Raw genomic sequence first — 57,671 nt, forward strand, 5'->3', positions numbered from 1 at the left:
GTTCTCGAAGATTTCAAGTTTTCGTGCAGCTTCAGGAAAAGGATCGTCATCGAATTGAACAGATTCAAAATCTGTCCGTTCGCAACAACAGAGGTGAGATTATTCCTTTGTTACAGGTCGTAGATCTAAAATCCTCGACATCTCCACAGTTTGTTTATCACGAAAATCGAGTACGCGGAGTTCGGGTCGACTCGTCCCTAGCTAAAGGCATAAAAGACGGATCAGCTATTACCCAAATCAAAGAAGTCGCAAAAAGAATTCTTCCCGATGGATATTCCTTGAGATTTTCTGAAACACCCCAGAAAAAACTCATGGATACCATTTTTATCATGGCCTTGGGTTTGGTCGTTGCTTATATGGTTCTTGCCAGTCAATTTAATTCATTTACTGATCCATTGATCGTTTTTTTGGCTATTCCGTTTGGTCTCATTGGTTCTTTGGCTGCATTGGCCTTGGGTGGCCAAACCTTAAATGTCTACAGCCTTATTGGCATCTTGCTGACAATGGGTATTGTTAAGAAAAATTCAATTCTGCTCGTCGAATTTACCAATCATCAGAGAGATCAGGGGCTCGATTTGAGGAAGGCTTTGATTGAGGCCTGCCCAGTCCGATTGCGGCCCATTCTGATGACGTCTCTGGCTACCGTTGTGGCGGCCATTCCTGCAGCTCTGGCTCTTGGACCTGGAGCCGAGACGAGAATTCCCATGGCGCTGACAGTTATTGGAGGAGTTCTATTTTCAACCTTGTGCACTCTCCTCGTTGTTCCTTGCGTTTATCTTCTCTTAGCCCCAAAACGGCGAACTGTGCTACTTGAGACTTAGTCCTATCCAGATATCGTTTCGATAAGAACCATTTCAGAATCGCTCAGCTCGAATTCGCAGCACTTCAGATCCTGCCGCATGTGCTGTTCATTTGAAGTCCCAGTCAGAGGTATCATTCCCATTTGCTGAGAAGCACGAAAAATAATTTGCTCAGGGCTCGCTTCATGTCGATCTGCGAGCATCTGTATTCGTGCATCTTCAAGTACTTGAAGATTTGCTGTGAGAAGAGAAAATCCCTGATACAAAATATCGTTTTCCCTGCAGATAGACCTCACTTCGTGATCCCAGCCTTGGACTGCAAAACAACGATTTTGCACATAACTTGGCTTCACTTTTCCCAAATCGATCACCTGCCGAAGATGTGTTCCACTGACATTACTAAGCCCAATTGCCAGTGTCATTTCGTCATCGTAAAGAGCCTCCATCGCTTGCCACACCTCCCAATCGCCATCCGTCATGCCACTTCTTGAAAGAGGCCCATGGAGCAAAAAGGAATCCAGGTAGTCCGTGTGCAAGTTTGACAAAGTACTTTCAAAGGAAGCCCTGACTTGCTCCGCATATGAGGCATCAGGATCATAAGGAATTCGATGATCCTGGCCCTGCACAAAAGTAAATTTGCTTTGTAAAAATAGACTGGAACGCTCCAGACCATTTTCAAATAATTCCTTGAGTGCCATCCCAACGTAATCTTCGCGGTAGTGCTTTTTCTGATTAGCGGTGTCGATAGCCGAGAATCCAGCAGAAATTGCTAATTTAACGAGGCCCGCAGTGGCCTCAGCCTTCCAGGCAGTGCCATAAATAAAGCTGGGTGGTGATGATTGGACGTAATTCAATGGAATACCCTCCTTTTTAAAATTATGATCTAGCGCATCCTTTTGTCGCATGTGCCTTGATCCCGCGCAAATTGCTAATTGGGGCAAGTTGCATCATTAGGCCGCATTCATCGATTCATCGCTGGTCACTGCCTGCCCGCCTGTCGCTGTCACATGTCGCTTGTCGCCTGTGCCGCCGCCTGCCACTTGTCGCCTGTCGCCTGTCGCTTGTCACGGTCACTTCATTGGTCACTAACCATTCCTACAATTAGAAAAATAGGCTTGTCGACAATTAACGGGATGTATGGTAAATTTCACGATCTCTCTTGGGAACACTCTCTAAGAAAGTTGACGCTAGACTCCGATTTTGGGGGCGACATGGCTTCGACGTGGGTAGTGAAGCTTAAGGAGCATGCCGGGGCGCTCGTGGACCTCGTAAAAACGAGCACTTTTTAGTTGCTAACAACAACTATGCACTTGCAGCCTAATTAAGCTGCAACGTCGACCAGTTAGTTGGTAACACTAGCTGCGAGATGTCACTGTAGTTACCTCGGTTAAGGGCTGTTTTCTCCAGGGCCTTTAATCTAAATTTTCTGGGGGAGGGGCCGAAGTAATTTTGTCGGTAGAAGTGCTTTGGTTCCACTAAAAATATCGACTAAGCATGTAGCGCCTTACAGTGGAGCACTTACGGACGGGGGTTCAATTCCCCCCGCCTCCACCATTTGTCGGTTAACTTTAAATCGAACTGAGTGAGTTTTAACAAAGACTCACTTGGTTTACTCACATCTACTTTTCAGAGGGAAAAACAAGAAGTTAGTGACGACAGCATTTACTTTTTGCTAACCCCATATCACTTCCCAGGATGCGAACTTCTGGACACAACTCTGGAATTCAGTCTGGACTGACTACATAAAAACTAAGCATGTAGTAAATTTTGTGGAGAACTGCGTATGGGTCGAACAGATAAAGTCATATTAAGCGTTGAGGCGCGTGTTTTAAAACGATTGCGCGAGAAGAATGGCCTGTCAATGAGACGAGCAGGTCAGCTTCTAGGATGGTCTGACAGTTACATATCGCAAATAGAGAATGGTCGTGAGCGCATCCCTAAAGGTGAGCGCCTATTGCGATTCTTGAGCGTATACGGTGGAATTACAGAAAAGTATTTTAAGCAACTCTGCAAAGACTATGAAGAAGATCAAACCGATGAAATGGTCATACAGGATCTGCTACCAAAGTTAAAACCCGAACAGATTAAAGTTATTAGAACTCTATGTGCCAGCTTTGCAGGAAAAGAACTTTAGTTTTTAACTTGAAGCTGAAGACTTAACCCTCGTCTCTTAATTTCAGCGAGAAGTTGATCAAGGGTATATTCAGCCAACGGCGATACATCATCCCAATCGCCGACATTTACCTCAAAATCAATATCCAGCTTATATTTTCGTTTAGACGGCGGCCAAAAGTAGTCTTTTTCTTTCTCTTTAATTCGCTTTTGAAAATGTCCAAATGCATTCTTATTGCTTTGTAATAGGTGCATTGAGAGGGTATCTATACCGACGAGATGTTCATTAATGTAAATCGGAAATATCCAAACATTCCAATGGATCTTCTCTCTGCCGTCGTCTCCCTTTAAGCTACAAAAATTCAATTTTTCCATTGTACTTAGTACCAGCTTGAGCCTTGTTGTATCGACCCCCTTTGGATTCATTTTTCTCAAATACACTAATGTCTGGGGCAAATCAGTAATAGGAGTTGATCGTTTTCGAGTATGCAAAAGCCGAAAAAGCATTGAGGCCTCTTCATTTTCTTTGAGAAGAATGCTCAATTCTCTTTTAGCGTGGTCAAAGTCTATCCTATCCATACAACGTTTATATTAATACAAATCCACTTAAAAATCAAATTGCTATTAACAAATCTCAAATTGAGACATATTAACATCCTGTAATTACGCGATTATCTCATTATACCAATTCATATTAATAGCGTTCCTTGACTTCTATTACGCAGCGTGTTATTCTGGCTTTATAGAAAGGAGGGGTTTTATGGAAAACCTGAAAGGAAAAAAGATTTTTACTGCGGCAGAAGCTGCCCAATATCTGAGCATTACCATCCAGACTCTCTACAACATGAAACACAAGGGCGAAATCAAGGGCTTCAACATGGGAGGGAAAAAGAAGGGGAAACTTTTCTTTTTTGAAGAGCATTTACTCGAAGCCGCAATGGGGAGGGTCGGATGAGCAACGTCAAAACAGACAAATACATTACTGAGAAAAACGGAGCCTTTGAAGTGCGAGTCACTTCAGAAATCAAGGGAATCCATTTTGAAAGACGTAAACGCGGCATAAAGGACAAACCATCAGCCAGGTATATTGCAAATCAGTTTCTTGCAGAGCGAGATCAGTTTCGACGGGACGTCAACTCTGGCCAAGTCAGTTGGAAGACAGCCATTGTAGAATGGGCAGCTTACGCAAAATCAAAACAATTGTCAGAGTCCACCATAGATTCTGCAAGGTTAACACTTGAGAAACAGACCGCGAGTTGGATGAATCGGCCAGTAAAGTCGATTACCAATGAAGAGGTCGAAGCTCTCATTCACAAGGCCTATCAGGATGACAAAGTCGAAACCAAAAAAGGTTTACTTAAGCACATTCGAAATGTGTTTAGGCGGCAGATCCAATTAGGAAAAGTAAAATTTAATCCGTGCAGTGGAATCAATTTAGGCCCTGCACCACAAAAGGAGATGAAAGCAATGACAAGAAATGAAATAGAAACACTATTGGAAAAAGCTAAAGATACAAATCACGAATGGTATCCCGTTTGGAGAGTGACCTACGAACTGGGACTACGCGCTGGAGAGGCCTACGGCTTAAAATGGACTGATATTAATTTTGACTCTGGCTTTGTCACTGTACAGAGGTCCTTCAGTACGAGGACGAAAAAATTCAAAGCTCCGAAAAACAATAAATTTAGAACGGTCCCACTGAATCAATCACTTAAAGAATATTTGCTAGCACTAAAGCAGACCTCTCTCGAAAAAGAATTTGTTTTTGAACGCAACACAACTTGGGATCATGGCGAACAAGCAAAGGTTTTATCTGAATTTCAGAAATCTATTGGCATTCAGCAAACAAATTTCCACAGCTTGAGAGCTTCATTCATAACCCACCTATTACTTGCAGGAGTACCCTTGCTAAAAGTGAAGGAGATGGTTGGTCATCGAAGAACTGAAACTACCGAAAGATATATGCGAATGGTCGCTGCAGATACAATCGGCGCTACAGATGCCCTTTCAATTAAAAATGACGATGAGGATGATGACGAAGATCAAGAGGAGGAATCATGAGCCGCGAGATGTATATTGATTTCCATCTTGTCGCGGACAACCTTCCGCTCTCTATATTGTACGGTGAAGCCGCTAGTAAGCTTTACGACAAAAAAAGGCGGCACAAAAAAAGCAGAAAGTACGCTGCAGATGTGTTGTTTGCAAATTTGATGTTGGCCCATCAAAATCGACGTGGACTGAAAATCCCAATGAGGGACGAATATTATAAATCCCTCCCCGCTAAGAAATCTCTCTTTACAGATTTACTAAAATTTATGGTCGTAGAGAATCTTTTAGATTGCTATAGGGGCGACATACGAGAGGACGGGACTAGAGAGTTTAATATCTATTGGACCACGCCTAGGTTCCACAAGACCATCGATATACCTTACAGGTTCCCCAATGCAGCCAGGCGTGCTGGGCTGGTCGGAAGACGTAATATTCATTTTAAGCAACTGAAGTCTAACCATTGCTACATTGTACAAAAAAATAAGAAAAATTCAGAAATGTATCCAACAAAACAGCATGACTACAAAGTTCTTAGGACTGCTACTCGAAGCCTATCTAAACACAGGTTCTCTCTATTCCATTACCATCATCCTTCACCAAAATTTCAGCGTATATTTGGCGAGGATACTGAAACACATGGTCGTATCTATCCCAAGGGGTTTAATTACCAATCTGTAAGAAGGGATCATCGCCCATTTATCCGAATTGATAGCGAACCCGTAACCGAGCTTGATTTTGGAGCCACAATCCCAAGCATTGCCTATCTTTCTGCAGGGGTGATACCCCCAGAAGATGCATACTCAATCTCCCCTTTCTCTGGCTTTGATTCCCACAAATCATACCGTTACATTTTTAAGAAATTTATAAACATAATGCTAAATACCAGATCTATACCAGGTGCCATCGAGGCGTGTTTAAACGCTCTTCCTGACATTTTTGCCGACCTAGTCGATGAAGGACTACCCCTAATTGACACAATCAACAGCGCGGCGACTGTAGCCCCGCTGATCGAAGCATTTGTCGATCATCATGCTTCAATACGTCATTTATTATTCAAAAAGCAGGGAGTAAAACTGTTCGTTACCGAAGGCGACATCTGTATCGAGATAATTAGGAGATGCACCTTTGAGGGCATTCCAGTACTACCAATTCACGACAGCTTTATTGTACCAGCGAAACATCAATCGGACCTCTGGGGAATCATGGAAGAATCATGGGGAAAAGTTACTAAAGAACGGTTTAGTACCCCATTCACACATGTACCTAAAATCTCTATTAAATACTAACTGCATTCCTCTTAATTCCTACAGAGGGAGATTAGTTTAATAGATGAGCTAGTTCGATACTAACATAGTACTAATTTAGGTTAACATTAGCCTAGTTCGTTACGTGTTAGTTCGAATTCTAGTTTAGTAATTAGAACGTGCTACAGGCGTGTCAAAACACACGCCGCAGTGGCAGTCATTAACACTATGATATTTACGCTATATTTATAGGGTTAAATTCTAATTACCTTAATTTACTAGCGTTGATATATTTTTAGTGTTTTGAGTAGGTCAAAAAAAGGTACTTAGGAACACGCTGATTTCATCATTCGCACAGATAGTGTCAGTTGCCCCTCAGGCAACTTCTCCTTTAGTTCCCAATCGCTCACAATTCCAATCAGCTTTAATAGCTAAATCAGAGTACTTTGCCCTTAAGGCTTCAATGATTCTTGTAGGAACCTGATGCCATGCTATAAAGCAATAGCGAAGCTCTGTTGGCTTTTCTTTGAGTTGTACACCCATAGCGGCACCTGGCACACCAAAGCGCTTAATTTGGGCTTTAGCGAGTGTTTCCCAGCCGACAGTTACTAGATCCCCTTCTTGAAAAGGTATTATTGAGGCATAGCAGAACTCAGAGGGTTCTTTCTCGATAGATCGGCCATCTTTACCAAGTATTGCGTCATAGCCTTTTACAAATCGGCGGAAATCCTCTAATCGCTCTCTTGGTCCTGAAATCGTCAGAACAACGAAATACCGATGGGGATCCAAGTTGCCATATTGATCATCCGCATAGGCTTTAAAAGTCTTCTCAACCTCTTCACTGTATTGAGTCTTTGCTGGAATAACTTTGTTACCAAAGGTCAGGTTAAATAATCCCATAAATCCTCCTATGCGCTCCTGCGCCAGCCATGCGTGTACACGACGGCCATAAAATCTTCGAAACTTAGACTTCGCCAAAGGCACTGCTTGAGATAGCCCTCCATATCTTGATTCGAACACTGTTTGCATATTTCCAAAAGTTCTACCGCTATAACAGCTAACTGAAGCTCGAATACTTCTGATCGGCTAATAACACGCCCCTCACTCATCGCTCTCAATCTATCGGCATAATTTCTAAGCTGTTGATACTCAGATTTGGCGATTTTTACTTTGTCACTTTTAAATGCTTGACCATATTTCATACTCTCACCGTCATTTCGTTCCATGGGGGGGGGGTGTTTTTACTGGAGTGAAAAATAGGAGTCCCAGAGTAGCTAAGAGCAGAGTCGTCCGCGCAATATTTTATTTTTTGTAGAAGGCCTTTATTTGACATTGAATTCCACCTCATAAATCAATTTTTCGCCGTAGTAGATTTGGAATTTATACTTACCTTTGGGATCATTTTTAGAAAATCCCCAAGAGTTGTATACGATTCCATCATTGATCGGATAAAATCTTTTCGTTACAGCAATTCTGCCGTTTTCTAGCAATTTTGTTTCATCAGAGATATTCCAATCAGGACTTGGCTCTGGAAGCGTGAGTACCTCTTTAAGCTCAACTCCGACCTTATTACTATGAATCAATATTCCCCAGCCATAGCTAGTTTCATCTGAGAACAAAACATCTCTTGAACAGTTAATCGAACTTTTGCCATCTGCCGATTCTTCCTCTGAGAGAAAGCCGCCCTTTTTAAAGCTATAACCATCTAATTCAATATTGATCTCATCGAAAGATAAGACGTTTTTAGAATAAATCGTATCGTCATTTTTGAATGCTACATTTTTGTAAGCAACTTCATATCGTCCGACTGGATCACTAATCAAAGTTGCTTGTACAAAGTAGGGATATAGAGCCAGAAGGACTATTAGTAAGTGCTTCATAACACCTCCAAAGCCTTCGTAACTAGTATACAAGCTTAGTTCACTTTAGTGAACTAGATCTCACTAAAGTGAACCACATTGAGAACCGATATAAGCGGTATGAAAGAGAAAAAGCTGTCAGAGATTGGCATTGGTGAGCGAATTGCGTACTTGAGAAATCTTAGAGGTATTCAAGGTCCTGAGTTAGCAGAACTGAGTAAAGTAAGCCGATCCACTGTGTATCAAATTGAGAAAGGCGTAAAGAGTCCCACAGTTGCAACGCTTGAAAAATTGGCTAAAGCGCTTGATGTAGATGTAGCTGTATTATTCGCTACAGAGGACGTTCACGTTTTCGATATGAAACGAATCCCCAAATACAAATTAAAAACTGACCTACCTCCTACGCTTTTTAAGGGGTTTCACGAGGTCATAGAGGCTGCTAAGAAGCTGGGAATAAAGTAATCGCATTTAGGTAAATCCCTACATCTAAGTCTCGTATTTCCGATAAGGCATTAGATGAAAAATTATAGGTTATCAAAGTCTCAATATACAAAGGCGCGAAGATGCTTGAAGGCGCTCTACCTATATCATCATGAAGAAAAGTCCGCCGACCCAAGATCAGATTTTACTCAGAACATACTTGACCAAGGACTGAGCGTCGGTGAGCTTGCTACATCGTTATTCCCAGGCGGAACACTGATTGATGCCAAATTTAATCAACTTGAGTTAGCCCTTGCGCAGACTAAGAAAGCTCTCGAAACTCAACCAGCAGCAATTTTCGAAGCTACATTTCAGCACAATGATGTTCTTGTTCGCGTAGACATTTTAAAAAACAATTCTGATGGAACTTGGGATCTAATCGAGGTCAAATCTTCTACCAGTATCAACCCGAAATCACACTATGACGACATTGCTATTCAAAAGTGGGTTTTGGAGAACTCTGGTATAAAATTAAATACTGTTAACGTAATGCTGTTGAACAGCGAATATGTTCGCCACGGTGAGCTTGAACTCGACAAGTTGTTCAAAATAATCCCACTAAACGATGAGATACATTCTAGCAGTGAACGTATTGAATCATTTATTCCTACCATTCAAACGGCACTGAACAAGGACTCGGCACCCGTAACAAAAATAGGATCGAAATGTAAATCGCCATACCCTTGTGAGTTCAAATCAAATTGTTGGAAGGATGTTTCATCGGACAGCATTCATTTCCTAGGGAAGATGACAGATGCAGAAAAGCTGAAACTTGCCAACTTAGGTGTCGAAAGAATTACAGAAATACCAGACGATTATAAAATGAAGACCAATCACCACGTAGAAGTCTTAGCATTTAAAACGATGAAGCCACAAATTTCCGAAAGTGCAATTAAAGAATATTTGGGCGAACTGAAATACCCATTATACTTTCTTGACTATGAATCTGTAGCTTACGCTGTACCGAAGTACGATGGTAGTTGGCCATATAGGCAACTCACAACACAATACTCCTTACATATTCTAGATAGGCCTGGAGGAGAATTAAGACATAAAGAATTTATCCATGATGAACCGTCTGATCCTTCACGCGCAGTCGCGGAGCAACTGTTGAAGGATATCGGAGATGATGGCGGATCTATAATTGTTTATCATTTGGGATTTGAGAGGGCGCGTACTGAAGAGTTAGCAAAAGCACTTCCAGACTTGGCCGACAGACTGAGGTCCCTCAACACAAGAATGTGGGATTTGGAATCTCCGTTTGCAAAGCGCTGGTATTGGGATCACAGGTTTAGTGGTTCAAGTTCAATCAAAAGTGTGCTGCCAATATTGAAGCCTGAGTTTTCGTATAAGGACCTCGCCATTCAAAAGGGCGACCAGGCCCAAACAATGTATTCTAAAATGGTGAGTATGATCGAATACAACACGGAGCGCCTAAAAATCAAAAGCGCTCTTCTATCCTACTGTGAGCGCGATTCCTTGGCCATGTACCTTATTTTAAAAGAGCTTTTCGAACTATTCTCAGACAATGCCCAAAAGGCCGCCGTATAATTTTGTAAAACAATATAAAACATATTGTCGATCTGTGAATTCTTGTTATACCCCATGCCCATCATGGCAAAAACAAGAGCAATCCGATTTTCGGACCAAGAAGAAAAACAAATTCAAGAGTTCCTTAAACAGAACCCCTTCTTTGACTTTAGCAGCTTAGCTAGGACCTCAATTCTTAAATTTATTCAAGAGCCAACGCTTAACTTGAAGCCCATTAAGGCAACAAAGAGACCGTTGAGCGAGAGGGGCCTGTAATGAGCAATCCTGAAGGCATGTTATTAAAAGAAAATGTCATTAGCTTTCCACACAGATATGTCGAGCCACCTAAGGTGCGCGAGGAAAAGAAAGAAATCATTCCGACCCCAATGGTAGACGATATGGTAGCTGAAGCTGAAAAACTCAATTCGTTGTCATCCTATAAGTCTACCTTTGATTGGGAACCGATTCGAAGCCTTGAAAGACGATCTGCCAAAAATCCTGTTAGAGGCGGATTCGTATTTAACTCACCATTCAAACTGGTGAATTCACATTCGACTTGTCAACAGTGTCTCTATGCCTTTGAGGTCGATACCTACGGCAGAGGCTGTGTTCATAATTGTGTCTATTGCTACGCTAAAGCACAGCTTACTGTCCATGGCTATTGGAATAAGCCATACCCAGTACCAGTAGATATCAATGCGATTCGCAAAACCTTTTATACAGTTTTCGAAACAGATAAGAAAAATAAATGGCGCGAAATAATGGAGAAACGGATACCAATTCGTATTGGTTCCATGAGCGATTCATTCATGTGGATGGATGACAAAATTAAAGTCACAAAGGAATTCATTAACATCTTGAATCATTACCAATACCCGTATTTGATTTTTACCCGATCAGACCTAATTGCTCGTGACGACTACATGAATCTGATAAATCCAAAACTTGGTGCTATCCAGTTCAGTATGTCGTCCACAAATGACAAAATGAATAAGTTGATTGAGCCTGGCGCACCGTCTGCTGCTAGACGATTGAAGGCGCTTAGCAAACTATCACAAAATGGCTATTGGACTACCGTTCGAATTAACCCACTGTTTCCAATATATCCAGATGGTTACTTCACTGATCCAAACTTTTCATGGGATGGGCCAGTGCCAAAATTCGAATACTCATCTTTCGATATGGTTGACGAGATTGCTAATGCGGGTGTCCCAGCAATTTTAACGGGTATGGGAAGATTCAGTGCATACTCTCTAAATCAAATTGAAAAAGTAACTGGCTTCGACTTGCGACAGATGTATAAATCAGAAGTTGAAAAATCCAAGCGGGATTATCACTTTTCAGACCGAGAAATACGGTACTACTACGAACAAATTAAATTTAGGTGCAACCAGCGCGGCGTTCAATTCACCACCTGCTATATTGGCAATGGGGAATCACACTTTTGGAAGGATCAAGACATTTGGTCTAATAAAAGTGACTGCTGCAATGTCAAAAACAGGTTAGATACTTTTAAAAAGGACTGTCGGGAAGTGACCTTTGATATTCGCTTGAAGCATACAAATCATAAATGTTCTAAGCCTGTTAATCCCGATGGTTTGCACATAAAGTTAGGCGGAATAGTCTCGGACCGAGCGGTCAACAGGACGAATACAGCTTCAGAAAGATCAGATGCCCAAGGTCAGCTATGAAAAAAGCAAAAAAATATACTGGAATAAATATACAATGGCCCATTTCAGAACTAATACTATCTGGTAAAAAATCTATAGAAACCAGAACCTACCCTATACCACCCGACTATATTGGCAAAGAACTAGCTTTGATTGAGACACCAGGAAAAAGCGGGAAGTTTAAGGCCAGAATTGTCGGGATAATCACATTCAGTGATTGTTTCAAGTACTCGAATAAGGCTGAATTCTATAACGATTCGCCAAAGCATTTTGTAACTCCAAACTCTAAATGGGCATGGTTAGACAAGGCAAAGTGGGGTTGGCGAATTGATCGAGTAGTGCCGCTTCAGGCGCCTAAGCCTTACCTTGGAAGAAAGGGCATTGTGTTTACCAAAAACATTAAGGTCTAGCCTATGCAACATCTTTCTTTTTATTGAGTTTGCCTAAATACCTTTCAAACACTTCTTCAACCTCTTTAAAAGAGGCTGGAATGTTTTCAAGTTTGCCAGAAGCAAATTTATCATAAACACCACTGAGCATTTTCATTTCCGATTCTGCTAATTGGGGCAAAGGCAAATTTTCAATATGGACAGTTTTCACTTCAGCGAAAACCTTCCCCTCTTCTCCCACCATTAGGCGATATATTTTTGAATAAAGAGGTGAGTTAAGTAAAACACAAAGTGCCTTAAGTCGAACTTTATCATTATTTTTATCCAGAATTAAGTGTGTCGAATGTCTGCTGTAGAATTGTTTTTCATCGAAGGCGACAATAGGTTTGTCCGCAGTTTGTCGTATAATTAACTTCGGTCGGTCAAAAATATCCTCTGACCTCAGTGCATAGTCGTGACGTTTTTGCCGTCCTTTTATCTTGTTAATTGGCACTTTAGATTTTAAATCTCTATCATAATTTATATAAAGTTCTCTCCAGTTAATCTTAAAGGGATGTATATCTTTCCCTTCTAGAAAGGGTTTACACATGTTAGTTTTCTTTGAATCAAAAATTAAGAACTCCGCCATATTTCCAGTATTAATGCCATTTTTGACATCAAATTGATCGCCCACCCTCGCCAAGCTATCCAACTTGTTCAATAATAAATAGTCTTTCCTATCAATTACATACCATTTCGAATCTTCCCCGCGCACCACTAGGTCAATAGGGATAGCAAACCTAGAATCTGTTAAGTCCAATTCATTAGGCGACTGGACAGCACTCACAATCACTTCCTTGCTCTTTTTTGTTTTGCTGAGTACAAATACCATTGTATCACCCGTGCTGGCTTCAAACACTGGGTAGTTAAACTTAACCAGACTCTCTAGATTAGAGTTATGGCAAAAATAATTACGTGTTTTTCCAAAGTATTTATTGAGCAGTAGGGTGCCTGGAACAATATACGACATTCGGCCGCCAGGTCGGAGCAATTCAAACCCACGATACATAAATATATTATATAGATTGCCCTTGTACTCATATATCTCAGAATAATTATCTTTTAACTGATCCAAATACTGATCTTGCCTCTGGGAATTATCTTTACCCTTCAAAGTTAGGTACGGAGGGTTGCCGAGAACGGAATGAAAGCCTCCGTCGTCAATGACCTGTTTAAATTCCGTTTGCCAATTAAATCCCAGTATTGAGTCACCAGTTTTTATTTGATCATCAAGCCGTTCCAATTTTTTCCCTATCGTTGCACTCTCAAGCCAAAGACTCATTTTTGATAGTTTTACAGCTCTTGGGTTTACATCAACTCCAAATATACACGAGTCCAGAACAGTTCTTTTAGCTGAAGACCTCTCTGGCACCAGGTCCGATGTTTGTTCATTCTCGACTGCTTTGAGATATTCATTAGTTAGGTAGTTTAATGCTCCAATTAAAAAGTGTCCGCTTCCTATGGCTGGATCACAAATCTTAATTTTAAGTAGCTCGCCACTACTCTTGTTATTACAAAGCGGCCCGATAGTTTCACGAATTATATATTGAACGACATAGTCGGGTGTATAAAAGCTGCCAGTTGCCTTTTTATCCACGTTGTCAGGGGTGAAGTAAAGATGCCCTCGATCTGCGATCGGTTCAAACCCTTCTAACTCCCTTTGGATTGTAGAAGTCAATTTGATCCATTGCTTATATTTTCCTTTTTGAAGGTAAACCATCTGATCTTTGGCAATATCCAATTTGTACTCAAGAAAACTTTCGTATATGGAACCCAGCTGCCTTGGCGTAAAGTAACTGTACGGAATTTGTTGATAGTTTCTTTGTAGTGATGAGCTTGCCTTTGAGTACCCTAACTCGAAAAGGATACGAACCATTTCTTGATCGGAAAGTTGGTGCGCTTTAGCAAATGTCCACTCTTTCTTTGAAAAGATACTTTCCTTAAATCCCTTGATTTCAAAACCATAGCTTTCTTTATTTGCGCCATCGTGGATTACTTCCGTTAATCTTATCAAGTTCTTATAAAGTGAAGTTCCATTTGGAGCGTACTTATGCAAGCTTAATGATGTCGCCAATTTTTTGTCTAAATAGTCGCGCTCCGTTTTCGTGGAATACTTCTCAGGTTCAAATACTGAAATTCTGTCAATAATTCCAGTTAAACTAATGTTATAATAATTTGGTGACTTTATTGGCAAAATTCCTCGTGCTTCACATGACTTGATAAACAAAATATTAAATAAATGACTCTCGCCCACAGTTCTAATCAAATCGAGATCTTGGTCAGTTGGCTTTGTGATCGTGCCTAGATTTTGAGCAACTCTTAACAGTCCGTCGCACATGATGTTCATTGCAGAAATAAATCTGTCTTTTAGATCCTCTTCAATAGAGTCAATATATTTTCGGCTCTCTTTTAGAACCTCATCTACGAAAACCTTTCCTAACTCATCTTTGATAAAGGATGCTTTGCCGAAAAATAAATAGAAATATTTGGCAGCCTCCATGAACTCAGCTTCATCCGATCCACCAGCTTCGATTTTGGATTCTTGATCTAGCAAGCTTTCAATACGGAATTCAAAACAACGCTCTGGCGCTTCACTTGAAATTTCACTATTCAGCAATCTCCAAATATTGCCATCCGTAACAAAACCCCACTGTTTGTGGAGGATATTCATATAGTTTAGAACTTGTTCATTAAACGAAGCCCCAGCACTAGTGTCGTCGCTGTCTTTGTTGGCTCTCTTTTTGTCTTCTTTGAGGTTGCTCTTTTCGCGTTCAACTATGCGGTTCCAGTATTTGGCTTCGAGGGGGACAATGCAGTACCTTCTTGCCTCTTTTTTTCGTTTTTCGTTGTCTTCTGGATCGCTTACAAAACCCGCCTCTTGCGGATGATCCACCAAGATCATGTCCGTACGGTATGTTTTATTCTTTGGCTTGGCTGGAATTGTGAAGGAAGTTTCTGCTGCATAAGGTGCTTCAACATTATTAGTACAATTGTCATACCATCCAAGAGCATCGAGTAGCGGTACAATAATCTTCGTAATTGTATCAGTCTCACTTAGGTTCTTGCGTGAGAACCCTCTAAGTGAATCGGCAATATTTCTAAACTCATTGTAGAAGTGGTAGAAGCCGCGCTTAACGTGATTGCCCTCTCCATCGAACACCTGATCATCGAAGTCACGCTCCCACCTTTCAGCAAAATCTCTTTTGAGATCATTTCGCAGATAGACACTAGAGAACAGGCGGCTCTCCCAATAGGCTACATCTTTGAGTGAGCTATTTGGATTCAAGGAATCGTCGCTAGAATTAGGACGAACTTCGGCATTGTTGGTGGATAGGTTGCGTGCTGTAGCCATGTTTTAAAGCTCCACTTCAAGCTTCGTCACATGACGAGCAAATTCGTCGTCAAGTACTTGTACTTTTACTTTTTGACTTGGTTTTAGTGTTTTTCTTTTATCATCAGACTGAATTGCGGAGTAATGAACGTAGTAGTTCTTACCGTTTTCACCACGAACAACGCCTTCACCAGAGCCGTCGTTAAACCAAGATACTTCACCCATTTGCCATTTCACTTTTGCCATAAGATTCCTCGTACAATGTTGATATGTATCTATTTTTTCAGCTTTGCTCTTGTGGGTGCAGGTCAACAATATGACGGTTATCTGGCGAATCTTGATGTTTGAAAAAATGTAGTAAAACCAACAATTTAGATCTTCTTCTAAAGCGGCAAAAACTTCCTACGACCATTTTTATACAAAGGTTTAGCAATTTGAAATTTGCTAATGGATTTCAGTCGATAACTTCGATTTTGATATAAACAAAACCACTCTAAATCCGATACAGAAGTATGAATCCACGCCTTGAATTTATCATCACTTCGATCAAAGAAAAGTTAGCGCTAGGCCAAACTCTAGATGATGCCGAAGTTGCACTTAGAAACGTGTTTGGCAAAGAAGAGGTCGAAGCTGCTATCGCTCAACTAAAGTCTAACGACCCAAAACTTGCTGGTGAAGCTCAACCAGTTTCACTTTCAGATAACCAGGATTTCTTAGGATGGTATCGTGGACCAAAGTCCAATGATGACAGTCACTGGAACCTTTTAAAGAACTATTTGTTAAACAAAGAGAATCCATGGACTGAAGAGATGGTTAAAAGCCTAGACCTTGCCTCGTCATCTGTTGTTGATCATCTTGTGCCACCAAAGTCTCAGCGACCACTTGTTAGCAAAGGATTGGTACTTGGTTACATTCAAAGCGGGAAAACAGCCAACTTTTCAGCCGTGATCGCCAAGGCAGTTGATGAGGGTTACAAGCTCGTTGTTGTCCTAAGTGGTATGCATAACAACTTGAGATTGCAAACACAGGCGCGGCTAGTTGAGGAGCTGGAAAAACCAAAGCCAGAAGCTTGCATGACATTAACTCGTGTTGATGAAAAGGGTGACTTTGACAAAAAGCAAACCGTGACTGCGAACAGAGCCTTGGGGTCAAAAGACGGCTTTGCCTTGGTTGTACTCAAAAAGAATACACATGTGCTTCGAGCCTTCAATGATTGGATATCTAAGGCAACTGCCGAGAATATTAAAAATTGTCCGACGTTGATCATCGATGACGAATCTGATCAAGCGAGTATTAACACGAATAAGCCTGAGCAAAACCCTACGGCTATAAACGCGAAGATCCGTGATCTCATCGGCTACTTCGATAAAGTTAGCTATATTGGTTATACGGCAACTCCCTTTGGAAATCTACTTGTTGACGGCAGAGTTGAGGATGACATTTATCCTCGTGATTTCTTGATATGCCTTGAAAAGCCGCCAACTTATTTCGGACCAGAAGAGCTATTTGGTCGCATGGGTGTCAATGGTGACGAAGAAAAGAAACCAATTCCAGTCATCCGATTGCTGCCTGAGATTGAAGACAACGTCGTGGATGGCAAAGAGGTCATACCTGAATCACTAAAGCAGGCCATTAGATCCTATATTATTTCATGCACACTGAGACTACTTCGAGGTCAGAGGCAATTCCACATTATGATGCTTGTCCACGTCTCACACCTGATTAGTGATCATACAAAGTATTTTCAATGGGTCGAAGAATACATCAAAGAGTTACGTCTTGAGTTCGATAAAATCGAAGTATTACCAGATGACTTTACGAAGCTCATGAATGACGACCATAAGTTGACCTCGCGCTATCTAGGTCAAGAGGTCCCAGATATTGATGCCAAGAAACTCTTCAAAGAATTCAAAGATTTTTTAAATAGAATTGAACTCATTTTAGAAAACTCGCAATCAGAAGATAGATTGTCATTTGAGCGAGACGAGCCACTATGGGGAATTGTCGTAGGAGGCAATACGCTTTCTCGTGGCTTAACCATTGAAGGGCTAACTACTAGCTACTTTGATCGCACAACAAAGCAATACGACACCCTTCTGCAAATGGGCCGATGGTTCGGCTACCGTAAAGGATATGTGGATCTGACAAGGATCTATGTCTCAGAAGACATGAAGAAGCATTTCTACCACTTGGCTACTGCCGAACAAGATCTGCGAGATACCATCGAATCAATGGCAGCTAATGGTGAAAGACCAATTGATGTGGCTGTAGGCATAAGGTCCTTCCCTAATCTACAAGTCACGGCAAGCAACAAGATGAGAACGGCTGTGAAATCGAGTCTTACTTATTCTGGGTCGAAGATTCAATTTCGAAGCATAAACGTATCTGAGTCATCTTCAGCGAAGAATCGGGATGCTATAGATAGCCTATATGCGGCTCTCACTTCAGGTGCTGGCAAGCGAACCACCCCTGCCTTTGAAGAATGGCATAACTGTTTACTTTACAGAGGGGTTCCTTCTGAAAACGTACTTCAGTTCGTTGAAAGCTTTGATTTAAATACTAGTAATCTTCGATTTGAGAAGGCTTTGGGGGTTAGATACATAACCGACTTGAACAAGTATCAGGAATTAACTGATTGGTCTGTGTGCTTTATGTCGACTAGGATCGGACCACAAGTAACTTTGACGGATGGCAATCCTTTGTTCCTTTTAAAGCGTTCATGTCTTGATTCAACATTAGATGGTCGGGATTACATTACATTAAAATCACTCGTAGCACCTGCAGACGAGCTAATCGACCTAGCCGACGTTACCAACTTGCGAAGCAAAACGTTAACTGAACTTAGAAAAGAAGTCTTAGAACATGACACTACTGACACGAAGATACGCCGTAATTTGCGACCCAAAGAGCGCGGACTCCTTTTAATTTATCCAATCGAGTCGTCTTTTGAACTTGATGATGGGTCTAAGAAAACAGTTGGCAAAGACGGGGTTATATTTGGTGTAAGTCTTGTATTTCCTGGATCAAGCAATGACACAGGATTTAGAGCCTATGTCGAGAATGTGACAATATGAGGGGTGGAGAGAATGAAACTAGGTAAGTTGCAGAATGTTGAGTTACGGGATGTTTGGCCAAAAGAAGAGAGAGATTTCACCACGTGGATGGCTGAAAACCTGGATAGTCTTTCGGAGGCATTAGATATCGGAATTGACCTAATTCAGGTCGAGCAGAAAGTTGATGAATCCAACTTCACCATAGATATTTTGGCTGAAGACGAAGACGGCGAACGTATAATTATTGAGAATCAACTGGAAAAAACTGACCACTCCCATCTCGGGCAGATAATTACCTATGCCACAAACATGGACGCAAAAACGGTTGTCTGGATTACAAAGCATCCTAGACAAGAGCATATTAACGCTATCAACTGGCTGAATGAACTGACTGATAAAAGCTTTTACCTAGTGCAAGTTGAGGCTCTAAAGATTGATAACTCTAATCCCGCGCCTTACTTCAGCGTAATTTGTAGGCCATCGGTAGAAACTAAAACCTTAGGAACAAATAAAAAGGTAATTTCTGAAGTTATTGAGGCTAGAAGGAAGCGCAGATCAATATCTGACACCATTATTGTTCCTGCCAGAAAAGAGGGATTCGACCGCGTCTTCCTGGGCGAAAACAGTTGGTACGCAATTCGTCTACGTGAAGAAAGAATACCACAACTGAAGTACATCGCTGGATATCAGGTTGCGCCAATAAGTGCCATTACCCATATTGCTGAAGTGAAAGAAATCAAACTCTATAAAGACACTGGAAAGTATATGGTTGTATTTAAAGGTCCAGCAAAAGAAATCAAACCAATTAAAATTGGATCGAAATCAAAAGTACAAGGACCTGCATATTGCGAATACGAGAAAATCGCTACCTCCAAAACTGTGGATGATTTACTCGGTGCAGACGACTATTCAGGCGAAAGCGCGGCATAGGGGTTATTAAATGGGAGCAAAGAAGATTATAGATTTCGAAGACGCAACCAAAGTGGTTCTTTCCAAACTCTCGAATGAGGAGAAGGATAAGGTTCATAAATGGGCGACTACATCCCTTCATATCGTGAAAGATGATAGTCTATCCAAGAGGGATAAAATTAAAAAGCTTACCAAGCTAAATCCACCAAAACAGATAGCGCCCCTTATCAAGAGCTTACTACTTGTAATGAAGGACAAAGTTTGGACGGATCAATCATGGGCGCGTCGAGGCATGGCAGTTGGCCTTGGTTTGGGAGCAGCAGTGTTTGGATCTCAAGCCGCTGGTTTGGCATCTGCAGGTTTTGGCGTTGGGGTTCCACTTGCACTGTTGACGACAGTTGGTGCTACATTCTTAGGCGTTCTTGTTGATGAAATTGAAAAAGAGCGAAAGAAGTAACGTCTGATGGAATATGCAGTAGTTGCTAGCATAGTGATCGTAGTTCTAATTGGTGGATACTTCTTTTTTCGTAAAAGACCCAAAGACCCATTTACTAAAGCCGACAAAGAGGCCCAAAAGCAGCTTGATGAATATCACAACAGCAATTTGCCTCCCGAAGAGGTTGGCAGACTGTACGAGCGATACATTGGTTATTTGTACGAAGCCGAAGGTTACGATGTTAAATATAACGGCGCGAACAATGGTTTTCAGGATATGGGGCGAGATTTAATCGTTACCAGTGTTGATGAGGCTATCATTATTCAAACTAAGTGTTGGGCCAAGTTTAAGCTAATTCCCGAAAGTCATATTTTTCAACTTTATGGATCAATGACACACTTCAAGTTAACCTCGAAGTTTAAAGATCGAGACACTAAGGCTGTGTTCTATACGACTGCACGATTCAGCGACGTTGCAAAGGATGTTGCTAATGTATTGGGCGTAGAATTGAAGGTCGAATTCCTAAATCGCACCTATCCAATGATAAAGTGTTGTGTAGCTGAGAATGGGGATATGAACTATTACTTACCATTCGATCCATATTACGATCAGGTTAAAATCGAACCACAAAAGGGCGACTTTTTTGCGCATACGGTGCGTGAAGCTGTAGAAAAGGGGTTCCATCGGGCTGGTAAGTATAGTGGTGCAGCTTAGTTATTTGAATTAGAAGGGTTAAATGGCAGATTTACTTCACAAGATCGAAATTGAAAACTTTAAAGGTTACGGCGCTAAACAAACAGTGAATATTGCTATTCCCAATGGAGCAGATGGCAGCGGCCTTACGGTTGTCGTCGGGGAAAATAACACAGGCAAATCTACAATTGTAGACGCAATCAAAAAGCTTCATCGCGGGGCAAAGTTTTTGCCTAAAGAAAGGCACGGGGGAAAAACGCCTCTAATTGTCTTAACTGATAAGAACGGCAATACAAAATCTATTACTAAAGGAAAAAAGGCTACTGTAGCCGTAACTGGAAGTGGTCTGCTTCGCGAAAACTCATTTGAAATCGTCCCATCGCGACGACATTGGCGACATAATTTCCAGGCTGGAAATTTGAGCGACTATAATACATATCTGACTAACACGTTTGGCACAGACTCGCGAGAGAGTACAGACGCGCATTTGGGTGGATTATTGGAGAAGATTTCCGATGATGCCCACCTAAAATCAGAGTTCGATGTGATGATGGCCGCACTTATTCCAGGTTTTGCCAATTGGGAAATAGACACTGATGACCGAAGCCAGGACTATGTAAAATATAGCTGCGGTTCAAACTTGGAGCATGATACAAGCCTCGTTGGGGATGGCTTGATAAGCTTGTTTAGAATTTGCGCCCACCTAGTTTCGACAAACAACGATCTTCTCTTAATAATTGACGAACCTGAGCTTTCCCTAAGCCCGATCACTCAAAGACGACTTGGAAGGCTAATTGCTGAAAAGGCTCGTGAAAAGCAAATCATCGTTAACACTCACAGTCCTCATTTAATAAATTGGCAAGATTTAGCTAATGGAGCTTATATCTATCGGACGGTAAAGAGAGACAACGGTCAGTGCGAGATTAGAAGATTTGATACGACGAAGCCGTCTTTTGTTAAGCTGCTATCAAGCGTGGATGATTGGCAAAAGCCACACGTATTAGATGCCGTTGCAAAAGAGATATTCTTCACAGAAAAGGTACTTTTTTTAGAGGGGCAGGAGGATGTTGGCTTAGTTAGGAAATTCATATCAGACCAAAATATCGTTACGAACTTCGAAATCTTTGGATATGGTACTGGCGGTTCAGCGAATATCCCCTTTTACTTTGAGATGTGCCGTGATCTGGGTATAAAGGCTGCCGCACTATTTGATAGTGGCGCCCCAGGTATTACAGGTGCAATGGCATATACTGAGTTCAAAGTTATAGAACATCCATTTGCCGATATTCGCTACAAACCTGCTAAGGACGGCAAGCCTGAAAAACAAGGGCTGTTCAATGAGGATGGTACGATCACATCTGCCAATTCTGATATTTTAAAAGCTAAAGTTAGTGAGTTGATTGATTACTTTAGATAGTTTCATATTAAGACGTCTCAAAATGATCTACCATTACCTACTGCGACATAATCACATCTAACGGCTTATAGAAGCGAATTTCTGGACACTTCTCTGGACGGACGATAAAAAGATCCGTGTTTATTAGGAGATGTCGGGATCACCGTATTCTCCACCAAATTCAGAGTTTGAGAACCCGGGCCGTCCCCCGGAGTTCTCGCAACTCGATTTTGGGAATTTGATACGGATTTTGATAAGTTAATCTTCGCTGCGGTTTTGAAGCGGCAAATCCAAGATTGCAAAATGGGGACGAAAACGTTGAACCCGAAGGGCTGAGACAACGCAGACTTTGGGTTTTTTTATGGGGTGGGGACGATGGCGAAAAGACAGATCATTGCACTGGGTGGCGGCGGTTTTTCAATGGAACCTTGGAACCCACTTCTCGATCTCTTCGTCTTACAACAGTCAGATAAAGAAAATCCCAAAGTCTGTTTTATTGGTACGGCCAGCGGCGATGCTCAAAGCTACATAGATCGTTTTTATACCAGCTTCAAAAAACTAAATTGTACACCGTCGCATCTTAGTCTCTTTCGCGGCCACACTGCAGAGATCGAAAAATTCATTCTCGATCAGGATGTCTTGTATGTTGGTGGTGGCAATACACGGAATCTTTTGACGCTATGGAAGGATTGGGGTCTTGATACTGCAATTCGTAAAGCCTACGAAAGCGGAACTGTCTTGGCTGGAATCAGTGCGGGATCAATCTGTTGGTTTGAACAAGGTGTTACTGACTCAGTTCCTGGTCGGCTTTCAAGTTTGAAATGTTTAGGTTGGCTCAAAGGTAGTAACTGTCCTCACTATGATGGCGAAGCAGAACGTCGTCCGTCGTATCACCAACTCCTCAAGAATGGCGAAATTCTCCCTGGATTGGCGACAGAAGATGGAGTTGCGGCACATTTCATAAATGAAGAGCTTAAAGGTTTCGTATCATCGCATCCAGAAAAGAAGGCGTATTCTCTCAATCTGAAAAATGGTGAGTCCGTAGAGGAGATTCATTCGGCAAAATACTTGGGCGGCGACTCCCTACTTGTTCGACGAGCTGCTGTTCATGATGCCGAAGCTATTCATCGAGCCCACATGAAGTCGATTCAAGAGATTTGCTCAAAAGATCATTCTACTCAAGAGATCCAGGCTTGGGGACATCGCCCCTATCGTGAAGATCAGCGTGTTGGTTCGATTAAAAATGATTTGGTATGGGTCGTAGAGGACAAAGGCTCCATTGAGGGCTACGGTCATCTCAAGATTTTTGAAAAGGATGGGTTGAAGCGCGGTCACATTTTCGGTCTTTATTTAACTCCAAAAGTAGCCGGCAAATCCCTTGGCAAAGCGATTGTTGATTTGATGATGGAAGAAATTAAATCTGCAAAAGTAAAGCAAGTTTCACTAGAGGCGACGATCACTGCGCAGAACTTTTACCGTAAGGTAGGTTTTGTTGATGCTGGTCCCGAAACAACGGTTGAGATTGGCGGAACGCCCATAAGATGTTACCCGATGAAGATGGAGCTATGAGCAGTGGCTGAGCATAAACTTCAAAAATTAAAATCAAAATCTGGTGCAGAAATCATAGTTCGTTCAGCAACGAAACAAGATGCTCCGGCAATTCTGGATCTATCAAAAGGTGTCATCGGGGAAGAAGTTTACCAGCTCACGTCAGGGGCAGAGTTTAAGATGACGATTGATGCTGAAGAAAAATGGATCGAGTCCCACCTCTCAAATCCAAATCACATCATTCTAGTGGCCGAAATGAACTCAAAGATTGTTGGCCTATTGGATTTCTCCAATGGTCATCGTCACCGAATTGCTCACACTGGTGAATTTGGAATGTCAGTCGAAAAATCCGTTCGAGATCAAGGCATCGGATCGCTGTTGCTACAGGTGTTGATCGAGTGGGCCACTCAAAATAAAACAATCGAGAAAATTGGCCTTAACGTCCACAGCAACAATGAACGAGCAATTGCTTTGTACAAAAAAATGGGCTTCGAGATCGAAGGCGTTAGAAAACGCGATCTTAAATACGGTGACGGTCAGTACATTGACACGACAGTTATGGGGCGGTTTGTTTGATGTTTCGTCCTCCTGCTGAATCTATCATTTTTGATCTTGATGGAACTTTGTGGGATGCGTCTCCGACGAGCGCAATTGCATGGTCAAAAGTGGCAGCCAACCTCGGAATCGATGTGCTTATTGATGAATCATCGATTAAGAAGGTTTCAGGATTGCCTTTTGATAAATGCGTAGATGTTTTATTTGGATCTCATGCTCAAAAGATTCCTGACCTAAAATCACAATTGGATAAATCTGAGCGCGACGAAGTTCTTCATCGTGGCGGCCGATTTTATGATGGAATGTTGGACGGCCTTCGAGAGCTCAGTAAGGAATACAAGCTCTTTCTCGTGAGCAACTGTCAAGATTGGTATCTCAATGCTTTTTTTGAACATTCCGGTCTTCGAGATGTTTTTCAAGATTCGCTTTGTTTTGGTCAGACAAATCGCCCGAAGTGTGAAAACATTAAGGAGATCGTAAAGCGCAACAGCCTCAAAAAAGTAATCTATGTCGGTGATACACATTGGGATCAAGAGGCTGCTTTCTACGCGAGAGTAAAATTCATTTTTGCACGATTCGGATTTGGATCTGTACAAGTTTCTTGTCCATCAGTCGGCTCGATAGAGGAACTTGTGACCTTAATGGCCGCGCCCAAGGTGGTGCCGGATGTCGAAGTTAAGAAGCTCTCAGAAGATCAGTTTGAGATCGCTAGATCATTTTATAAATCTGTTGGTTATATCCAGCCCATTCAAAATCACGATAAGTTTTTTGGGGCTTTTCATGCTGGGGAGATGATCGGTCTTGTTCGTTTGGCTTTTGAAAACGGAGTGTGGGTACTGAGGGGTATGCAGGTTCGACCGAGCTATCAGTTTTTTGGAATTGGCACAAAGTTGATTCAATTACTTGATTCAGATTTGGGCAATGAACAATGCTTCTGTTTGCCGCATGGTTGGCTTGATGGTTTTTACGGACAAATCGGATTCAAAACGGTCGAGTCCTTAGAAAATTGTCCGGTCTTTTTAGCGCAGAGACTTACTGAAAATAAAAAGAAGTACCCGCAACTGATCCTCATGAAGCGAGGATAGGGTTTGGGAATTTATCTAAGAATCCTTAGCGTTCTGTATTTTATTGGATTTGCTCTTCACTTTGCTGACCTGTTCGATTGGCGACTCAAGTTTTCAGAAATGGACCAAGTGTGGAAGTCATGGATCGTCTATCTCACCGTAGCAGATTTTGCTGCGGCTTTTTTTCTTTGGCGGCTGACACCGACTGGAGTTTGGCTCCTTCTATTGGTAGCTGGATCCCAACTCGTAGCCTACACCGTCTTTCAAGATGTATTTGGCCCACAGTGGTTTCTTATCGCATTTCATGTGGTAACGGTATTTGTCCTCTTTTTAATTCCCTCACTACGAACCCAAGTTGATCTCGCCAAAGCTGAAAAGCAGACTGGTCAACATCGAGCAGTCGGAACCTTCTTCAAAATGATGTCCGCCCATCTCTTTCGAGGCATCTCTTTTTCAGAGGCCGCGTGGACTATGTGGTCAACAGTCGCCTATGTAAATGAAGACACCAGAAAGGACTACGGTGAACGACGATTTAATCTGGTAGGCTTGAGCAAAAAGGGCCGCGCCCTTCATATCACTTTCTCAAAGCGAGTGAATGGGGAGATCATAAGAATCATTTCAGTTCGTCGTGCGAACAAAAGAGAACGAACGAAACTTCAGGAGAAATTCCCAGAAGCGATCATTCAATAGATTAAATTTGGTTCGCTACAGTCAATATCGGACCGACTGAAGAAAATCGAGGCACAAAAATAGCTTTTAGCTGGACGAAAAGGGACAGACAGGAACCAATCGGACATTGTCTAAAAGTCCTCAAAATTAGCCGAGTTTTGGATCTCACAGAATTTGCTAAGTAACTGAAAATACAACATTTATAGTGTTATAGGAATTTTTCAGCTAGTCGAGTGTAAACACCTAAAATTGCCCCGAAACTCGGCCCTACCCGTGTCCGATTCATGCACCGGACATCCAACAGGACATCAGCTTAAACAAGCATAAACGCCCTCTCCTGCGGACAATAACCCGTGCCCGAAGCTCTCATCAGCCCTCGCCCCAACGGTACATTTTGGACCGTCGAACCATCCTCTAAACGTTCGTTTTGTGAAAACACGGTGCTGCCCATTCACAAAACGGTGAAGATAGTAAACATGGGACAATACGTTTATGCGAGGGTCAGTACCTCGAACCAGGAGACCGACAACCAAGTTATAAATCTTCGGAGGCTCTATCCAGAGGCCACTTTTATTGAAGAGGTCGCCAGTGGTGCAAAAGCCCGGCCAGAACTTGAGAAGTTGGTTCAGCAGCTTCAGCGCGGTGATGAGCTAATCGTATCAAGCCTTGATCGATTAGGTCGAAAGACGAGCGAGATCCTAACTCTCATCGAGAGCCTAGAAAAACGTGGAATCATACTGAAGAGTCTCCGCGAAGGGCTCGACTATTCGACGATCAGTGGTCGCCTAGTCACTCAAATCCTAGTTTCAGTTAGTGAACTCGAACGCTCTTTAATCAGCCAGCGAACCAAAGCGGCTCTTGAGGCAAAAAGAGAAAAGGGAATTGTCGGTGGCCGTCCACGGATTCATAGCGATAAGAAAATTCAACAAGCAAGAGAGCTTCGTGCTGATGGCAGTTCATTGGCCGCGATTTCAAGAGAAGTAGGTATTTCGGTAAGTCGCCTTCATCAAATTCTGAAGTAGCCCCTCCCCCGGGTGTCTTTTTTTGGGATAGTTCACCGCTGCTCGGGCTCACTCTAGGGTGTCAAAAAAATCGTGTATTTGTAGGCCAAGGACACTGCGGAACTGACGATTGATCAACACAGCTTATTTACGATATAAGGCCGTGTGCCTAGAGCGACGGCTTGAAGAGTCGGTATCCTAACCGGCCTGGCACGGTTTTATTTTTAGGAGTGCTGTAGGAGGCACTATGAGTTTCATCGATTCCGACCTTGTCGGGACCATACGTTCGTATTACGAACGCGCGTCAAAGTATCTTCAAAAAAACAATCGCTATCTCAAGAAAAGCGATAAAATTGTTCTTGGTGAAATTTCTAGAGTGATAAAAGCACTCGATCATTTCATCGCATCGCTTGGAATCGCCAGTACCGACGACCAACACAGAATCGTAGAACTTATTTTTGATTTACACTCTTGCCGCGATGAGGAGATCGACAAAGAGTCGGGTGCACATCAGGCTTACGTTGAAGCGGTCAGAGAGTTTGAAATTGCTGCAAGAGTGGTCAGGCTTGCGATGGATTCCGAGCCAGACCTTAACGACTCAAAGGATGTGAAGACCCTATTTGACTGGATCAGTAGCTGTACGCCAGACCCCAGAGTTTTGAGTTTACTGAAAAACTATCAAGCCATGTCAAGGTACCCTGACCTGATTTATCAAATTGTTTCAGCTGTCCGATCAATCAAGAAAAAAAATCGAGTGAAGGGAATTTACAGTGAGTTGGACACGCTTCTTCACGAGATGTATCCGGCCGGACTGAGAAAATCACGAACTTCCGTCGCGCTTGAAGAGGCATACAAGGAAGGACGAAGAAGGGCGCGGCGGTTAGTGCAGTAAGCGGGGTGCCCTTGGCAAAAGGGTCCTCTGGTTTATGAAATAAAGAATAAAGCAAAGTTCTGCTAAACGCTCTTTCTGAAAATCGGATAGGCACAAGGCGCAGATAGTATTCGCATCTGACCTCACCTGTCCCACAACAGAAGGAGGTAATAGATGAACACCGATCACCAAACAACCAGGGAAGATTTACCCGCAAGTAGTATCCCCGACCTTGCTGAGTATGAGTCCATATTGAATTCATACCAGGACTACATGGCTCGCAAGGGATTTGAGCCAAGAAAAGTCCGGCATCTCAAATCCAAGTCAGCACATTTTATCAGAGCGATACCAGTCATGCGAAAACTCGGCATCACACCTGATAAGTTTATTGAATGTCTTGAGATTAAGTTCAGTGAGATCAGCAAGGAGAGCATTACTGTTACTCCGGGACATCTAAGTTCAGAACATGCCGAAGACTATGTAACTGAAGTGATGAAGCGTTCCAGTGGCAGCTCACTTGTCGCAGTTGAGCAAGCTGCAAAACTTCGAGCAGCTCAAAATAAATTTATAAAACCTGAAGATGACCCACTAATCCAGGGACTCATGTCCAAGATAAAGGCGGGCAAGGCGACTCCTTGGCAAATCTTTTATTACAAGGAACGATTTCTACAGGTTCGTGGTGAACTATCACAATGGATTGTCGATGCAGAAACTAAAATGAGAGAGGTCCACAATGGCAAAAAAAACTAGATCGAAAAAGTATATTTATCCGGATGCAAAGGCTTGGGCACCTGTGCCTGAGTCACTTCTTGCAGCGATGGCTTACAGCAAATCTCCAGTCTCGGAAGTGACTTGTGTAGTGTATGCGGTAATTGCCAGACACTTTGATGCCCGTATGTCGCTGCCCCTAGCATTCCCGGGTCTAGACCGACTTTCAGAAAGAACTGGGCTCAGTCGAGGGACCATCAGTCGCCACCTCAAAATTCTTGATCGCGGGAAGTGGCTTAAAAAAATGTATGTCTGTCGGATCAAAAATAAATCCGTTCTCGACTCAATGACCATTCTTCCTCCTTTGCGAAGTCACTCAGATGCCCAAGACAAAGCAAAGAAATACAAGAAGAAGACCGACAAAAGTTGCACTGTAGTTCTTCTTTTTTATGGCACGAAAGAGGGTGTGCCTGACATTGAATCACTTCAAAAAATGGGGTGGTTGCCCCCATCTCTGGAGGAGGTGGACAGTGCTTCTAACATCGGGCTATTCGCGCACTGTGCTGTTGGCACCCCCCATACTGATATGAGTGGAGATAGCCTTTCGCAGGAGCAAGAGAATAGTAATCTCGGAACGTTCATCAATCTGAAGTCAGAATCAGTGGATAACATTGATAGCAACAACATGGGTGAATCTGATTTGGGGGAATCACCGTTGAGTAAGTTTATTAGAACTTCAGATCGAAAAATGTTTTTTGAACACGGTGTTGAGGAAGACCCGTCTGCATTGGACACACTGATGCACTTGAAGGTTCTCGGTGAACAAGGATCAGTTTCAGGTTTTGAAGCCTTTAGAGCGAAGGAACAAAAATGGATGCTGCATGAAATTTCGGTCAATCAAGTAAACCGTCTTTTGCTCAAACTCGATTACCTCGGTCAAAAACTTCCCAGCGAGATTACAAAAGCCGTTGATCTGTTGCGCGGTGGCGACCACGGAGTTTTGAAGGGGCAGGAGATTCAATCTCTAGTTAGAAAAATACGCGACGAAGTGCCTTTGGTGAAAGGCCCGTAATGACATTCGAGAATGTTCAATTTGCTCGATGGCCCGGCAACATCAGCAGCCCTGTTCGTCTTCTCGTTCGCGCAGGGTTGGGGCTATCCCTTGTTTTGGCGACCATGCTGCCCCTTCAAGCAGCACGGGGTGAAAAACACCACAGGTCTCGCACGGTTGACCAACAGAGGTGCCACGGTGAACCCGAAAATGGTAAGATGCTCAGGTCCGCATCATCGATTCGGCGATGCAGAAGCTGCGGTTTAGAGTTTGCCCTTGAAACATTCCCTGCCAAGGGCGGCGGGCGCAGAGAGAGCCGCTGTGTGGGGTGTCACAATACTTATCGCAGATCGAGATCACAATTCAGATCAAAAGATGCGGTGATGGCGATCACGGTCAGAGCCGGACACTTCGATGAAAAACACGAGGGCCTCAATGATCTGCTCGATTTAATTTGCTCAGACATCTTGCGAAAGGAGGTGGGAAGTTGACCAGCGTAATAGAATCCAAAATCCCATTCTCCAAACTAGCCATTAAGATTTCGGTCTATGCGAGGTACTCAAGTTCCGGCCAAAACCCTCAGTCGGCTGCTGACCAGGTGAAGCAAATTAGACGGTCCTTCAAGGACGGGTCCTTGAGCCTCGCAAAGTATCCACGCGACAAGTATGAGTACGTTGTGCCGGATGATTTGGTTTTCATGGATGAAGCCCTAACCGGCAGAACCGTTGTTGGCCGTAGCGGATATGATCAATTCATCTCGTCGTTGAAGAAACCAGATTGCGCCGGCGGAGTAGTTCTTGAGCTGGCAAGACTCAATCGAGCTTTGAATGGCACGTTGGACGCTTACGACATCACAAAGTATTACAAGAAAGAACTGTTCAGCCTTCTCGATGGAATTTCATCGGAACACCCAAATTCTCGAGTTCATTTCATCGTTAAGGGAATGATAAATGAAATGGGTAACGAGATTCATGCAAAGCGAACTCGCGTCGGTCAGGTTTCAAGAGTTGTCGAGGGTCTAAGTGCTGGTGACATTTGCTTCGGCTATCGCAGCAGACCTACTAAGACTCGATCTCGTGGTGGTTACGAGATCCCCTCTCACTTTGAAATCGATGTTCATCTTGAAGAAGCCAGAAGTGTTGTGCTGATGTTTGACCTTAGAATTAAGGGTCTCGGATTCGCAGCAATTGCCAAAGAGTTTAACCGGAGGGGCATCCCCTCCTCACAGCGAGCGCAAAAAATCAGTGGCAAAAAAATCAATTGGAGTCAGAACACGGTTCGCAAAATGCTTCAGAACAAAAAGTACATAGGTCAGTGGACTTGGGGGTGTTCAACTAGAATCTTGAATCCCGAAACTAGGAAGTTAGAGCGACATGACCAAACACGAGAGAAATGGGTATCACACCACGAGGGAGAAAAAATCCGTGATGACTTAATCATCATTGATCAGGAACGGTGGTCGAAGGTTCAGGCGATGTTCAAGAAGCGAGTAAAACGAGAAACCACTCTTACAGACAAATGGGCCCCTGCCCGGGAAGAAAAAACTAATGGTATCAAATCGAATGCACTTCTGGCTGGCCTACTCAGATGCGGTGAGTGCGGCGGCAACATGCTTCAAATCACTGGCCGCAAAGGCGGTTTCTTTGGCTGCTTCGTACATCATAGAAAAGATAAGTCCAAGTGCTCGAACCGAAGAACGATCAGTCGCCGAAAGATCGAAGCGGCTGTTACTGCCGAACTCAAAGTAATTCTTTTGGATGAGCACAATTTGAACCTTGCGACCAAGCTCATCAATAAAAAAATCAAGGATCGATTGTCGGTCACACCTGACGAGATCCGCTCGCTCATGCGGGATAAGCATCAAATCGAAAAAGAAATTCGCAACTTTACTAAATTTGTCATTGAGGGGGATTCGTCTCCGAGCATCCGAGATGGACTCCGTGAAGCGGAAGATCGAGCGCAGATCATTGATTCACGTTTGAAGGCCCTTCAGGCTGCGCGGATTGAAAACTTACTGGTCACACCGGAGGCGATGCGAGAGCGACTTGAGGGGCTTGCTAAAATCCTTGAATCAGATCCTGTATTAGCGAATGTAGCTTTGAGAAAGCTAATTCCCAGTGGTTTGAGTTGCATCCCTCAGTCGACCTCATCAAAAAAGAACCTGAATCAGAACAACAGTAAATGGACTATCACCGGCGATGTACAGTTTGTTGGGGTAGCTGAAAAGACAGTCGATGCTGTCGGCTACTCTGCTGATTCAAATCATCAAATCAACTTAACTATTTGACGCGCATCAATAGTATTTGATGGTATTTACTTGTCATAGATTGTCTGAAATCATTGATGCTTCGGGGGTTTCAAATGGCAAGCGTAGAACCATGGCTTTCAGTTGAAGAGATCGCAGCCCATCTCGGTGTTTCAAAAGAGACTATCTACCGCTGGCTTGAAAAGGGCCGCATCCCCGCTCACCGAGTCGGCAAGCTGTGGAAGTTCAAGACTGCCGAAGTTGACGAATGGGTACGGTCAGGTGGAGCGATAAATGAAGCTACGAATCTCAAATAGGAGTGGCAACAAGGTGCTGACAGGGATTTTTCTCTTTTTACTTATAGTATTCACCGTTGTTGCTGGATGGTTGTGTTGGAAGAATGATTTTTCTCCAGAAGTAGAGGGCATTTTATTCAAGGCGATCGGCGCGGTAGCTGTTGCGGCTTACTTTATGATCAGCACCTTTATTATCAATCCCAAAAAAGAAATTGATTTTCAGGTTTCTGTTCCGGTGATGTACGAGCCATCTTCCGGAGCAATTTTTTCTCCCTACAGGAAGAGTGCTCAGAGTCTTCCTGAAGAGCGAAATATGTTCAAAGGTCTCGATGAATACAACATGAAGAAGCTGTATGACCGATTTCGAGGAATGGAACTTTGGAATAGACTAAGGCTTGCAGAGGGTACCCAAGTTGACTTTAACTCCACCGATCGCATGGCTTATTTGGAGTTTGTGTTGCTAAGTTGGCTTGAAGTCGAAGTTAACTGGTTAAAAGTTTTCGAATCCATTGGGTACACTCATGCCGGTCACGGGGGTGGGGCGAATCTTTTGAACGCAACGCCAAGCGTGGCAACAACAATTGATCTTGATAAGATAGTAAATCCCAATCCATTTTTTGAGCTGTACCCGATGAAAATTACTCTTCCCAAGGGTGGTAAGCTTCAGAGAGAAGTAATAAATGGAATGATCAAACTTACGGTAGTCACTGATACTGGTGACTTGATCATTAACTTCTTGCCTTCAGGTGGTGGAATTTTTGATGAGAGACTTCCTTCAAAGCTGGTGGCCAACATGGCAGTACTTGCAAAACACCATATTGGTCAAAATTTGCCGCCGCGCCTATGGGCGGACTATCCAGTTATACGCTTTAAGTACCGAGCTAACAAAATTTCACAGTTCTCCGATCAAGCAAAAAGTGAAATGGATTGGCTAAAGAAAATTGATCGACATCTCTTCAAAGATTTTTCATGGGATTTGGTTCGAGAATACTTGTCGTTTGACTATCAGGCCGCCTTGAATCTTTACCGAAACTACACGGCAAAAAGTGAGTCAGCAAAGTGACAGGATGAATAAAAGGAGGTCGAGTGGATACAAAAATTAAGCACCTAGAGATGATTCAGGTCGTTGTTAATCGGATGGCGGGGAATTCCTTTCTAATCAAAGGCTGGGCTGTGACTTTGGTATCCGCAATTTTTGCATTGGCAGCATCAGGTTCAAAGTTTGAGTTCATCTTGATTTGCTATTTTGCGCTTCCTATCTTTTGGATGTTGGATAGCTACTACCTTCATCAAGAGCGCGCGTATCGAGGTCTGTATGAATCAGTGCGAACAAAAAAGGAATCCGAAGTTGATTTTTCTATGGGTGCATCGGCTTTTGAGTCTGGACAAAATTCTTGGGCATCAAGTTTGTTTTCAAAAACCCTACTGATTTTCTATGGGGGCACGATCGCGATTGTTGTTCTTGTCATGTTTTGGATGAGGCACTAATGGCGAAGCGAGTATTTTTTAGTTTTCACTACCAAGATGTAATCGATTTTAGAGCAAATGTTGTTCGGCAGAGCTGGGTTACAAAGCCTGATCGGGAAGAGGCCGGGTACTTTGATAGCTCCCTTTGGGAGTCTTCACGCCTAAAGGGTGATTCGAGCCTCAAACAACTCATAAACAGTGGCTTAGACAATACAACTGTGACCGCTGTGCTGATCGGATCAGATACCTATCGTAGGAGATGGGTTCGGTATGAAATCTTTAAGAGTCTTGAAAGGGGCAATAAGCTGTTGGGCATACACATCAACTCAGTTCAATGTAAAAACAAACAGACAAAGGTTCACGGCCCCAATCCATTTGAATACCTTGCCGTGAAGTTTAACTCTCAGGGTGATCGTGTCGATCTATGTGAGTGGGATGGCAACAAATGGATCTCCTACACCGACGTTGCAGGCTGGAAGTTGACGAGCCCTCAAACCCAGAATGCAAATGCCACCAAACAGCTTTCAGACTGGTATAAAACTTATTGTTGGGTATCAAACAACGGCTACCAGAACTTTGGAACTTGGGTGGACAGCTAGGTGGCAAACGCAGGAGATTCGCATTGACCCGTAATAATAAGAAGAAGGGCCAGGTTGAAAAAGCATTTTCGAAAGAAGAAATGGCAGTCCATGCTTATGAGGTTCTCAATCTCCTTGTTGGAGACATTTTAAGCGCAATTTTTATGGACGCAATGATTGAGAAGTACGAAAAGGAGTCAAAAGATTCATCCTACAAGAACACGTTAATGGTCAGTCTTCAGAGAAATAAGAATCGACTAATTGCATCTGCTCTCTTTCGTTACACTTCGCTCTATTCAAATCGCCTGTCGAAAATTGATTTCAATACTCCAGACAAAAAGAGGGCTGAGTCTCTGAATCAGAAATTCCACAATCACCAAGTGGAGAAATTAAGACATCTGTTTGAGCACGAGTTGAGTCAATTTACTGGAGAGCCGCATTCTCCTGAGCAAGTAAAAGAACGCTTTAGGAGCATTGAACCTTTAATTTCTCCTGACTTTCGAGGCAAGTGCCATGAGCTTGTTAAACAGGTGCAAGCCGTTAGGGATTCCGTTGCTGTGGTGTATCCAGATTGTGGCAAAGGGGTAAATAGGTGGAAGGTTCTGACTGAAGAAAACGGTTCGACTCTAGGCCATGATGCGCCTACAATGACTTCATCGGTGATCGGTTATACAAAGGTTTACGGTGGGGACGATTAGGGTTCGACTTGCCGAAGTTCGTGTCCACCATTTCTGTTCTAAGACGATTTGGTTCTACGGTTCTACGGTTCTACGGTTCTACTCGGTTCATGGTGGGTAATTCAAAAAAGTCATTTAAGCACAAGCACTTAGGTATCTGAGTCTGTACAATTTAAAACTTTTAACGCCGTAAGCCCTCTTCTGGATTAGCTTTGCGACGTTGTTAAAGCCTTCTGTTCTGGCATTGGTAATGCGATTGACGAAGTAATTCAAGATTTCATTTCTCCATTTCATGAGGGTGCGCCTGAGGTTTTTATTTCGGGGATTTGGCTTAAAGCCATTTGATCTGTAATTCGAATTAACACTTTGGCAGCTGTTCTGTTTCCTTTGATTCGGTAAAAATCCATGGAGGGCTTCTTTGTAATGATAAATTTCTTTTAGCTGGGGATGAAGATTGAGCCATTCATAAAGGGCTCTTCGTTCATAGGACTCAAGCTTTTTACCATTTCTAAGTAGGAGTTTTCGAAGGGGACTGGTTCTTTTGTCGCCAGTGACTTGTTTTCGGTAGCGATTAAGAGCTGGATTTAAAAGCCTGAGCACATGGAACTTATCAGCAATCATCTGGGAGTTAGGAAAAAACTCTCGAACAAAGCTTTTATAGCTATCTGACAAATCTAGAACGACGTTTTTTACATTTTCTCTACCAGGGATATGTTTAAGTTGTTCAATGAGTTGCCCTTTTACTTTTCCATGAGCGAGTTCACGAACACGCTTATTGTTGTAATCAACGAGTACGGTTGCAAACTCTCTAAACCCATTGGCTCGAGAGAAAAAGTGTTCATCTATGCCAATGGTTTTTGGCCACGGATAATTGATATGCCTCTTGAGGTTCGTCTCTAACCTCTCATAAAGAGTCTGATAGACCGTCCACGTTGAACATGCATAGGCCCTTCTGACCTTACTGAGATCCGTAAAGTTCTCACAGGCCCAAAGAACACCTCGTTTAAACCTCTCGGTGGTTCTTTTTCCTTTTCTGATTCCTTGAACTGGTTCGGTGAAAGGCTTTCGGCAGGTCTTACAATAGAATCTGCGTTTTAAAACATGGAGCCAGACTTGATTGCCGTGGATGGGAGCATCGTGTGCTTTGGCCCACCTTCGATCATAAACAGTCTTAGAAGGTGTCGCACACTTTGGACAGATTTCAAAGCTGGATACTTTTTCAACCTGTTTGTGCTTTCGGCCAGATCGATCTCTCCCAAATTTTAAAAGTTTTAATTCTGGTAATAATAGAAATTGTGATATTTTTTCGTGCTGAGGCATAAGTTCTTTTCCTTTCAAAGGTTTGAGTTGTCAGGCACCCAAATCTTAGCTTGAAAAAGTCTTAGGCCTCTTCTTTTTTGACTTACCGCATCCCACCTCCAACCGTGGAGAGCCTCAAGTTGCCAGTCTGAGTTTGAAGCTCGATGACGTTGTAGACATTCGCGGCCGCGTTCGCGCTGAATCGCGATCGAAATCGGGATTTGAAATTGATTTGTTGGAAGCGATCGTTCTGAATCCATCAGCGCATGATTTACCGTTCAACTCTTCGTCGGACATTTCTCAAGTCGGAATCGACGTGATCTTAGATCACCGTCCCCTCAGTATTAGGACCGAACCGGGACAAGAAATATTCCGCGTTCAAGCAGCCATTCTTGAGAATTTTCGATGCTTTTTGCGGAGGAATCGATTTACAGAGATTGTAACCTCGAAAATCGTCGCCAGCGGCACGGAGGGCGGAACCAATCTTTTTCAAATCAAATACTTTGAGAGGACGGCTTATCTTGCCCAAAGTCCCCAGTTCTATAAGGAACATGGGGTTGCGGCGCTTGAGAGAGTATTTGAAACCGCACACGTCTACCGCGCGGAACCTCATGCAACAAGCCGACATTTGACTGAGTATTACTCACTCGACTTGGAGATGGGGTTTATTGACGGTCCCGAAGACGTTATGAATCTTGAACGACAGCTACTGTCAGAGATGTTTGAAGAGCTAAATAAAACATTTGGAGAGTCGATCAAAAAAAGGTCTGGAGCCTTTTTGCCAGAAATGATCAAGACTCCAGTTTGGGAGTTTTCTGAATGTATGGATCGACTCAAGAAGACCTTTGGCCGAACTGATCTCATTGACGATCTTGATCCTCAAGGCGAAAGACAGCTTTGTGAGATTGCCCAAAAGGAATTTGGAACACCTAGTGTTTTTGTTGTGGGGTTCCCGCTCAATGCGCGGCCTTTTTATACCCATCCTCGCGGACCAAGTGGAGCAGCTCGGAGCTTTGACCTTTTGTTTAGGGGACTTGAAATCACAACAGGAGGACAACGTTTGCACACGAGAAGCGCATTGGAGCAGGCTTTGAGAGCTAAAGGCATGGACCCAAAAGCTTTTGAAGGTCATCTTAGAATGTTTGATCTTGGTATGCCCCCGCATGGAGGTCTTGCAGTCGGACTTGAGCGGTTGACAGCACAAGTTCTCGGTCTCGCAAATGTGCGAGAGGCCACGATGTATCCTCGAGACAAACATCGAGTTGAACCATGAGCGTCATTCCAACATTTGAAACAAAGAGATTGATTCTGAAAGAAGTAAGCCTTGCCGACGTCCCCGCCTATGAAAAATATTTTGTCGACTACGAAGTCATTGGGCATTTGTCTTCGACGGTACCTTGGCCGTATCCAAAAAATGGGGTGAAAGAGTTTTTGGAAAGATTCATTATTCCAGAACAAGGCAAAGACCGATGGTTTTGGGGTATCTACCTCAAAGATAAACCTGAAGAAATCATTGGCGGCGTGGATCTTTGGCGCAAGAGCAAGCCCGAGAATCGAGGGTTCTGGTTAGGCCGTCCATTTTGGGGCAACGGCTACATGACTGAAGCTGTTGAACCCGTCATGAGTTATGCATTCGATGAGCTTGGATTCGAGAAATTGATCTTTGCAAACGCTGTTGGCAATTCAAGATCGCGGCGGATCAAAGAAAAGACAGGCGCACGGTTGATTGATGTGAGGCCCGCAAAGTTTGTGAACCCAGGCTACACCGAGCATGAGGTGTGGGAGTTGAGCAAGCACGAGTGGCAAATGAGATCTAAATAAGAAGTGAAGGCGCTCGAAGCCGAATCAAAACCCAAGTGACCGAAGATTTGATTTAGACATTTGCCGCTTTTACCGCACCATACCCGACTTACCACACAAGACCTAAGCCACCTAAAAACAAGCTATTTAGAGCATGGCAGCGGGTTTTGCGGATCGACCTAAGTCAAGGCCCTTCGCTACCCATTCACATCGCTCAAGTGCTCTTTTCTTGCTGTAATATTAAAAGCAGAAAGTTGCCACAAAATCAGAATCAGAAGGATCGCCGTTTTTGAAAGCGGAATATTTTTCGACTCGAAAATGACTTGCCCATTCGTTTGATTTGTTTCACCACGAGGTTCGTCTAACAGAGTAAACTGCAACCCAATTGCAACAGTGCCAGTTTTTCCATTGATGGCCTCGCTGTCGGGAAGCCGATTGATATTGAGTGAGAAGATGGAAAAGAATAGGAAGAAAACAAGTAAGCTCAATGTCGAAATGTAGGTCGTCCGTGCCGCCTTCCCCGTGATGTACTGTTCACGTTCATCGCGTTCTTTCAAATTAGCTAAGCGCTTGAGAGTTTTTTCACGCGCTTCAGATGATGCAATTAGCATAATTAGAAACAGAATTAGAATGGCAAACCATAGCATCAAATTCCAAGACAAGACTTCCCATATTGCCTTTGTTAGGAAGGAGGCATTTGCTAAAATTTCTTTTTCAGGGCTGATTGTTCCCCAGGCCATACACGTCAATACGAAAGGCAGCGCATAGATGAGGTAGGATTGCGTAAGTCGAATGGTTTTAGTCATGGCGAACTCCTTTTTTCAAAAAATAGTTTTTCAATTCCAATTCTAAAATATTTGGCAAGACGGAATGCTAATTCGAGAGAGGGGTTATAGCTTCCCTTCTCCAAAGCAATAATAGTTGCTCGGGTTACATCGACGGCTTCGGCTAAATCTTGCTGAGTAAGTCCCCACTCGGATCTCAGCTCGTGAATTCGATTATTGATCGTCAGTTTTCCTTCAATACGCGGCATGGGTCCTCTTCATCGTGATAAATAAATGTATAATAGACTGTACATTGTATAATGTCAAATAGACTTTACATGGTCTTTAGTAAAAACGAGGTTAGATGCATAAATTGTCCCAATAGAATTCATGCTGGTGTTAAAAGGACTTCGAGAACAGCTTGCCGCGTTATTCTCAAATCGATAAATACGTCTTGTGACAATTTTCATTTTGCTAAGGTAGTTTCTAACAAAACATGGAAAAGGGAGGAGCTGATCATGGATATGGATATGGATATGGATATGGGTTGTAAAGGGAGGATAGCTGGAATTGCCGTAACGATTCTTCTTTGGGCGTCGACATCATTCGCAATGGATCCGCAAGAGTGGAAGGATGTTTCTCAGGGCGATTTTTGGCCATATGGGTCAATAGCAATCGATTGTGCTTTGCATGACCACTCATCGAAATCCAAAACGGGAATTCTAAGTGATTTCTTACGGGTCGGCCGCACGAGGGTTGAAAGAGAGACGATGCTTAATCTCAATGGCAACCAGACACAAGTGTCGCTCAGCATTTACCTTCGCCAATCGCCAGCAAATTCCATCGCTTCTGGCCGCCCCCAAGCGCTCATTAAATTGCGATTTAGCTCGAAAACACCAAGGCCCTTCGAATGGACGCTCAGCAATTATGGTTCCGTGGACAATATGATGAGAGGGGTCGAGCTCGGAAAGGATGTCTCTATTGAAGGGGCCCTGGGTTTCTATTTGATTGCGGACCTAAGCTTCCTTGGGAGCACACTAGCCTGCAGCACTACTCCGGATGTAGCAACTTCTTACTCGCCGGAACCGTAAGGAGGCCATTTGTGTCCCGTCTCACATACTTGGACCGGCTAATCTCACATAACCGGAACGCCGGGCTCTGCTCTTCGAAGTGTCCTCTTGGCCGTAAAACAGGTCGGACGCAGATCATTCGAAAACTACTCGCAAGTTTGGGCTCTCACGACGTACGCTACTGTATTACGATTCAATTGGCCTTTTTCGCCCTCGGGGTCGAAGTGCAGTAGCACTGTAAAATCCTAAAATGAATATTCGGGCCAGTTGATGGCATGCGTATCGAAATCATTTGGACGAAGAGGACACCGAAAAAGTCATCCTCTTCGTTGAGTTTTTACATAAGAGCGATAGATGGATTTTTAACTATAAGAATTGCCGCCATGAGCTTCGGCAAATAATTGGAATTCTCTTCCGTAGTCGGACCACTAAATCCAGTTCTCACGATTGTCCAGGCATCTCGCGATCCTGTTTTGCGAATTGCGCTCTGAACAGAATTTTCGCCTGCGTTGTACGCAAGAATTGAAAGCTGCCAGTCCTTGAATCTTAGCTTGTTCGCGAGCAGATATCTCATCGCCGCATCCGTTTCCTGCTCAACATTTAGTCGCTCATCCTCCTGCGCATCAACTCTTAGCCCAAAATTTTGAGCCGTGCTGGGGATAAACTGCCAAAGACCTGCTGCGCCCGTAGCCTTATTATGATGTGACTCAAGATTTTGATATCCTGACTCTATCAATGGCAAGGCCAAGAACTCTTCGGGCATTTTGTATTCCGTTAGCTTTCCCTGAATTCCGTCACGATAAATTTCCATTCGGGCGAGAGCCGCCTTTACCTTATCGCGACCATCTGGTGTGCCTAGATAATGGTTGAGCCACTTCAATACGAGATCATTTACGACAACTGGAAACCCGCCTTCGCGAGCCGACTTTGCCATTTCTTGTGCCTGAGTCATTGTAATTCGGCGGTCCTGCACTATTCCTTGGGAAGCGTAGGCGGTCACTACCAAGAGAGTTGCCGCAATACCCAAGATAGGCAGCGCACTCCTAAATCCGAACCTTGATGTCTTTTGTTCTAACATTGCTGTAATCCTCCGTTTTAGCATATTGCGCTCAATCATGAAGATCAGGCCCGTTGCGCAGACAGGCTGAACCTCACACTTAAACGCGGTTTGTGCTACCTGAACCAGGCAGCTTGCATATGCCAGCGACTCCACCTTTCCTTGGTCGACCAGAGCTTCGTCGCAGGCAAATTCTTGAACTTCTGAAATCTGTCTGTTCCATATGTGTGTAAATGGGTTTGGAAAGAAAAGAAGCCGAAATCCCCATAGCAGATAAACCCATTTTGTATCTCCTTGGCGATGATGTTGCAGTTCGTGAAGGACGGAGCTTTTAAAATTTGCGCTGCCAATTAGCGATTCTGGGATGACAACATTTTTTTGATTTGGAATCCAAAATGAAAATGGAACACGAACCCTTTCGCTCATAAAAATCTGCACGTCATGGACCTTACGAAGTAAGTGTCCCTCGTTTCGAAGCAAAAGAAGTCTTCGCAAGTCCCAAAGGAACTTCCCAAGACCAATCAAGAGAACAAGCGCAAATATTATGCCGATACTTGAAGTTAGGCTCCCCAATTTTATCAAGGGAACGGAAGGCGATTGAATGTCGACGTAACCACCTATTGATTTTTGAAATTTGATATCGTTAAAGGAGGATCTCGAAGGCGCGATCCAAACTCTCACGATTGGCTTAAAGATCTCCTTTTTGGGGAATAGAGGTGAGCAAAATCCGATAATGGCGCTGACTGCAAGGAGTGAATAGTGAAACTTGAGTTTTGCCTTAAAAAGAAGGGGTTTACCCGTGGCGTTCAGGAATGCGATGATAGCGATCGACAAGAGGAATCCACAACAGATCACAATGTTGGCGTTCACATAGATGCCTAATAACTGGGGAAGACTCATTTCTTGCCTCCAGCTTCATTGATAATTTTCTTCAGTTCCTCAATCTGCCTTGCATCGAGAGGCATCGAGCTAACTAGCTGCCGAACTAAGGCAGTGGGTGCACCATCGAAAACACGATTGACCATGTGCTTGACCGTCTTCGCTTCGTATTCTGTCTTGCCGAGCGCAGGGATGTAGATGTGACCTCGCCCCTCTTTTCGCGTTATGACAATTTTCTTTTGCTCCAAAATTCTTAAAATGGTCGAAACGGAAGTGTACGCGAGGTCTCTTTCCCTTGGTAAAGACTCGAGCACGTCAGCAACGGAACCTTCGCCGCGCTTCCAAAGAATTGTCATCAGCTCTAGCTCGGCATCAGTCAGCAGTTTCTCAGTTACACTCCTTTTTGCTTTTGACTTGGACATTCAACACCCCCCGCATCAAACACTAACTAAGTTCTTAGTTCATATCAACTAAAAACTTAGTTTGTTCATCCTTATGGGCCTTGGCCTGGCCGGTGCGCATCTATAAGAATAATTCCTAGCTCTCCAGAAGAGCGTTCCTTTGTGCGTCGAATCAATTAATTCATTAAAGGTTTGCCGTTTACTCATCAGAAAGCGTCGCAAACAATCATAAATCGTCCTATACAGTCATATAGATATCACCAAGAGGTTAGTTACATGGGACCAACTCGATGGCGCACCCTTGTTCATCTTTCATTTACTATATTTGGCTTCGCTTCGGCCGAGGTGCATGCCGCACAAATAGTCAGTTTTTACCCCACTGGCTCGGTGAAACAGGTGCAGCAAGCGACGGTCCGTTTTTCTACCGACATGATGGCAATGGGTGATCCGCGCGCCAAGACTGATCCCTTCACCATGACTTGCAATGTGACCACCAAAAAGCAGCCGACTTATGGTCAAAAGACTCCAACGTCTCAAAAGACTCCGACATCTCAAGAGACTCCCAAGTACACCACTCGATGGGCCGATAGTAAAAATTGGGTATTAGATTTTGAAAAGCCACTCAAGGCGGGAATGCGCTGTTCCTTCAAGCTCAGTCCTGAAGCAAAAGATTTGGCTGGCGCGAAACTCGAAGGACTTGACGAGTACGCTTTCTCGACTGCGGGACCCGCGCTCTTAGGAGTTGCCCCGATATATGGGGACATTGAGCCAGACCAATATTTTGTCGCTCTGATAGATGGAGCCATCGATACAAAGTCGGTTGAGTCGAAAGCCTATTTTGAAGTCGAAGGAATGCCTGACAAGGTTGGGGCAAAAGTCATCGAGGGCAAAGATCGCGAAGCCGTCATTGAGGCCGCCATCAAAAACAATTGGCGCTGGAACAATTATCGAAGCCTTCTTGAAAAAAATCCTTCGAAGCCATTTTCTCAAATCAAAGAAATGGATAATTTTATTGTTTTAGCTGGCGCGCGACGCTTTCCCGAACAAGCAAAGGTCGTTCTTCATTGGCCGCAAGGTATTCTTTCCCTAACTGGTCTGCCGGTAGAAGAAGCTCAGAGTTTCAATTTCAAAGTCATCGAGCCGTTTCAAGCAAGATTTTCGTGTGAGAGATCCGTTCCTGATCGCCCATGTAATCCAATTCTTGATATGCGCGTGAACTTCACGAAGCGCCTGCCACTCAAAGCTCTCAAGGGAGCAAAACTTGTGTCCTCGGAAGGCAAAACCTGGATTCCAGTCGAGCTGAGCAAAGGTGATCAAAACAAAAATGTCGATGGAACTCTCATCACGACACCGAAGTCAGGCGTTGGTGTAAAATTGATCAGCGACTTCGAGGACGAGCAAATCGATTCGTTGACATTCAAGGCTCCCTTTCCAGATTCAGCTCAGTTCAAAGTGATTTTGCCGGGCAAGCTCAAGGACGAATTGGGGCGCGCACTTGCGAACCAAAACAAATACCCTCTTGAAGTCGCAACTGATGAATACTTGCCGTTGATAAAGTTCCCTGCATCTTTTGGTATTCTTGAACTCGAAGCTGATCCAGTATTGCCGGTGAGCGTTCGCAATATTGAAAAACAGATGGCTATCCAACAAGTGTCGATCGAAGGCAAATCATTGAATCTTTCGAGTCAGGATAAGATTTCTGAAATCATCACTTGGTACAGGAAAGTTTTGAGGAAAGAGCAGCAATTCGAAAATCGAAATTCTCCACTTTTGGCCGACGGACAGGGCTCTAAGTTCCAAATTCCCAAGCCGCTTGGGGAGCGCGAGTTCGAGCTTGTCGGTATTCCTCTTAAGAAGCCGGGCTTTTATGTGATTGAAATGGCAAGTCCACGACTCGGCGAGGCGCTGACCGGGACAGCCCTCATGTATGTTACGACGGCTGCACTCGTTACAGATATGGCTGTTCATTTTAAAAAGGGTCGCGAGTCTTCTCTCATCTGGGTGATCCAGTTTTTAAATGCCAAACCTGTTGGTGGCGCAAAGGTTTCGGTCGTTGATATTTCGGGGAAGGAGCTCGCCAAGGGTACAACGGACAGTGACGGCGTTCTGCGTTTAGGTGCAGTAGATGATCCATGCGTTCTGAGCAGTGGCGAGGATGAATCCGAGAGTTATAGTTATGGTGCCTGTGAAGTCTTCGCTTTTGCACAAAAGGGAGATGATGTTTCCTTTTCATCAAGCAGTTGGTCCAAGGGTATAGAGACCTATCGGTTTAACTTGGCGATGGAATATCTTTCCCATCAATGGGGACCGATCGTCGGCCATACGGTCCTTGACCGAATGGCTGCGCAGCCTGGTGAAGCGATTCAAATGAAGCATGTCTTGCGCGAACATCGCGAAACCGGGTTTGCGATGATGCACGAAAAGCATTTGCCCAAGCAAGTTCTTGTTGTTCATCAGGCTAGCAGGAAAACATATACGCTCCCATTTGTATTCGACAAGTCAACAGGAACAGCAATTGGAAAGTTCAATATTCCTAAAGATGCGACACTCGGTCACTATGCAATTTATCTCTCTAACAAGGAGCAACTTCCGCAGAAAGAGACGGAAGAAGATGACCCATTTGATTGGCAAGCTCAAGAAACCGGCCATTTCATTGTGAGTGAGTATCGGTTGCCTCTCATGAAGGCAACCGTGAAAATTCAAGGCCAGCCACTTGTGCGACCAAGCGATATCAAGGCAGACCTCTCCGCTGCTTACCTTTCCGGTGGACCCGCCAAGGGATTGAAGGTCAAATTGCGAGCCAGTATCCAGCCTGGCTCATTTTCTCCTGAGGTTCCTGGCGGATCCGATTACAGCTTCTTCGCCAATCCAATTAAACCAGGTCTTGTAGATTCTGAGGATCAGCAAGCACCAGAAGAAACTTTCCTAAAGGTTCAAGAGCTGACACTCAATGCAGATGGTGGACACTTAGGGAAGGTTTCTGATCTTCCTTCTATAACCAAGATCCAACAGCTGTCTTTAGAAATGGAATACACTGATCCAAGTGGTGAGATCAAAACCACAGGCTCTCAGGTCCCTGTATTCCCCGCTGAATACGTAATCGGGTTACGATCTGATAGCTGGTATGCCGAACCCGGCAAAACTAAAGTTATGGGTGTGATTACCAACAACCTCGGCAAGCCACAAAGTAATCGAAACTATGTTGTTGAGGCGTTTCGCACGAATTACATCACCCACCGCAAACGTCTTGTCGGCGGATTCTATTCCTATGACTCAAAAACTGAAGTCACTGCTTTGGGCAAAGTTTGCGACGGCAAAAGCGATGAATTGGGTCGGTTCAACTGTCAACCAATGGGATTGCCTGCCGGAAGTATTACACTTCAGGCAAAAACACTGGATGAAAATGGCCGAGCCACCTACGCTTCGGTTGGCGTGAGCGTCTATGAAGCCGGTGCAGATAGCTGGTGGGTGCCCAGTGATAGTGATCGGATTGATCTATTACCGGAGAAAAACCGTTATGAACCTGGCGATAAGGCGAAGTTAGTCGTTCGCTCCCCATATCCCATTTCGACCGTTCTGGTCACAGTCGAGCGCGAAGGCGTTCTTGATTCTTTCGTAACGGAAGTTCGTCGGGATAGTCCTACGATTGAGATTCCGCTCAAGGGAAACTACGCGCCCAATGTCTTCATTTCGGCCTTAGCCTTACGCGGGCGGGTTGGTGAGCCGAAACCTACGGCCATTCTTGATCTTGCAAGGCCAGCAATGAAAATGGGGATGGTCGAACTCAAGGTGGGCTGGAAAGCTCATGAGCTTTTAGTGACAGTTAAGCCAGATAAAACTAAGTATCGCGCTAGGGAGAAAGCGCAAGTTGGTATCCAAGTGAAAACGGCTTCAGGCGTAAAACTTCCCGCTGGCTCCGAAGTTGCGATTGCGGCAGTCGATGAATCGCTGTTGCGTTTGAAAGAAAATACGAGCTGGCAAATTCTTCGGGAAATGATGGGCCAAAGAGGCCTAGCCGTCTCAACGAGTTCGGGTCAAAACCAAGTTGTTGGTCGCCGTCATTTCGGCTCAAAGGCTAAGCCACCAGGCGGGGGTGGAGGCGTTCTGGCAGCTGATACTCGTGAACTCTTTGAACCCGTTCTCTTATGGGAGCCACGGCTCAGACTCGATTCTTCAGGTGAGGCGAAAATCACAGTGCCACTGAATGATTCGATGACAAGTTTTAGGATAGTTGCTGTTGCAACTGGGGGTGAAGATTTCTTCGGCGACGGAAACGTAACCATTGAGTCCACAAAGGATTTAATCATCTATTCCGGCTTTGCGCCCCTGGTGCGCGAGGGTGATCAAATCAAGAATGCCTTCACCTTGCGGAACACGACGACCAAGTCAATGAAGGTTTCTTTTGAAGTAACAACCAAAGACATTGCCTCTCTTCCAAAAATTTCTCCAGTCGAGTTAAAGGCCAGCGAGGCGAAGACAATTGATCTACCCATCACGGTGCCAACGGGTTTGAAGGAAATCGCATTTCAGATCAAAGCCAAAGACGCAGTCACAGGAAGTGAAGATGCTATGGCCGCAAAAGTTCGCGTTGAGCCTGCTGTCCCCGCACGTGTCCTTCAGGCAACGCTCTTTCAACTCGACAAGACCAATCAGATTCCGGTGAAGCAACCGTCAGACGCGATTCCTGGCAAGGGCGGACTTGGAGTTCACGCAAGAGCAACACTGGTGTCGGGACTCGCAGGCGTGAAGTCTTACATGGACGAATATACCTACGGCTGTCTTGAACAGAGGGTCTCACGCGGCATCGTCCTGGAAGACAAGAGTGAAATAAAACGCTTGATTGAAGCGCTTCCGTCTTACTTCGATAGTTATGGATTGTTAAAATTTTTTCCAGTTTCTCTCTGCGGATCGGCTCAACTCACCCGTTATGTCATGAACATTTTAGATGAGAATGGGTACGAGCTTCCCCAGGCGACGCGAGCGAAGTTGGTCTCAGGCATGACTTCTTACGTTCAAGGACAATATGTTTGCCGTTCCTGGTGGGATGAAATTGTCCGCGATCAATACACGGGTGAAGCCAGGATACTGGTGATGGAAACGATTTCAAGGTACAAAGCCTTTAGACCAAATTTACTTTCTACAGTTCAGATCACACCGAACATTTGGAAAAATGAGACCGTCACAGCTTGGTTCCAACTTCTGAAGCGCCAAGCTGACATTCCAAATAGAGATGGCCAGCTGAAACAAGCAGAAAATATTCTACGTGCAAGAACTAATTTTCAAGGTTCATTGATGAACCTCCAAAATGATTTGGATTGGGAGGGGAAGTGGCGCCTATTCTCTTCTCGCGATCAGGAGGCCATGGGAGTTTTTGGCATTTCTATCGACGAAGGGTCTTGGGGACAAGATGTGGGTCGAATGGCAAGAGGAGTCGTTGCAAGATTGCGATTCGGACATTGGGACACGACTATGGCCAACGCTTGGGGCGTGACTCAACTCCGCCGGTTCAGCGCCAAATTTGAGAAGGAGAAGGTCGCTGGCGAAACTAGGCTCAATGCCAATGACATCAGCGGCCTCTTTAGTTGGCAATCCTCGCCCAAAGGTGAGAAAAAACTTTTAGACTGGCCGAAGGGTTCGGAAAAAAGCGATGTATCGGTTCAGTTCAGCCACTCTGGATCAGGAAGGCCATGGATTTATTTTGAAACTGTTTCGGCTATCCCTTTAAAGGAGCCCTTTGACATGGGTTATAGGATTTCTCGCAAGATTACACCGGTCATGCAATCCACTCCGGGAACATGGAAGGTCGGCGACGTTGCAAATATTGAGTTGACTGTCACGGCTCAGGCCGATCAGCCTTGGGTGGTTGTTCGTGATCCAATTCCCGCTGGAGCTTCTCATTTAGGAACTGGATTGGACGGATCGTCGAACATTCTTGACCGTGCACCAAAGCGAAATGCTCCATCGACGGAAGTCCAAGATTGGCCTAAAGAATATGAAGAAAAATCTCATGCTAACTTCATTTCCTATGCTGCTTATTTGCCGCGCGGGACATACCGCTTGAACTATCGTGTTCGATTAAATTCTGCAGGTGAATTCAAGTTGCCCCCATCAAGAGTGGAAGCGATGTATTCACCGGAGACGTTCGGAGAGGTACCCAATGCGAATTGGAAAGTCTCTCGCTAAGATTTCCATAAGGTATATTGTCGGCATAAGTTCAGCTGTCCTCTTTGTGACTATAGGGCTTTCTTGGATGACGATTCACGTGCGCTCGTTTGAGAGTGTTCGCAAAGGCTACAGGCCTTCGGATGTTTGGGTTGTTGATCGCGATGGCTATCCGCTTGAATCGATTCGCACCCATAACGAAAGGCGCAGTTTAGATTGGGTTGAGTGGTCCGAGATTTCACCAGCCTTTCGGGGGCTTTTGGTTCAAGCAGAAGATCGCCGCTTTTATTCCCATCCTGGAATCGACCCCTTGGCAATTGCAAAAGCAGGTTGGGAAAGAGTGACCGGACGTTCCCAGCGCGGCGCCAGCACGCTGACAATGCAACTCGCTGGTTTACTCAAAGATGGTGCCTTTAACCGTCGACGAAGTGCTTGGCAAAAACTCAATCAAGTCGCTTCAGCTTTGAAACTCAATTCTCAATGGACCAAGGTGCAAGTTCTTGAAGCTTACATCAACCTTGTTTCGTTCCGTGGAGAACTCGTCGGGTTAAGAGCAGCAAGCCTTGGCTATTTCGGTAAGAATCCTTCTGGCCTCATTCAAGAAGAGGCCGCACTTCTTATTGCACTCCTGCGCTCGCCAAATGCGGAACCCGAATTAGTCGCAAAGCGAGCTTGCCTCATTCTCAAGATGAACGATTGTCAGTCGATTCAGACTCTTTCGCAGCATATACTTTCCAAGCCTTACAGTTTGGCTCGAGCACGGGAGCTAATTCCCGTTCTTTCAAAGTATTTTACGGCAGATCGCACCAACTCAAGTGTCATTCAAACTTCACTCGACTATCGGACTCAGAAGTTGGCATTAAATGCCATGCGAGAACAGTTGCGTACATTGAAAAATCAAAATGTGAATGATGGAGCTGTGCTTATTTTAGAAACGCAGTCGGGTCGAGTGGCTGCTTATGCCGCCAATGCCGGTGTCGGACTTGCTTCTGCTGAGCAAATTGATGGAATTCAAACGCGACGGCAGGCGGGATCGACGATCAAACCCTTTGTTTATGCAACGGCTTTCGATTGGCAATTTCTGAGCGCTACCTCACTTCTGGAAGATTCTCCGGCCGACATTTCCGTTTCTCAAGGGCGCGTCTACCATCCCAAGAACTACGACCAAATCTTTCGTGGGCTGGTTAGCGTTGGTGATGCGCTGGGATCAAGCGTGAATGTTCCAGCTGTAAGAGCCCTACAGATGGTGGGAGAAACTCGGGTATTGGATCGACTGCGATCATTGGGATTTGAACAGTTACAGGACGATGAGTACTACGGTCCAAGCCTTGCCTTGGGTGCAATTGACGTGACACTTTGGGAATTGACTCAGGCTTACCGCCGGTTCGCGGTTGAAGATTCAACATTTTCGAGATCAACTCGGCTTTCAATTTTTAATATTCTCGCATCTCCGGAGCACCGTCGCTTTACATTCGGAACGGACAGCTTGCTTAGTCTTCCGTTCTCAGCGGCAGTTAAGACAGGAACAAGTAAAGACATGCGCGACAACTGGTGCATCGGATGGAGTTCGCAATATACGATCGGAGTTTGGGTCGGCAATTTCAACGGAGAGCCAATGTGGAATGTGAGCGGCATGACTGGCGCTGCGCCGATTTGGCGCAGCCTCATGTTGGCTTTACATCCCAACCCCAAAGGCTCACTTACCAAGTACGAGCCGCCAGGAGTTCCGCTTCCTCGTCGAACAATCAGTCGTATTCGATATCCAGCACCTGACATGTTGGTTGGCCTTGATCCCGACATTCCATCGCCCCTGCAAAAATTGCCTATCGAAATAGAAAACCCCCAGCGTGGACACAAACTATTTTTGAACCATCGCCTGTTGAGCAAAGCGCAGGAAACAACACTATGGCCACTGCAAAGAGGAAAATACCTTGTTGAGTTGAAAGCTTCCTCTGGCGATCTGGTTGATTCATTGAAATTTGAGGTGCGCTAAATACAGTCACTGCAATCGGCTCAAGTCTCTTCTTCTCTTTTGATTTTAAGTTTTGTTTCGATAGCTCTTTTCGCCGCCTCAAAGTCGTCAGGTGTAATTGCTGACTTGATGAAATGCCCCGTATCAATGATAAGCATCTGGTCTTTGTCAGCTCGCCAATCGCTATTAAACCAGTAAGGCAATAAACCCATTCCCCATAACCGATATTTCCCATTCAAAATCGTCATTTTTTGGCTTGATATAGATTTGACTTGATTCCAAGGAATGATTTTTGCTTGGCCAAGCGGAAAATAATAAGTATTGATCGTTATGTCCTGATCAGTAATCAGGATAGATTTATCTTTGTATAAAATTTCCATTCAACCGCCTCTGTGTCTCTACCAAATTTTCAATTGCTTTACTCATATTTAATCCTTATTTAATCTTCTCAAATCTGTCGGGTTTTCATCAAAAACTCAAGTTCTGAGTAGAGCCGTAGTGATAACTGCACTAGGTTATGAAACATTCGCTCAGTAACTTCATCTTCAGTGGTAGATGTGCTTGGGGGAATTTCAGAATGGGTATTATTGGCGCCTTCAATATCGCACTAAGCTAGGGTCTTTTACGGCATCAAGGCATAGATACAGACGGTTAAGCCCCAATTGTTCAATCGGCGGCGACCGATGCGCGAGCCCTTTGCCTTCAAACCAGCGATCACCCCGCATCAAGAGAATGTCTTTTGTGTTCGCTCGCTTTACCTTATCATAATTCAAAACGATCTTTGAGTTACAACCCTTTCCTAAACCATCGCGATTAAGATTGTCATCCGAAACATATTCGGTTCCTGGCCCGTTAAGGGTTTGAAAGAGTCGAACAGTCACGTAGTCCGTATGAAAAAGCGGGCATTGGTCATGAGAAATTTGCGAAAATCGCAGTTTTGCGTAGCGCACATCAAATGCCTGACAAAACCTTTTCGTCATTGTCTCAACGTATTCGCTCCAAAAATTCAATTTCGCACCGAATCTTTTCGGAAGGGCTCTGACGAACCTGCGGAAGCTTGCTGGATTTTGCGAATCAAGAAGGATCGTGATTTCAAAATCACGCCCCCCTTCAACTGAAGGCAAAAGAAAGAAACTGCCATCAATCAAAAATAAATTCGTATTAGGATTATCTAAAACCTTCTTCGCGCGCGATAGTGGAGCGAGCTGCTGTTCGAGTAGACGGCTTCTTTCTTTAACAACCGGACAAACAATCGCTAGACTCATGCGGGCATCCCCTTCAAATCAAATTCAGGCAGTGGATCAGGAAACTTCTGCCATTTCTTTTTTCCCATTTTTTCTTCTTGTGGCGTCAAAAGTGCTTCATCGAGGGCTTTAGATATTGCATCACGATTGAGATCGGTTCCAATGAAGACGATTTCCTGGCGACGATCTCCGTACTGTTTGTCCCAGATTTTACGGATTTCATTTTTGGCAGACTCTTCTTTCGGCCAGAATCGCTCGCCGACCGTACACCACCAATATCCAATTCCCGAGAATGAACTACTCGAACCCGCGAGCTGATAAAGGCCGACAGCATCGGGACGCGTGGCAAGCCAGAAATATCCTTTCGCACGTAGCACGCCGGAAGGGGCTTTTTCAAGGAACCTAGAAAACCGTTCAGGATGGAAAGGTCTACGAGCGCGATAAACAAAGCTATTGATGCCATACTCATCTTTTTCCGACACTTCTTCGCCCCGCATAACTTTCATCCATCCCGATGAAGACTGCGCATCGGCAAGATTGAAAAGCCCCGTATTCAAAATTTCTTTCAATGGCACTTCTCCAAACTGGGCGTCCACAATTTTTGCTCGGGAATTAAGAGCTTTGACGGCACCTTTGAGTTTTTCTTTTTGTTCCTCCGATACTTGGTCAAGTTTATTGAGGACAATCACGTCCGCGAATTCCACTTGCTCAACTAACAAATCGGCAATTGTGCGTTCATCTTCTTCGTTGAGTTCCATTCCGACAGCCTTTAAGTCCTTAGCCTCGGCGACCTGCTTTAAGAAGTCCGGTGCACTGACGACCGTGACCATCGTATCGAGTTTCGATACTTTAGACAGGCTTTCGCCGTGTTCGTCCGTGAACTCAAAAGTCTCAGCAACCGGCAGCGGCTCGGAAATTCCCGTGGACTCGATGAGCAAGTAATCAAATTTTCCCTCTTTGGCGAGGTTCGAGACTTCTTTGAGAAGATCTTCCCTGAGCGTACAGCAGATGCAGCCATTGCTCATTTCAACCATCTTTTCTTCGGTTCGCGACAATGCAACGTCTCCGTTCTTAACGATTCCTGCGTCAATATTGACCTCCGACATGTCGTTGACGATGACTGCGACCTTCAAACCTTCACGATTATTTAGGACGTGACTGAGAACTGTGGTTTTCCCAGCTCCCAAAAACCCCGACAAGACCGTGACCGGCAACTTCCGCTGTGCCTGCACGGATGCGTTCTTTTGGATCATTTGTTCCTCTCCTTGGATGCAACTATGTTGCATCTATATCATGGTTAAAAAAGGGGACGCAAAAACCCGCTTCGAGTCCCGTTTATATTTCATGTTTCTTAATGTTGAGTGTTGCCGACCACTTGCTGTTCCAGGTCTTCCATGAGACGCCAGGCCGGCAGAGGATCTTTAAATCTCTTCCACATGGGCACGCCGCCTCTATCTTCTTCATCTGTCACGAGGCACGCGTTTAACTTTTCAGTGGCCGTTGCTTCATCTAGATCCTGCCCGATAAAAACAAGTTCTTGTCCGCGGTCCCCGTAAACTTTATCCCAGTCTCGTTGAAGAATATCAATCTCGTCCTGATCGGTAGGCCACTCGTCTTTCGGAGAAGCCGCGTACCATCGTCCCGCGCACTCAAGAGAGACAACTTGCCCAGCCTGGGACCACAATCCGATAAAATCAGGCCGGTTGGCGATCCAGAAAAGGCCTTTCACACGCAAATACTTTTTCCCCTCGGTATGGAGGAAGTTCCAGAGGCGCTCAGGATGAAACGGTTTTCTGGCGCGGAAAACGAAGCTGCTAACTCCATATTCTTCGGTTTCCGGCTTTTCTTCTCCACGCAGAACAGCCATCCAACCGGGAGCTTGTTGGGCCTTTTCAAAATTGAAAAGCTTCGTGTTCAGAATCGACTTCAAAGGAATTTTCGATTTAGTGGATTCGACAATTCGCGCTGATGAGTTGAGTGACGTTAAAATCGCTTTCAAGGTTTCCTTTTCCTCCTCAGAGATCAGATCGACTTTATTAAGCAGAATCACATCGGCGAATTCCACTTGGTCGATCAGAAGATCGGTGATAGTTCTTTCGTCCTCTTCGCCAGCTTCAAGCTTGCGCGACTTGAGGCTCTTTGATGACTTGTAATCCTTCAAGAAATTTTTGGCGTCAACGACCGTGACCATCGTGTCCAAGCGTGCAATATCCGATAGACTTTTGCCGCCTTCTTCGGTGAACGTGAAAGTTTCCGCAACGGGCATAGGTTCTGAAATTCCCGTTGATTCGATGAGCAAGTAATCAAACTTTCCTTCCTTCGCGAGCCTTGAAACCTCGTTCAGTAAATCTTCTCGAAGGGTGCAGCAGATGCAACCGTTGCTCATTTCAACCAGCTTTTCTTCGGTGCGCGAAAGTGCTGCGCCACCTTTTTTCACGAGCTTTTCGTCAATGTTCACTTCCGACATGTCATTCACGATGACCGCAACTTTTAGTCCATCACGGTTGTGTAAGACATGATTCAGCAGAGTGGTTTTCCCGGCTCCGAGAAATCCAGATAGTACGGTAACGGGAAGTCTTTGGTTCATATTTACCTCCGGGAAGATTCTCATTTTTGATCTGTAGAAATAAGTTTTTCAAAGTCATCGCACTTTAGAATTCCGACCATTTGCTTCTGCGCAATCCGCGTGGTGGGCGTTGCATAAACCGATTTTGCGACTTTCTGATCCTTCACCATGTAAAGCGATAGCCCACTGGGAATCCTCCGTGACATCTCTTTGGTTTGAGCCGGAGTGCTGACGGAAACGATTTGGAGTTTTTCTTTGACCGATTCCTTGCAGGTCGCGAGGTCTTGGATATATTGATGGCAAACCGGACAACCTCTCTCGATGTAAACGAGGGCTTTGCCTTGGCCGAGAAGGTCCTCGGTTTTTGTTTGGCTTCCATCTTTGAAATCAATCAGGGTTTCCCCAAGGCACGGATAAATGCTGAAGAGGATCAAAAGACCAGGCAAAAAGCCTTTTAGAAGATGAGCAAATCTCTGCGGCATGGTCTTTTATATGAGATAAGAGTTGTAAATGCAACATAGTTGCAATAAAAGGTCGGGAACCCAGGAGGTCTATAATGGTAAAACAGGTTTTAGGTGTGATTCTATTGGCTTGCTCGTTGGTTGGAAATGCTGCGTTAGCGCACGACCACGATGAATTTCCAGAAGGCACGCTTTTGGCGCTTGAAGGTAACGACGCCATCAGCAAACAAGAGTGCCTACTTTTTGTGACTGATGTCGGATTTACAGGTGAAGAGCAAACTCCCGATCAATGGTACGCAACAGTTCAGACTAGCTACAGTCATGGCGGCGCAACTGCGGCCCCTTTCACGGTAAAACTTCACCCAACAAAACCCGGTGTTGTCTTGGGCACCGGCGCAAATGGACAAGACAAGATTGCCATCTTCCTAGATCCTCAAAATCTTGATTTGAGAAACGCAAAATCCTTCAACCTTAAGTGGCTCCATGTGGATCACTTTCACACCAATCGCTGCGTCAACATGCAAGTACATGAGGACTAATTCACTCAAGTGATAAAGAACAAAAACTTAAGTCCGCAGCACTCTTCATCTCTGAAGCGCAAGCTCCTCACACGGGGACTTGCGCTTTTATTCGCTCAACTCTGTGTCGTTTCCATCGGAAAGGCTGAAGAGCAAAACTCGCAGCTTTCAGAAATCGTCGTTTCTGGTCAATCCGAAAATGACCTTCGGATCAAAAAAGAAGAGATCAATCGCGTTGAGGTCCTAAAGCCGAAAGATATTCGTAAGAAACAGGCACAAACCTTCGCGCAGGCGATCAGCAATGAGCGCGGTGTTGAAACTCAAACTGCCTGCGCATTCTGTGGGGCGAAAAGAGTTACGATCAATGGGATGAAGGGCGAGCACACGACAATTCTCGTCGATGGTTTGCCTTTGCATTCGACTGTTTCCAGTTTTTACGGCGTTGAAGCGATCCCTTTGGGTGGCATTGATTCGATAGATATTTATCGAGGTACAGGTGCCGCATTGACAGCTCCCGAATCTATCGGTGGTGCGGTCAATATCGTCACTAAAGAAATCGTCACGGACAGCGCTGAAGGCAATATTTCTTACGCCAACGACGGTCAGAAGAACTTTTCTGTTTTGGGAACCAAAAAGCTCGGAGAAAAAACCGGCTTTCTGCTTGGCGTGCAATATGGAGAAATACTTCCCATCGACATCGACCACAACAATGTCTCCGAACTCCCCAGTCAAAAAACTCAAACCGTTGTTTCCAAAGTCACTCACAAAATAAACAGCACGGACGAAGTGAGTCTTCGATTCAGTTACGGAAAGTTGACAAGTATTGGCGGCTCGATGAATGAGCTCGAACTTTCGGAGCCACCATCGATCCTTGCAACCTCAGATGATTTCGTCGATCGCGACGTCCGCAGGAAATTTATCGGTGCCGAAAACAAGATCACAGAGAACGTGACACTTGATCGCAACGAGCTGGCTTCGATTTATCGCAAACAGATCAATGAAAATTCGAGCTTGAAGTTGAGCCTTGGCGGGGCCTCGCAGCTTCAGAACTCCATCTATTCCCACGGTTACGACTACGATAACGACGATAAGCTTTGGGTTGGGCTCTTGGAATACCAAAGAACTGCGAGCGAAAACCATCTTCTCACCTTCGGGGTAGATACTAAGAATCAAGAAATGGATTCTTCGTCAAAAAACTTTTCGATCAGCGTGGCCTCAAACAAGACGACCTCAGCTTTTCGTCCAAAGGTGTCTTTGCTCAAGACACTTGGTTCATCAATGATGCGAACGAAGTGTCTGTTGCTTTTAGGTTCGATAACATTAAGACCCACTGGAAGGATCTCGACAAAACCTTGGATAAGTCGGTCATCGCACCCCGTGCGATGTATAAGCACATTCATAACTCTATCCTGACTTCTCGCGTGTCGGCGGGCTTGGGGTATCGGTCGCCCCTGACACTTTTTGAAAGTCAGCACGGCACTGCGCACGACGGATTTATCGTTGATGTTGATAAACTTGAAACGGCGCAAAGCTTTGTCTACTCCTTGGCTGGCCAAAGACAGGATGACTTTTTTGAGTTTAGCACCCACCAGACCCGCATCGAAAATATGGCTTACGGTCTTGATCGAGTTGACCAAGGCCTTCCGACACTATTCAGAAATTCGGATGATCCTTACACGATTTCAGTCTTTGATCTCAGCTATGGACGACGGATCACACACAATTGGACGCTTGAGGGTTTGGCCGAATTTTTCAATTATCCTTCGGACTATAAAGCGAAACTCCCCATTGCAGCGATTGAAAAGCGATTTTCTCTGACCTCAAATGTTGAATGGGGAAAATGGACATCTTCTCAAAAAGTGATTGTGATTGGCGAGCGGGACCTCTCGGCTTACGGCAATTACGACAAGCATTACAACCTGGCCTATACCGATCAAAATCCCGATCAAGATCCGTCAAGTTCCACGTTCGGTGAGACCTTTAAGTCCGACCAGAAATGGCAGAAAGCTCCGACTTATTTTACCGTGGATTTGAATTTTGAGCGGGAGTTGAGCGAGAATTTTTCTGCTGGACTTGCGGTTCTGAATGTTTTTGATTACACGCAAACCATTGCTGGTGACAGCCCGACAACCTGGCATATTCACGGTGATCACTATCACCTCGACAATTTCCATATCTGGGGTCCTTTGCGTGGGCGACAGTTTTTCGTGTCGTTGCGAGGTAACTTCTGATGTTGAAGTGGCGAAAGGCGCAAGAAAGTCGAAAAGGGTTGACAGCATTCTTCATGAGTTTCTCGCTTCATACGCTGCTAGCCGTCGCGCTTTATTTCTCAGATGCGATGACCAAGAAAAAAACAGAGGAGATTTCAATTGATGTCGTCACGCTGCATGACTATAAACCAGACTCAAAAAATACGGCCTTAGTGCCGCAGCAAAAGAGAAGAAAAGAATCGACAAAAAGTGTTGTCTCTGTGGACGAGTCGTCAATTACAGGTTCCAAGAAAATGGAAAGTTCCGAGGAACTCTTAAAACCTGATGTTGCCATTGGAGAATCAGATATTGAATCCAGTCTCCGTGGGCGTGCTCCAGTCAATGAAACGGAAAGATACTTAGCTGAGATCCGTGACCAAATTGCAAGGCAGCAAACCTATCCAGCTTCCTCCAGGGCCTTTCGAGAGGAAGGAACCGTCAAAGTTCGTTTGACCCTTAATCGCAGCGGGTCCGTCGTTAAAATTGAGTTGATCGAGTCGAGCCCTTAC

At 44.3% G+C, this 57,671-nt stretch carries 55 protein-coding genes and 1 other RNA gene (2 of these 56 only partly in view); 39 read left to right on the forward strand and 17 right to left on the reverse strand.

What is annotated here, in order from left to right; all coding sequences use genetic code 11:
* On the forward strand, positions 1 to 821 hold the 3' portion of the coding sequence (locus IPJ71_10495; GenBank protein ID MBK7844107.1) for an efflux RND transporter permease subunit. The gene continues 2,239 nt to the left of window position 1, outside the view; the window shows 821 of its 3,060 coding nt (coding positions 2,240-3,060); its start codon lies beyond the left edge, outside the window; the stop codon is at positions 819 to 821.
* 2 nt (positions 822 to 823) lie between these two features.
* On the opposite strand, the gene IPJ71_10500 is transcribed toward IPJ71_10495, so the two are convergent.
* The gene (locus tag IPJ71_10500) at positions 824 to 1,705 is read right to left on the reverse strand and encodes an aldo/keto reductase (protein MBK7844108.1); all 882 of its coding nucleotides are present in this window, start codon (positions 1,703 to 1,705) and stop codon (positions 824 to 826) included.
* Positions 1,706 to 2,002: 297 nt separating this feature from the next.
* Here IPJ71_10500 and ssrA point away from each other — a divergent pair.
* Positions 2,003 to 2,354: a transfer-messenger RNA gene (gene ssrA / locus IPJ71_10505) on the forward strand.
* A 229-nt stretch (positions 2,355 to 2,583) separates the two neighbouring features.
* The gene (locus tag IPJ71_10510) at positions 2,584 to 2,934 is read left to right on the forward strand and encodes a helix-turn-helix domain-containing protein (protein MBK7844109.1); all 351 of its coding nucleotides are present in this window, start codon (positions 2,584 to 2,586) and stop codon (positions 2,932 to 2,934) included.
* Here IPJ71_10510 and IPJ71_10515 read toward each other — a convergent pair.
* A complete protein-coding gene (locus tag IPJ71_10515; protein MBK7844110.1) occupies positions 2,931 to 3,491 on the reverse strand; it encodes a hypothetical protein in 561 nt (186 codons plus the stop codon). The two genes, IPJ71_10510 and IPJ71_10515, sit on opposite strands and share 4 nt — an antisense overlap.
* Before the next feature lie 181 nt (positions 3,492 to 3,672).
* Between IPJ71_10515 and IPJ71_10520 the strand changes: the two genes are divergently transcribed.
* From IPJ71_10520 to IPJ71_10530, 3 genes are read left to right on the forward strand one after another with little or no spacing between them, the layout of a single operon-like run.
* On the forward strand, positions 3,673 to 3,867 hold the full coding sequence (locus IPJ71_10520) for a helix-turn-helix domain-containing protein (GenBank protein ID MBK7844111.1): 195 nt from the start codon (positions 3,673 to 3,675) through the stop codon (positions 3,865 to 3,867).
* A complete protein-coding gene (locus tag IPJ71_10525) occupies positions 3,864 to 4,973 on the forward strand; it encodes a site-specific integrase (GenBank protein MBK7844112.1) in 1,110 nt (369 codons plus the stop codon). The genes IPJ71_10520 and IPJ71_10525 overlap by 4 nt, the downstream gene beginning before the upstream one ends.
* Complete coding sequence (locus IPJ71_10530) at positions 4,970 to 6,247, forward strand: hypothetical protein (GenBank protein ID MBK7844113.1); 1,278 nt, start codon at positions 4,970 to 4,972, stop codon at positions 6,245 to 6,247. Before IPJ71_10525 ends, IPJ71_10530 begins: the two co-directional genes overlap by 4 nt.
* Before the next feature lie 333 nt (positions 6,248 to 6,580).
* Here IPJ71_10530 and IPJ71_10535 read toward each other — a convergent pair whose 3' ends face one another.
* The 3 genes from IPJ71_10535 to IPJ71_10545 form a co-directional block, all read right to left on the reverse strand.
* On the reverse strand, positions 6,581 to 7,105 hold the full coding sequence (locus IPJ71_10535) for a hypothetical protein (protein MBK7844114.1): 525 nt from the start codon (positions 7,103 to 7,105) through the stop codon (positions 6,581 to 6,583).
* A gap of 8 nt (positions 7,106 to 7,113) precedes the next feature.
* Entirely contained in the window at positions 7,114 to 7,431 is a 318-nt protein-coding gene (locus IPJ71_10540) for a hypothetical protein (GenBank protein MBK7844115.1), read from the reverse strand.
* A 96-nt stretch (positions 7,432 to 7,527) separates the two neighbouring features.
* On the reverse strand, positions 7,528 to 8,085 hold the full coding sequence (locus IPJ71_10545; GenBank protein MBK7844116.1) for a hypothetical protein: 558 nt from the start codon (positions 8,083 to 8,085) through the stop codon (positions 7,528 to 7,530).
* A gap of 99 nt (positions 8,086 to 8,184) precedes the next feature.
* Here IPJ71_10545 and IPJ71_10550 point away from each other — a divergent pair, with 99 nt between their 5' ends.
* From IPJ71_10550 to IPJ71_10565, 4 genes are all read left to right on the forward strand, one after another.
* Positions 8,185 to 8,526 carry a helix-turn-helix transcriptional regulator gene (locus IPJ71_10550; protein ID MBK7844117.1) on the forward strand — a complete coding sequence of 114 codons (342 nt, stop codon included), beginning with the start codon at positions 8,185 to 8,187 and terminating at the stop codon, positions 8,524 to 8,526.
* 54 nt (positions 8,527 to 8,580) lie between these two features.
* The gene (locus tag IPJ71_10555; GenBank protein ID MBK7844118.1) at positions 8,581 to 10,095 is read left to right on the forward strand and encodes a DUF2779 domain-containing protein; all 1,515 of its coding nucleotides are present in this window, start codon (positions 8,581 to 8,583) and stop codon (positions 10,093 to 10,095) included.
* Positions 10,096 to 10,349: 254 nt separating this feature from the next.
* Complete coding sequence (locus IPJ71_10560; protein ID MBK7844119.1) at positions 10,350 to 11,765, forward strand: hypothetical protein; 1,416 nt, start codon at positions 10,350 to 10,352, stop codon at positions 11,763 to 11,765.
* A complete protein-coding gene (locus IPJ71_10565) occupies positions 11,762 to 12,154 on the forward strand; it encodes a hypothetical protein (GenBank protein MBK7844120.1) in 393 nt (130 codons plus the stop codon). The genes IPJ71_10560 and IPJ71_10565 overlap by 4 nt, the downstream gene beginning before the upstream one ends.
* A gap of 1 nt (position 12,155) precedes the next feature.
* On the opposite strand, the gene IPJ71_10570 is transcribed toward IPJ71_10565, so the two are convergent.
* Positions 12,156 to 15,524 (reverse strand): N-6 DNA methylase, encoded by a 3,369-nt coding sequence (locus IPJ71_10570; GenBank protein ID MBK7844121.1) that lies wholly within the window; start codon positions 15,522 to 15,524, stop codon positions 12,156 to 12,158.
* 3 nt (positions 15,525 to 15,527) lie between these two features.
* Positions 15,528 to 15,749, reverse strand: coding sequence for a cold shock domain-containing protein (locus IPJ71_10575; GenBank protein ID MBK7844122.1), 222 nt, complete (start codon positions 15,747 to 15,749; stop codon positions 15,528 to 15,530).
* Positions 15,750 to 16,015: 266 nt separating this feature from the next.
* Between IPJ71_10575 and IPJ71_10580 the strand changes: the two genes are divergently transcribed.
* The 20 genes from IPJ71_10580 to IPJ71_10675 all read left to right on the forward strand — a co-directional run bounded on the left by IPJ71_10580 (position 16,016) and on the right by IPJ71_10675 (position 34,741).
* Entirely contained in the window at positions 16,016 to 18,577 is a 2,562-nt protein-coding gene (locus tag IPJ71_10580) for a Z1 domain-containing protein (GenBank protein MBK7844123.1), read from the forward strand.
* A gap of 12 nt (positions 18,578 to 18,589) precedes the next feature.
* A complete protein-coding gene (locus IPJ71_10585; protein ID MBK7844124.1) occupies positions 18,590 to 19,486 on the forward strand; it encodes a hypothetical protein in 897 nt (298 codons plus the stop codon).
* Between the two features lie 10 nt (positions 19,487 to 19,496).
* The gene (locus IPJ71_10590) at positions 19,497 to 19,922 is read left to right on the forward strand and encodes a hypothetical protein (protein ID MBK7844125.1); all 426 of its coding nucleotides are present in this window, start codon (positions 19,497 to 19,499) and stop codon (positions 19,920 to 19,922) included.
* A gap of 6 nt (positions 19,923 to 19,928) precedes the next feature.
* A complete protein-coding gene (locus IPJ71_10595; protein MBK7844126.1) occupies positions 19,929 to 20,615 on the forward strand; it encodes a restriction endonuclease in 687 nt (228 codons plus the stop codon).
* 22 nt (positions 20,616 to 20,637) lie between these two features.
* Entirely contained in the window at positions 20,638 to 22,011 is a 1,374-nt protein-coding gene (locus IPJ71_10600) for an AAA family ATPase (protein MBK7844127.1), read from the forward strand.
* A 354-nt stretch (positions 22,012 to 22,365) separates the two neighbouring features.
* Positions 22,366 to 23,559, forward strand: coding sequence for a GNAT family N-acetyltransferase (locus IPJ71_10605; protein MBK7844128.1), 1,194 nt, complete (start codon positions 22,366 to 22,368; stop codon positions 23,557 to 23,559).
* 3 nt (positions 23,560 to 23,562) lie between these two features.
* On the forward strand, positions 23,563 to 24,114 hold the full coding sequence (locus tag IPJ71_10610) for a GNAT family N-acetyltransferase (protein ID MBK7844129.1): 552 nt from the start codon (positions 23,563 to 23,565) through the stop codon (positions 24,112 to 24,114).
* Positions 24,114 to 25,178 carry a GNAT family N-acetyltransferase gene (locus IPJ71_10615; protein ID MBK7844130.1) on the forward strand — a complete coding sequence of 355 codons (1,065 nt, stop codon included), beginning with the start codon at positions 24,114 to 24,116 and terminating at the stop codon, positions 25,176 to 25,178. Before IPJ71_10610 ends, IPJ71_10615 begins: the two co-directional genes overlap by 1 nt.
* Positions 25,179 to 25,574: 396 nt before the next feature.
* Positions 25,575 to 25,847 carry a BrnT family toxin gene (locus IPJ71_10620; GenBank protein ID MBK7844131.1) on the forward strand — a complete coding sequence of 91 codons (273 nt, stop codon included), beginning with the start codon at positions 25,575 to 25,577 and terminating at the stop codon, positions 25,845 to 25,847.
* Between the two features lie 440 nt (positions 25,848 to 26,287).
* A complete protein-coding gene (locus IPJ71_10625) occupies positions 26,288 to 26,848 on the forward strand; it encodes a recombinase family protein (protein MBK7844132.1) in 561 nt (186 codons plus the stop codon).
* 226 nt (positions 26,849 to 27,074) lie between these two features.
* Entirely contained in the window at positions 27,075 to 27,719 is a 645-nt protein-coding gene (locus IPJ71_10630; protein MBK7844133.1) for a hypothetical protein, read from the forward strand.
* A gap of 153 nt (positions 27,720 to 27,872) precedes the next feature.
* On the forward strand, positions 27,873 to 28,448 hold the full coding sequence (locus tag IPJ71_10635) for a hypothetical protein (protein MBK7844134.1): 576 nt from the start codon (positions 27,873 to 27,875) through the stop codon (positions 28,446 to 28,448).
* Positions 28,432 to 29,478, forward strand: coding sequence for a hypothetical protein (locus IPJ71_10640; GenBank protein MBK7844135.1), 1,047 nt, complete (start codon positions 28,432 to 28,434; stop codon positions 29,476 to 29,478). Before IPJ71_10635 ends, IPJ71_10640 begins: the two co-directional genes overlap by 17 nt.
* Positions 29,478 to 29,948 carry a hypothetical protein gene (locus IPJ71_10645; protein ID MBK7844136.1) on the forward strand — a complete coding sequence of 157 codons (471 nt, stop codon included), beginning with the start codon at positions 29,478 to 29,480 and terminating at the stop codon, positions 29,946 to 29,948. The genes IPJ71_10640 and IPJ71_10645 overlap by 1 nt, the downstream gene beginning before the upstream one ends.
* Positions 29,945 to 31,744, forward strand: a complete 1,800-nt coding sequence (locus IPJ71_10650; protein MBK7844137.1) for a recombinase family protein — start codon at positions 29,945 to 29,947, stop codon at positions 31,742 to 31,744. Before IPJ71_10645 ends, IPJ71_10650 begins: the two co-directional genes overlap by 4 nt.
* Positions 31,745 to 31,818: 74 nt before the next feature.
* Complete coding sequence (locus IPJ71_10655) at positions 31,819 to 32,019, forward strand: helix-turn-helix domain-containing protein (GenBank protein ID MBK7844138.1); 201 nt, start codon at positions 31,819 to 31,821, stop codon at positions 32,017 to 32,019.
* Entirely contained in the window at positions 31,997 to 33,061 is a 1,065-nt protein-coding gene (locus IPJ71_10660) for a hypothetical protein (protein MBK7844139.1), read from the forward strand. The genes IPJ71_10655 and IPJ71_10660 overlap by 23 nt, the downstream gene beginning before the upstream one ends.
* A 23-nt stretch (positions 33,062 to 33,084) precedes the next feature.
* On the forward strand, positions 33,085 to 33,486 hold the full coding sequence (locus IPJ71_10665; protein MBK7844140.1) for a hypothetical protein: 402 nt from the start codon (positions 33,085 to 33,087) through the stop codon (positions 33,484 to 33,486).
* Positions 33,486 to 34,064, forward strand: a complete 579-nt coding sequence (locus IPJ71_10670; protein ID MBK7844141.1) for a TIR domain-containing protein — start codon at positions 33,486 to 33,488, stop codon at positions 34,062 to 34,064. The genes IPJ71_10665 and IPJ71_10670 overlap by 1 nt, the downstream gene beginning before the upstream one ends.
* A 23-nt stretch (positions 34,065 to 34,087) precedes the next feature.
* The gene (locus IPJ71_10675) at positions 34,088 to 34,741 is read left to right on the forward strand and encodes a hypothetical protein (protein ID MBK7844142.1); all 654 of its coding nucleotides are present in this window, start codon (positions 34,088 to 34,090) and stop codon (positions 34,739 to 34,741) included.
* Between the two features lie 114 nt (positions 34,742 to 34,855).
* Here IPJ71_10675 and IPJ71_10680 read toward each other — a convergent pair whose 3' ends face one another.
* Positions 34,856 to 36,040 (reverse strand): ISL3 family transposase, encoded by a 1,185-nt coding sequence (locus IPJ71_10680; GenBank protein MBK7844143.1) that lies wholly within the window; start codon positions 36,038 to 36,040, stop codon positions 34,856 to 34,858.
* 127 nt (positions 36,041 to 36,167) lie between these two features.
* Between IPJ71_10680 and aspS the strand changes: the two genes are divergently transcribed.
* The gene (aspS, locus tag IPJ71_10685) at positions 36,168 to 37,292 is read left to right on the forward strand and encodes an aspartate--tRNA(Asn) ligase (protein ID MBK7844144.1); all 1,125 of its coding nucleotides are present in this window, start codon (positions 36,168 to 36,170) and stop codon (positions 37,290 to 37,292) included.
* The gene (locus IPJ71_10690; GenBank protein ID MBK7844145.1) at positions 37,289 to 37,840 is read left to right on the forward strand and encodes a GNAT family N-acetyltransferase; all 552 of its coding nucleotides are present in this window, start codon (positions 37,289 to 37,291) and stop codon (positions 37,838 to 37,840) included. Before aspS ends, IPJ71_10690 begins: the two co-directional genes overlap by 4 nt.
* Positions 37,841 to 38,016: 176 nt before the next feature.
* On the opposite strand, the gene IPJ71_10695 is transcribed toward IPJ71_10690, so the two are convergent.
* A complete protein-coding gene (locus IPJ71_10695) occupies positions 38,017 to 38,625 on the reverse strand; it encodes a hypothetical protein (protein MBK7844146.1) in 609 nt (202 codons plus the stop codon).
* On the reverse strand, positions 38,622 to 38,825 hold the full coding sequence (locus IPJ71_10700; GenBank protein MBK7844147.1) for a helix-turn-helix transcriptional regulator: 204 nt from the start codon (positions 38,823 to 38,825) through the stop codon (positions 38,622 to 38,624). The genes IPJ71_10695 and IPJ71_10700 overlap by 4 nt, the downstream gene beginning before the upstream one ends.
* Positions 38,826 to 39,101: 276 nt before the next feature.
* Between IPJ71_10700 and IPJ71_10705 the strand changes: the two genes are divergently transcribed.
* Positions 39,102 to 39,674, forward strand: a complete 573-nt coding sequence (locus IPJ71_10705) for a hypothetical protein (GenBank protein MBK7844148.1) — start codon at positions 39,102 to 39,104, stop codon at positions 39,672 to 39,674.
* 316 nt (positions 39,675 to 39,990) lie between these two features.
* Here IPJ71_10705 and IPJ71_10710 read toward each other — a convergent pair whose 3' ends face one another.
* Positions 39,991 to 41,610 carry a transglycosylase SLT domain-containing protein gene (locus tag IPJ71_10710; GenBank protein ID MBK7844149.1) on the reverse strand — a complete coding sequence of 540 codons (1,620 nt, stop codon included), beginning with the start codon at positions 41,608 to 41,610 and terminating at the stop codon, positions 39,991 to 39,993.
* Entirely contained in the window at positions 41,607 to 42,011 is a 405-nt protein-coding gene (locus tag IPJ71_10715) for a BlaI/MecI/CopY family transcriptional regulator (protein ID MBK7844150.1), read from the reverse strand. The genes IPJ71_10710 and IPJ71_10715 overlap by 4 nt, the downstream gene beginning before the upstream one ends.
* A 255-nt stretch (positions 42,012 to 42,266) precedes the next feature.
* Between IPJ71_10715 and IPJ71_10720 the strand changes: the two genes are divergently transcribed.
* Both IPJ71_10720 and pbpC read left to right on the forward strand, forming a co-directional pair.
* Positions 42,267 to 48,173: a hypothetical protein gene (locus tag IPJ71_10720; GenBank protein MBK7844151.1), complete on the forward strand. Its 5,907-nt coding sequence runs from the start codon at positions 42,267 to 42,269 to the stop codon at positions 48,171 to 48,173.
* The gene (gene pbpC, locus IPJ71_10725; protein MBK7844152.1) at positions 48,148 to 50,145 is read left to right on the forward strand and encodes a penicillin-binding protein 1C; all 1,998 of its coding nucleotides are present in this window, start codon (positions 48,148 to 48,150) and stop codon (positions 50,143 to 50,145) included. The genes IPJ71_10720 and pbpC overlap by 26 nt, the downstream gene beginning before the upstream one ends.
* Before the next feature lie 20 nt (positions 50,146 to 50,165).
* On the opposite strand, the gene IPJ71_10730 is transcribed toward pbpC, so the two are convergent.
* From IPJ71_10730 to IPJ71_10750, 5 genes are all read right to left on the reverse strand, one after another.
* Positions 50,166 to 50,504 (reverse strand): hypothetical protein, encoded by a 339-nt coding sequence (locus IPJ71_10730; GenBank protein ID MBK7844153.1) that lies wholly within the window; start codon positions 50,502 to 50,504, stop codon positions 50,166 to 50,168.
* A 216-nt stretch (positions 50,505 to 50,720) separates the two neighbouring features.
* Positions 50,721 to 51,389 carry a DUF1826 domain-containing protein gene (locus tag IPJ71_10735; protein MBK7844154.1) on the reverse strand — a complete coding sequence of 223 codons (669 nt, stop codon included), beginning with the start codon at positions 51,387 to 51,389 and terminating at the stop codon, positions 50,721 to 50,723.
* A complete protein-coding gene (locus tag IPJ71_10740; GenBank protein MBK7844155.1) occupies positions 51,386 to 52,621 on the reverse strand; it encodes a GTP-binding protein in 1,236 nt (411 codons plus the stop codon). The genes IPJ71_10735 and IPJ71_10740 overlap by 4 nt, the downstream gene beginning before the upstream one ends.
* Positions 52,622 to 52,719: 98 nt before the next feature.
* Positions 52,720 to 53,955, reverse strand: a complete 1,236-nt coding sequence (locus tag IPJ71_10745; protein ID MBK7844156.1) for a GTP-binding protein — start codon at positions 53,953 to 53,955, stop codon at positions 52,720 to 52,722.
* A gap of 20 nt (positions 53,956 to 53,975) precedes the next feature.
* Positions 53,976 to 54,416, reverse strand: a complete 441-nt coding sequence (locus IPJ71_10750) for a hypothetical protein (GenBank protein MBK7844157.1) — start codon at positions 54,414 to 54,416, stop codon at positions 53,976 to 53,978.
* A gap of 74 nt (positions 54,417 to 54,490) precedes the next feature.
* On the opposite strand from IPJ71_10750, the gene IPJ71_10755 reads away from it, so the two are divergent.
* The 4 genes in view from IPJ71_10755 to IPJ71_10770 are tightly spaced (at most 9 nt apart) and all read left to right on the forward strand, a layout consistent with a single transcriptional unit that may run on beyond the window.
* Positions 54,491 to 54,934: a hypothetical protein gene (locus IPJ71_10755; protein ID MBK7844158.1), complete on the forward strand. Its 444-nt coding sequence runs from the start codon at positions 54,491 to 54,493 to the stop codon at positions 54,932 to 54,934.
* Positions 54,935 to 54,943: 9 nt separating this feature from the next.
* Positions 54,944 to 56,326 carry a TonB-dependent receptor plug domain-containing protein gene (locus IPJ71_10760; protein ID MBK7844159.1) on the forward strand — a complete coding sequence of 461 codons (1,383 nt, stop codon included), beginning with the start codon at positions 54,944 to 54,946 and terminating at the stop codon, positions 56,324 to 56,326.
* On the forward strand, positions 56,296 to 57,144 hold the full coding sequence (locus tag IPJ71_10765; GenBank protein MBK7844160.1) for a TonB-dependent receptor: 849 nt from the start codon (positions 56,296 to 56,298) through the stop codon (positions 57,142 to 57,144). Before IPJ71_10760 ends, IPJ71_10765 begins: the two co-directional genes overlap by 31 nt.
* Positions 57,144 to 57,671 carry the 5' portion of an energy transducer TonB gene (locus tag IPJ71_10770; GenBank protein MBK7844161.1) on the forward strand. It continues 129 nt past the right edge of the window, so only the first 528 of its 657 coding nucleotides appear in the window; the start codon lies at positions 57,144 to 57,146; its stop codon lies off the right edge, out of view. The genes IPJ71_10765 and IPJ71_10770 overlap by 1 nt, the downstream gene beginning before the upstream one ends.

The sequence above is a fragment of the Bdellovibrionales bacterium genome (assembly GCA_016714165.1).
Classification (GTDB): domain Bacteria; phylum Bdellovibrionota; class Bdellovibrionia; order Bdellovibrionales; family UBA1609; genus JADJVA01.

Bases quoted from the DNA above. Each gene is read 5' to 3' on its own strand.
- IPJ71_10500 (MBK7844108.1), bottom strand. From the start codon at position 1,705: ATGCGACAAAAGGATGCGCTAGATCATAATTTTAAAAAGGAGGGTATT.
- IPJ71_10510 (MBK7844109.1), top strand. From the start codon at position 2,584: ATGGGTCGAACAGATAAAGTCATATTAAGCGTTGAGGCGCGTGTTTTA.
- IPJ71_10515 (MBK7844110.1), bottom strand. From the start codon at position 3,491: ATGGATAGGATAGACTTTGACCACGCTAAAAGAGAATTGAGCATTCTT.
- IPJ71_10520 (MBK7844111.1), top strand. From the start codon at position 3,673: ATGGAAAACCTGAAAGGAAAAAAGATTTTTACTGCGGCAGAAGCTGCC.
- IPJ71_10525 (MBK7844112.1), top strand. From the start codon at position 3,864: ATGAGCAACGTCAAAACAGACAAATACATTACTGAGAAAAACGGAGCC.
- IPJ71_10530 (MBK7844113.1), top strand. From the start codon at position 4,970: ATGAGCCGCGAGATGTATATTGATTTCCATCTTGTCGCGGACAACCTT.
- IPJ71_10535 (MBK7844114.1), bottom strand. From the start codon at position 7,105: ATGGGATTATTTAACCTGACCTTTGGTAACAAAGTTATTCCAGCAAAG.
- IPJ71_10540 (MBK7844115.1), bottom strand. From the start codon at position 7,431: ATGGAACGAAATGACGGTGAGAGTATGAAATATGGTCAAGCATTTAAA.
- IPJ71_10545 (MBK7844116.1), bottom strand. From the start codon at position 8,085: ATGAAGCACTTACTAATAGTCCTTCTGGCTCTATATCCCTACTTTGTA.
- IPJ71_10550 (MBK7844117.1), top strand. From the start codon at position 8,185: ATGAAAGAGAAAAAGCTGTCAGAGATTGGCATTGGTGAGCGAATTGCG.
- IPJ71_10555 (MBK7844118.1), top strand. From the start codon at position 8,581: ATGAAAAATTATAGGTTATCAAAGTCTCAATATACAAAGGCGCGAAGA.
- IPJ71_10560 (MBK7844119.1), top strand. From the start codon at position 10,350: ATGAGCAATCCTGAAGGCATGTTATTAAAAGAAAATGTCATTAGCTTT.
- IPJ71_10565 (MBK7844120.1), top strand. From the start codon at position 11,762: ATGAAAAAAGCAAAAAAATATACTGGAATAAATATACAATGGCCCATT.
- IPJ71_10570 (MBK7844121.1), bottom strand. From the start codon at position 15,524: ATGGCTACAGCACGCAACCTATCCACCAACAATGCCGAAGTTCGTCCT.
- IPJ71_10575 (MBK7844122.1), bottom strand. From the start codon at position 15,749: ATGGCAAAAGTGAAATGGCAAATGGGTGAAGTATCTTGGTTTAACGAC.
- IPJ71_10580 (MBK7844123.1), top strand. From the start codon at position 16,016: ATGAATCCACGCCTTGAATTTATCATCACTTCGATCAAAGAAAAGTTA.
- IPJ71_10585 (MBK7844124.1), top strand. From the start codon at position 18,590: ATGAAACTAGGTAAGTTGCAGAATGTTGAGTTACGGGATGTTTGGCCA.
- IPJ71_10590 (MBK7844125.1), top strand. From the start codon at position 19,497: ATGGGAGCAAAGAAGATTATAGATTTCGAAGACGCAACCAAAGTGGTT.
- IPJ71_10595 (MBK7844126.1), top strand. From the start codon at position 19,929: ATGGAATATGCAGTAGTTGCTAGCATAGTGATCGTAGTTCTAATTGGT.
- IPJ71_10600 (MBK7844127.1), top strand. From the start codon at position 20,638: ATGGCAGATTTACTTCACAAGATCGAAATTGAAAACTTTAAAGGTTAC.
- IPJ71_10605 (MBK7844128.1), top strand. From the start codon at position 22,366: ATGGCGAAAAGACAGATCATTGCACTGGGTGGCGGCGGTTTTTCAATG.
- IPJ71_10615 (MBK7844130.1), top strand. From the start codon at position 24,114: ATGTTTCGTCCTCCTGCTGAATCTATCATTTTTGATCTTGATGGAACT.
- IPJ71_10620 (MBK7844131.1), top strand. From the start codon at position 25,575: ATGATGTCCGCCCATCTCTTTCGAGGCATCTCTTTTTCAGAGGCCGCG.
- IPJ71_10630 (MBK7844133.1), top strand. From the start codon at position 27,075: ATGAGTTTCATCGATTCCGACCTTGTCGGGACCATACGTTCGTATTAC.
- IPJ71_10635 (MBK7844134.1), top strand. From the start codon at position 27,873: ATGAACACCGATCACCAAACAACCAGGGAAGATTTACCCGCAAGTAGT.
- IPJ71_10640 (MBK7844135.1), top strand. From the start codon at position 28,432: ATGGCAAAAAAAACTAGATCGAAAAAGTATATTTATCCGGATGCAAAG.
- IPJ71_10645 (MBK7844136.1), top strand. From the start codon at position 29,478: ATGACATTCGAGAATGTTCAATTTGCTCGATGGCCCGGCAACATCAGC.
- IPJ71_10655 (MBK7844138.1), top strand. From the start codon at position 31,819: ATGGCAAGCGTAGAACCATGGCTTTCAGTTGAAGAGATCGCAGCCCAT.
- IPJ71_10660 (MBK7844139.1), top strand. From the start codon at position 31,997: ATGAAGCTACGAATCTCAAATAGGAGTGGCAACAAGGTGCTGACAGGG.
- IPJ71_10670 (MBK7844141.1), top strand. From the start codon at position 33,486: ATGGCGAAGCGAGTATTTTTTAGTTTTCACTACCAAGATGTAATCGAT.
- IPJ71_10680 (MBK7844143.1), bottom strand. From the start codon at position 36,040: ATGCCTCAGCACGAAAAAATATCACAATTTCTATTATTACCAGAATTA.
- IPJ71_10690 (MBK7844145.1), top strand. From the start codon at position 37,289: ATGAGCGTCATTCCAACATTTGAAACAAAGAGATTGATTCTGAAAGAA.
- IPJ71_10695 (MBK7844146.1), bottom strand. From the start codon at position 38,625: ATGACTAAAACCATTCGACTTACGCAATCCTACCTCATCTATGCGCTG.
- IPJ71_10705 (MBK7844148.1), top strand. From the start codon at position 39,102: ATGGATATGGATATGGATATGGATATGGGTTGTAAAGGGAGGATAGCT.
- IPJ71_10710 (MBK7844149.1), bottom strand. From the start codon at position 41,610: ATGAGTCTTCCCCAGTTATTAGGCATCTATGTGAACGCCAACATTGTG.
- IPJ71_10715 (MBK7844150.1), bottom strand. From the start codon at position 42,011: ATGTCCAAGTCAAAAGCAAAAAGGAGTGTAACTGAGAAACTGCTGACT.
- IPJ71_10720 (MBK7844151.1), top strand. From the start codon at position 42,267: ATGGGACCAACTCGATGGCGCACCCTTGTTCATCTTTCATTTACTATA.
- pbpC (MBK7844152.1), top strand. From the start codon at position 48,148: ATGCGAATTGGAAAGTCTCTCGCTAAGATTTCCATAAGGTATATTGTC.
- IPJ71_10730 (MBK7844153.1), bottom strand. From the start codon at position 50,504: ATGGAAATTTTATACAAAGATAAATCTATCCTGATTACTGATCAGGAC.
- IPJ71_10735 (MBK7844154.1), bottom strand. From the start codon at position 51,389: ATGAGTCTAGCGATTGTTTGTCCGGTTGTTAAAGAAAGAAGCCGTCTA.
- IPJ71_10740 (MBK7844155.1), bottom strand. From the start codon at position 52,621: ATGATCCAAAAGAACGCATCCGTGCAGGCACAGCGGAAGTTGCCGGTC.
- IPJ71_10745 (MBK7844156.1), bottom strand. From the start codon at position 53,955: ATGAACCAAAGACTTCCCGTTACCGTACTATCTGGATTTCTCGGAGCC.
- IPJ71_10750 (MBK7844157.1), bottom strand. From the start codon at position 54,416: ATGCCGCAGAGATTTGCTCATCTTCTAAAAGGCTTTTTGCCTGGTCTT.
- IPJ71_10755 (MBK7844158.1), top strand. From the start codon at position 54,491: ATGGTAAAACAGGTTTTAGGTGTGATTCTATTGGCTTGCTCGTTGGTT.
- IPJ71_10765 (MBK7844160.1), top strand. From the start codon at position 56,296: ATGTATAAGCACATTCATAACTCTATCCTGACTTCTCGCGTGTCGGCG.